Raw genomic sequence first — 57,671 nt, 5'->3', positions numbered from 1 at the left:
GATACCGAGATGCTGTACTTCAAGGACTTCAATTCCGGCGCCGTGGTCCAGAACGTAGTGGACCGTGCCAAAAAGTACGCCATCAAGGATTTGCTGACCACCCACCAGAAGGGTCTTCGGATCGATCACCTGCTCCGGGCCGTTGTGGATGAATTCCGTGAGCACGAGGACATGCCCAACACCACCAACCCGGATGACTGGGCCAGGATTTCGGGCAAGAAGGGCGAGAGGATCACCTACATCAGGACCATTGTTCAGGGCAAGGCCGGTCAGGAGCCCGGTAAGTCCATAGAAACCACCGCCAACACGGGTCAGTACCTGTGACAGCAAGGCCCGAGGGTTCACCCGCAGAGAAACTCCCCGCAGGCGGCGCCATGCGCGTCATGGGCTCGGAAACTGAATATGGGATCCATGCTCCGTCAGCTCCAGGTGCCAACGCCACCATGATGTCCGCCCGGATCATTCAGGCATATGCCACTGTGACCCGGCAGCGGGCGGCCGGCGGGGCGGAGACACGATGGGACTACACGGACGAGGAACCGTTGCACGACGCCCGCGGCTGGACCATGGACAAGGCGGCAGCAGATCCGAGCCAGCTGACGGACCAACCGCCGGTGCTCGACGCCGAAGCGGTCGCCTTGGCATATGGCCGCCAGGATTTGGAACTGGACGGAGCAGACGAGTCCGGTTCCCTCCTGATGAACATGGTCCTGGGCAATGGTGCACGCCTTTATGTGGACCATGCTCACCCGGAGTACTCCAGCCCGGAGGTCACCAATCCACGCGATGCCGTGGCATGGGATGCCGCCGGTGACCTGGTGGCCTTGGCCACGGTTCGGAAGGTCGCTGCCGATCCATCGCTTCCGGCCATCAATCTCTATAAGAACAACACTGACAGCAAGTCTGTGTCCTACGGCTCGCATGAGAATTACCTCATGCCCCGCTCTGTACCCTTCGGGGACATCATCCGCGGGCTCACGCCATTCTTCATCTCCCGTCAGGTGATTTGTGGCGCAGGCAAGGTGGGGCTGGGGCAGGACGGCTCAACGCCCGGTTACCAGATCAGCCAGCGGGCGGACTTTTTCGAAGCAGAAGTGGGACTGGAGACAACCATCCGGCGCCCCATCATCAATACCAGGGACGAGCCACACGCCACGGCCGACAAATACCGGCGCCTCCACGTCATCATTGGGGACGCCAACCTCAGCCAGGCTTCGAACTTCCTGAAATTCGGAACCACGGCCATGGTCCTTAGCCTCATAGAGGCAGGCCAGGCACCCAAAATCGAAGTCCATGAACCCGTCCAAGCGCTCCAGGCCGTCAGTCACGACACCACTTTGACCACAACCGTCAGGCTCCTGGACGGAAGACGAGTAACAGCCCTCGAACTTCAATGGATGTATTTCGAGGCAGCCGCCAAGCTGGCCCAGGAGACCGGGGTGGCAGATTCAGTCACCGGAGACGGCCACACGCATCAGGTCCTGTCTCAGTGGGAGGCCACACTGACAACCTTGGGGACGGATCCCGATGCCGCCGCATCGTCCGTGGAGTGGGTGGCCAAGAAGTCACTTCTTGAGGGCTACCGGAACCGTGACGGACTGGCGTGGGAGGATGCCCGGCTCGGCTTGGTGGATCTTCAATGGTCTGATATCCGGCCTGAGAAGGGCCTCTACTACAGGATGCTCTCCAGGGATCGGATGATGCGAATTGTGGACGACGCCCACATCACCCGTGCGGTGACCGAACCGCCGTCGGACACGCGGGCCTACTTCCGGGGGCGCTGCGTTTCCAGCTTCGGCAAAGACGTTGTGGGCGCCAGTTGGGACTCGGTGATTTTTGATGTGCCCGGGCTGGGTAAACTGCAGCGGGTGCCCACGCGGGAGCCTTTGAGGGGAACCAAGGCTTTGACCGGCGCCCTCTTTGACCGCCACGCGGATGCTGCCTCGTTCCTGGCCGAATTGTTGGGTCAGGCGCCACCAGCTGTGAGGAGTTGAGGAATGCCCGCCACAGGAATATCCGTCGACGGCCAAAGCCCTCCGCAGCACCGCTCAGCGTGGCAATATGGCAGTAGGAAGTCTCTGTCCTTAGGAGACTGACAGTAGGGAGAAAGAAATGGCATCACAGGAGCAGCAACAACCGCAGTCACGGGAAACCGAGACCGAAGTGGACGTACCGGAGGCGCCACCGGCAGCACCGGAGGCACAAGCCTCGGACGCCACGCAAGGCGTGGATGATCTCCTCGACGAAATCGACGGCGTCCTTGAATCCAACGCCGAAGAGTTCGTCAGGGCGTTTGTCCAAAAGGGCGGCCAGTAGGCGGATCCGCCAGAGGATGTACTGCCCGGCCGGCGTGAGGCCGCCGGGCATCGGAATGCAGAGTCGAAGGAGTGCAGCAATGCAGGACCCATCAACCGGCCCCCTGGCCACCCAGGCAACGTCTTCTTTCACGGAGCACCTTCAACGCTCGCGTCCCGAACTCCTTCCCTTCAATCAATCGTTACCCGCCGGAATGGTGCCGCAGTCCCCGCATGCCACCACGATCGTCGCGCTGACTTACGCCGGTGGCGTACTGATGGCCGGGGATCGCAGAGCCACCATGGGCAACATCATCGCCAGCCGGCACATCGAGAAAGTGTTTCCGGCGGACGAGTACTCGGTTCTCGGTATCGCTGGTACCGCAGGCCTTGCGATTGATATCACCAGGCTTTTCCAAGTTGAGCTGGAGCACTACGAAAAAATCGAAGGCACACTCCTCAGCCTCGTTGGTAAGGCCAACCGCCTGGGCGCCATGATCCGCGGAAACCTGCCCATGGCAATGCAGGGGATGGCAGTGATTCCCTTGTTCGCAGGCTTCGATCAAAGCTCCGGTGTAGGCCGCTTGTTCTCCTACGACGTCACAGGCGGGCGATATGAAGAGCAGGAGCATCACTCCGTTGGTTCCGGTTCGGTGTTCGCCCGCGGAGCCCTGAAGAAGCTGTGGAAGCCGAACCTGTCTGAAGAGAATGCCGTTGCTGTGGCCGTTGAGGCACTCTACGACGCCGCCGACGACGACTCCGCCACCGGCGGGCCTGACCCCGTCCGGCAGTTGTGGCCGGTGGTTTATACAGTCAATCGCTCCGGCAATAGACGTGTACCTGAACGCGACCTGGCCGCGATAGCCGGCGCAATTGTTGAATCGCGGGCTGCCGCCGGACGGGAGGCCTGATATGACCCAGCAGTTCTACGTCTCTCCGGAGCAGCTGATGAAGGACCGTGCGGACTTCGCACGGAAGGGCATAGCCCGCGGGCGCTCTGTTGTGGTGATCAGCTGCGCGGACGGCATTGCGTTGATCGCCGAGAACCCTTCGCCATCGCTGCACAAAATTGGCGAAATCTACGACAAAATCGCCTTCGCTGCAGTGGGCAAGTACAACGAGTTTGAAAGCCTGAGGCAAGCAGGAGTCCGCTACGCAGACGTCCGCGGATACTCCTACGACCGCGAGGACGTGACGGCGCGCGGCTTGGCCAGTGTCTACGCTCAGAGCCTGGGTGCGGTGTTTACGGCCGAGCAGAAGCCGTTCGAAGTGGAATTGGCTGTGGCCGAGGTTGGTTTCACCCAAGAGCAGGATCACCTGTACCGCCTGACCTTTGATGGATCAATCGCCGATGAGAACGGCTTTGTGGTGATGGGCGGGCTCGCCGACCAGATTTCCGACGTCGTCAATGGGGCTTGGGAGCCCGAACTCACCTTGGCGGGCGCCATGCAACTGGCGCTGCGTGCGCTGGCCACCAACAAGGAAGTTGACGAACTACCCGCCACCGCCGTCGAAGCCGCTGTGCTGTACCGCGCTTCGGAAAGCAACCGCGGGTCCCGCAGGGCGTTCCGGCGGCTTCTGCCGGAAGACATGACCCGGTTGCTCACAGAGGAGAGCTGAGATGGATAAGCGGATATTTGGCATCGAAACTGAGTTCGGGATTTCGTACTCCAGTCCGGATTCGCGTCCCTTGGCGCCCGAGGAAGTGGCACGGTACCTCTTTCGCAAGGTGGTCAGTTGGGGCAGGTCCTCGAACGTTTTCCTCACCAACGGTTCACGGCTCTACCTCGATGTGGGCTCGCACCCGGAGTATGCCACCGCGGAGTGCGATGACCTCGCCCAGCTCATCGCCCATGACAGGGCCGGCGAACTTATCCTGGACGACCTCGTTGACGAGGCGCAGGCCAGGCTCGCCGCCGAGGGCTTCAACGGCACGGTGTACCTTTTCAAGAACAACACCGATTCCGCGGGCAATTCCTATGGCAGCCATGAGAATTACCTCATACCGCGCCGCGGAGAGTTTTCCCGCCTCGCCGAGATACTGATTCCCTTCCTGGTGACAAGGCAACTGATCGCCGGTGCCGGCAAAGTACTGAAGACCCCCCACGGTGCCACGTTTGCTTTCTCTCAGCGGGCCGACCATATCTGGGAAGGCGTCTCCTCGGCGACCACCAGGTCCAGGCCCATCATCAACACGCGCGATGAGCCGCATGCGGATGCCGAATTTTATCGGCGCCTTCATGTCATTGTGGGGGACTCCAACATGTCCGAGACCTCGGCGCTGCTCAAGGTCGGTACGGTGGACCTTATCCTCCGCATGATCGAGGCCGGCGTCATTATGCGTGACATGCGCATGGAGAATCCCATCCGCAGCATCCGCGAAATCTCCCACGACCTCACCGGCCGCGCACTGGTCCGCTTGGCCAACGGCCGCCAGCTGACGGCCCTGGATATTCAGCGGGAATACCTCAACAAGGTCACCGAGTTTGTTGCCGCCAATGGTGCCCATAATGCCCACGTTCCCCTCATCCTGGACTTGTGGGAGCGGACCTTGAACGCGATTGAAAGCGGCGACACCAGCACCATCGATACCGAAGTGGACTGGGCCATCAAGAAGAAGCTCATGGACGGCTACATGCGCCGCCACGATCTCAGCCTCGATTCACCGCGGATTGCCCAATTGGACCTTACTTACCACGACATCTCCCGGCAACGCGGCATCTTCTTCTTGCTGCAGGCCCGGGGTGCAGCACGCAGACTGGTCACTGAAACCGATGTCAAGGATGCTGTGGACGCTCCACCCCAGACCACACGCGCAAAACTGCGGGGAGATTTTGTACGGCGGGCACAGGAGCTGGGCCGCGACTACACAGTGGACTGGGTGCACCTGAAACTCAACGACCGCGCACACCAAACCATCCTCTGCAAAGATCCGTTCCGGAACGTTGACGAGCGGGTGGATGCCCTCTTGGACTCCATGGGCTAAAACGGTTTATAAGCTGGCTCCCAGCTTCACGGGCTATTCTGGATAGTGGTCTCTTCCCGAGATACACCCTGCTTGGATGCGCTACGCGCCTTTCCGAGTGTCCCTTTGCCCCGACGAAAGTGTCTTTTTGTGCGCCGACTCCTAGCAATTCTCCTTCCCGCCTTGCTTCTCATGACCGCGTGCGGAGGTGGAGAGACACCGGCTGCCGAGCCCACCAGCAAATCAGTGGGTGACGTCTCCAAGCTCGACTCCCTTAAGGTCACGGACAACGGCAATGACAAAGCACCCGGCATCGAATTCTCCAAGCCTCTGGCAGTAACAGGCCCCACCGTCAAGGTTGTCAAGGAAGGCGATGGCGAGCCCGTCAAAATGGGCCAGATTGCCGAACTGGTGTTCATCGCGGTGGACGGCGCCGATGGCAAGACCCTTGAGGACGGATACGCCAAGGGACCCCAGGCAATCGAACTCTCCGAGCAGATGAAAGCCGGCAATGAGCTGATCTTTGACGCCATCATCGGCGCCAAGGTAGGCAGCCATGTAGCCATCGCTGCTCCAGGTAACTCCTCGGCGTCGGACGGCGCCTCTCCTTCGGCTCCTGCCTCCTCCCAACTGGTGATCTTCAAGATTGCCTCGGCGAAAGACGCCCCCGGCCTTCTGAGCAAGGAAGAGACCGATCAGCTGGACAAGGACGGCAAGCTGCCCAAGGTGACCTTTGATGACAAGGGCGCACCTTCAGTGGAGATTCCCAAGACTGATGCCCCTGCAGGTCTTTCGGTGAAGGTCCTTTCCGAGGGCAATGGAGAGGAATTGAAGGACTCCGACACCATTGATGCCAACTACACCGGCTGGCGCTGGGAGGACAGCACCAAGTTCGACTCCAGTTATGACCGCGGCGAGGCCGCTACGTTCGGGCTGAACCAGGTCATCAAGGGCTGGACGCTTGGACTTACGGGCCAGAAGGTGGGCTCGAAGGTTCTCCTGACCATTCCCACGGATCTCGCCTATGGCGCAAGCGCCGCTGCCCAGGGCAAGCCTGCAGGCCCGTTGGTGTTTGTCGTCGAGATCACCGGCAAGAAGTAAGAACTGACACGGGTTCTGGCTAAGCTGGTTCCTGAAAAGTTTTACGTCCCCAAAACCCAAGGAGCACCCATGTCATTTGGTCAGCGTGACTTTGACCGCACCAAGCCCGAAATCGACTTCCCGGAAGGCGACGTTCCCACGGACCTCGTCATCACGGATTTGATTGAGGGCACGGGCCCCGAAGCCAAGGCCGGGGACACCGTCTCCACCCACTACGTGGGCGTTGCCTGGTCCACGGGCGAAGAATTCGACGCTTCCTGGGGCCGGGGCGCTCCGCTCGACTTCCGCGTTGGCGTCGGTCAGGTCATCCAGGGCTGGGACCAAGGCCTGCTGGGCATGAAGGTAGGCGGTCGCCGTCGCCTGGAGATCCCCTCGGAGCTCGCCTACGGCTCGCGTGGCGCCGGTGGAGCAATCAAGCCCAACGAGGCCTTGATCTTCGTGGTGGACCTCGTGGCTGTCCGCTAGGACCCTGTCTTTTCGCAAGGCGCGTTACCTTCCGGTTTCACCGGCAGGTGACGCGCCTTGCTGCTTTCGGGCAGGTCTTTAGTAACGTAGCAACCGTGTCCGCATCCCGCACTGAACGTCTCCTGAACCTTCTCCTGGCTTTGCTCAATACCAAAGTGGGCCTCCCGCGCGCTGTGCTGCGCGAGAAGGTCTACCACGATTCCGCGGACAACGACGTCGCCTTTGGCCGCATGTTTGAGCGCGACAAAGTGGATTTGAAGCAGTTCGGCTTTGAGATCGAAACTTTGATGGATCCCCGCAACTTTGGCGCCGATGACCCCGCTTCGGCCCGTTACCGGATCGGCAAAGACTCCAATCGCCTTCCCGACGTGAGCTTGACGCCTGCAGAGAGCACCATCCTGCTGCTTGCTGCGCAGCTTTGGGAACGAGCCGCATTGGGAACTGCAGCCGCCAACGCCGTGCGTAAGTTGCAGGCCGCCGGAGGCTTCACCGACGTGGACCTTCCTGCAGGTGTGCAGCCGCGGATCAAGCCTGCCGGACAAGCATTTGATGACGTCATAGCAGCCATGCATGGCAAGCATCCGGTCCGGTTCGGCTACCTGACCATCAGAACGGGTCAGGAGGAGGTCCGCGAAGTAGAGCCTTGGGGCTTGGGCAGCCGCTTCGGTCAGTGGTACCTCGTTGGCCTGGACCGGGGGAGAGGGGCCAAAAGGCTCTTCAGACTCTCACGGATGACCACGGCAGTAAGCGTGATTACCGGCAGCACCTTCCAGCCGCCTGAAGGCTTCAACGCCCGGGCTGAGTTGGACGAACTCAAAGAACTCCCCGTTCAGCAAGCCACCCTTGATGTCGAAAAGGACCGACTGCTTGCCCTGCGCAAAAAGGCCACATCCGTCGAAGAAGCACCAGACAAGAGTGGCCATGACCGAATAACGGTTGATTTCCGGGATCCGGAGCAGCTTGCTGAAGAGCTGGCATCCTATGGGCCCCGTGTGTTGGTGGCTGGACCCGCGGAACTGCGTGCCGCCGTCGTACGCCGCCTCACAGCCGCCGCGGACTTTGACGACGCCCCGCCTGTACCTATTGAGTTTCCCGAAGCAGGACGTGCGCCGCGGGCACGGAAGCGCACCTCCGAAGACCAGCTGGCCAGGATGTTGCAACTGGTACCTTTCCTGGTCCACCACCAGGGCCTGCACATCCAGGAGGTGGCTGACCACTTTGGCATCAGCCGCAAGGCTTTGATCGATGACTTGAAGATCCTCATCTGTTCGGGCCTGCCCGAGGGCTATCCGGACGACCTCCTGGACATTCAGTGGGAGAACGACCACGTCTACATCTCCGAGCACCTGGACCTGAACCGGCCGGTGCGTTTCAGCGAGGACGAAGCCGCAGCATTACTGACCGGGCTGGCCATGCTGGGAGACCTGCCTGCGCTGGCCGGCATGACTGAGGACGAGTCCGGCAGTGCACTGGAATCGGTCACCATTAAGTTGACTGGTGCGGCAGGGCAGGCAGCCAGATTGGCCGGCTCCGTGTCCGGCCAGTCGGTGGCGCCCGAACAGTCACAGGCTTTTGCCGTCATAACCCAGGCCATCAGGGAAGGCCAGCAGCTGCGGCTCAGGTACTTCTCTTTGCAACGCGATGAAGTGACCGAGCGCGATGTTGACCCCCTGCGCCTCTATTCCCTGGACAACACGTGGTACTTCGAGGCGTACTGCCACAGCAAGGCCGGTATCAGAAACTTTCGGCTGGACAGGGTGGAAACCCTGGAGCCCAATGGTCGGGCTGTCTCCGGGGCCGCAACCGCCGGGCAGGATTTTCCGGCACGGCTGTTCACACCCGGAGACGACGACGTCCTGGTGACCCTCCAACTGACCCGGCAGGGTGCCGGACTGGCGGATGATTACTACGCCGAACGCACCGCCCAACTGCCCGACGGCGGCCTGCTCGCCGAGGTGAGATTTGGCGACGCAGGTTGGCTGCCGATGTTCGTTTCCCAGCACGGGGGTTCAGTGCGGATTCTCGAACCGGGGAACTTGCGTCAGGAAACCCGTGCGTGGATCGACGCAGCTTTGGTTCAGTACAACTCACCAACGGGGACCAAGGCTGGCTAGACTACTCAAATGCCTTGGTGGTTCTGGATCCTGTTGTGGATCGCGCTCATAGCCCTTTCGTTGCTCCTTTTCCTGACATTGGGGTACCGCTTATACAGGAAATTCATGGCAACTGTTCATGAATTGTCTGCCGCGGGTAAACGTTTCAGCAATCTTTCCCCAGCTCCGGAAACCTCCGACGTTGAGGCCGCGGAACCGCGGCCCGAACCGGGGTCCGCGATTTTTGCCTCCCCGGATCAGATGCGTCATGATTACCTGACGGCCAAAGCCTTCCGCCAGGAAGATCGTCGTCAGCGGCGCGTCAAGCGCAAAGCCGAGCGGGGTCAGCCGCAGTCCCTGCACGACATTGAATTCAGATAGACGTAGGATGTATCCAAAAGGAAAGGACCTCCCCACATGAGGCTCGAAGGCTGGCATCTCATCATCATCATCGTCCTCGCTCTGGTGCTCTTTGCAGCGCCGAAGCTGCCGTCCATGGCGCGCAGCATCGGGCAGTCGATGCGTATTTTCAAGTCTGAAGTCCGGGAGATGAAGAAGGACGGTTCATCCGAGACCAAAGATTCCCAGGACGGGTCCGACGCCGTTGAAGGCAAGGTTGTGGGCCACCCGGACGTCACCACCAAGACCAACGGCGAGACTGACGTACCGCCCTCTAACCGCGTCTAAAGAGAAGTGGTAGAAACGAAGGGGCGCAAAGCCAACCCCGAAGCCCGGATGGCGCTCCTGGATCACCTCAAGGAGCTGCGAAACCGGCTCTTCAAGGCTGCAATCGGCGTCATAGTGGGCACAGTGGTGGGCTTCATCGTCTACCAGCCGCTCCTGGAAGCATTGATCAAGCCGATCAAGGACCTCAACGAAAAAGAGGGCCGGGCTGCCACGCTGAACTTTGATGGCGTGGCCAGTTCTTTCGACCTCATGGTCCAGGTTTCGGTCTTCCTCGGCGTTATTCTTTCAAGTCCCGTCTGGATATACCAGCTCTGGGCCTTCATTGTTCCGGGCCTCCACAAGAAGGAGCGGCGCCTGGCGCTATCCTTCGTGGCAGCAGCGGTTCCGCTGTTCGTCGGTGGTGTCCTGCTTGCGTGGCTGGTGCTGCCCAATGCTGTTCGAGTGCTGACCGACTTCACTCCCGTGGGCGGTTCAAACTTCATCAGCGCGGAAATCTATTTGGCCTTCGTCCTCCGGCTCCTGCTGGCCTTCGGTATCGCCTTCCTGGTACCGGTGGTCCTGGTGGGATTGAATCTGGCCGGAATCGTCAAGGGCAAGCAGCTCGTCAAGAGCTGGCGGATCACCATCTTCCTGGTGTGCTTGTTCGCTGCGATGGCTGCCCCCGGCGCTGATGCCATGAGCATGTTTTACCTTGCAGCGCCCATGCTGCTCCTGTTCTTCGCGGCCATTGGAGTCTGCCTTCTGAACGACCGTCGCCGTGAGCGCCGGGCCATCAAACGCGCAGCCGAGACTGAAGCCACTGCAGACATCGCAACCCCGGCCACGGATCTGGAGAATCTCTAGACCTCGGCCCACTAGGCTTGATGCATGTCCTCTATTTCCGGGTCTTCATCTCCATCAGACCGTTACCAGGCGGCAGCCCAGCGGGCAGCTGAGTCAAAAACTTATCTTGGTGCGTTCTCCCGCTCCTTGGACTTCGAACTGGACGACTTCCAACGTGAAGCGTGCAGGTCGCTCCAGGAGGGCCGCGGTGTCCTGGTAGCAGCTCCCACGGGTGCGGGAAAGACGATCGTTGGCGAGTTCGCCATCTACCTGGCCCTGGAACGGGGGCTCAAAGCCTTTTACACCACACCCATCAAGGCGTTGAGTAACCAGAAGTACTCGGAACTGGCGGCAAAATACGGTTCGGCCAACGTTGGCCTGTTGACCGGCGATACCACCATCAACGGCGAAGCTCCCGTGGTGGTCATGACCACCGAAGTTCTTCGGAACATGCTCTATGCCGACTCTGAAACCCTGGGAGACCTGGGCTTTGTGGTGATGGACGAAGTCCACTACTTGGCGGACCGTTTCCGCGGCGCCGTGTGGGAAGAAGTCATCATTCATTTGCCCAGCGAAGTGCAGGTTGCCTCGCTGAGTGCCACAGTTTCGAATGCCGAAGAGTTTGGCGCATGGTTGGACACCGTACGGGGCGATACCGACGTCATAGTCTCCGAGCACCGCCCTGTACCCCTATGGCAGCACGTCATGGTGGGCCGGGAAATAGTGGATCTCTTTGCAGGCGACACCACCTTTGACGAGATCGCCCCCCAGGCGCCGGGAGCACAGGAAACCGAGGTCCCCGACCTCAGCGAATCAGACGAGGTTCAGGCCGAACCCCCCACCACGGATCGTCGACGCATCTCCGCCAAGCGCTCCGCAGCGAACACAGCCCGCCAAGCGGTCACCGGCCCCGAATTCGAGGTCAACCCGGACCTGCTGGCCATGGCCCGCTCAGAGAGCCGGATGAACATGAATGGCCGGTTCGGACACGGGGGGCGCAGCCGCCGGCGTCAGGACCGCTACCGTGATGAACGGCAGCATACAGAGCAGCGTAGCCCTGTCCGGAAGGCCAGCCGCCCCCAGGTCATCGAGAGCCTCAGGCGCCAGGATCTCCTGCCTGCTATCACGTTCATTTTCTCCAGGGCCGGCTGTGACGCAGCCGTAGCCCAGTGCGCATCATCGGGACTGTGGCTGACCACTGAGCAAGAGCAGCAGATCATTGCCCAACGGGTTGATGAGGCCAGCCACGAGATTCCGGCAGACGACCTCGACGTCCTCGGATTTTGGGGTTGGCGTGACGGACTCATCAGGGGCTTCGCCGCCCACCACGCGGGAATGCTTCCAACCTTCAAGGAAGTGGTGGAAAAGCTCTTCGCCGACGGCCTGGTCAAAGCCGTCTTCGCCACCGAAACCCTGGCCCTTGGCGTCAACATGCCCGCACGCTGCGTGGTGTTGGAAAAGCTGGAGAAGTTCAACGGTGAGGCACACGTCAACATCACCGCGGGGGAGTATACCCAGCTGACCGGACGCGCCGGCCGCCGAGGGATCGACGTCGAAGGCCACGCAGTGGTGCTGTGGCAGCCAGGGACTGATCCCGCCGCCGTTGCCGGCCTCGCGTCCCGACGAACCTACCCGCTGAACTCCAGTTTCCGGCCAACGTACAACATGAGCATCAACCTGATTGCCCAGTTCGGCCGGGTCAGGGCCCGTGAAATCCTTGAATCTTCTTTCGCTCAGTTCCAAGCCGACCGTTCCGTGGTGGGGCTTGCGCGGCAGGTTCGTGGGCGTGAAGAGTCGCTGGCAGGCTATGCCAAATCCATGCAGTGCCATCTGGGCGATTTCACAGAGTACGGAAGGCTTCGGCGGGAACTCAGCGACGCTGAGAACTTTGCCGCCCGCGACCATCAGCGCGCCCGGAAGTCCCATGTTGCCGATTCCCTCACACGGTTGATCCCTGGCGATGTAATCAACATTTACAGTGGTCGGCTGGCAGGACATGCAGTGGTGCTGGAGGTGGACCGCAATGCCAGGGAACCGCGGCCTTCAGTGCTCACTTCTGACAACCAGCTGCGACGCATCGGCGTTCACGACCTCGACGGTCCGGTGTCGCCTGTAACACGTATCCGCATTCCGAAATCCTTCAACGCCAAAGTTCCCAAAGCCCGCCGGGACCTTGCCTCGGCCATGCGGCACGCAATCAACGAAGACGCTCCCCATAGCCGGAACAACAGCAGGCACGAAGACTTCGGCCTCGGGGCCCGCCTGCCGGATCAGGAGAAGAAAATTGCAGATCTTCGACGCGCGCTGCGTGCCCATCCCTGCCACGGCTGCAGCGAACGCGAAGACCACGCCAGGTGGTCCGAGCGTTGGTGGAAGTTGCGCAGGGAAACCGACGGCTTGGTCCGGCAAATCCAAAGCAGGACCAACACCATTGCCAAGACGTTCGACCGGGTCTGCGATGTTCTTTCGGTTTACGGTTACCTCGAAACCAACGACGCCGGACACGCCACCATCAGCGCTGATGGGCAAAGGCTCCGGCGGATCTACGGTGAGAAGGACCTGCTCATCTCACAGACCGTCCGTCGCGGCGCCATTAACGACCTCGACGCCGCTGAACTGGCCTCGCTCGCCAGCATCCTGGTGTACCAGGCCAAACGGGAAGACCGTGGGCTACGGCCCAGAATGCCTTCGGTTTCCCTGGAATCGGCTGTAGACATCGTCATCCGTGAATGGTCGCAGCTCGAAGATACCGAGGAACGCAACAGGCTGCCCTTGACCGGCGAACCCGAGCTGGGTCTGATGTGGCCCATGTACAAGTGGGCCAAGGGGCGCCACCTTCAGGATGTGCTCAACGGAACCGACCTCGCCGCCGGTGACTTTGTCCGGTGGGCCAAGCAAGTGGTGGACCTTCTGGACCAACTGGCCAAAATTCCGCAACTGGACCCGCGTTTGGCTCGCGTCTGCCGGGAGTCCATTGATCTGGTCCGTCGCGGCGTGGTGGCTTACTCCACCGTGGCCTAGCCGGCCTTTCCTGATAGCCGGCTTTTCCTGATAACCAGCCCCTTTCCTGATACACAGTTTCAACGCTCAAGGAGCACAACGCATGAACCAGCCAGGCGTGCCAGCCGGCCCGGAACGCAACGCCAAAGACCGCAAGGTCACCATGTACCGCAATGGTTCGATCTATACCGCAGCAGATCCCTTTGCCACCGCAATGGTGGTGGACGGAGATACCGTAGCTTGGGTCGGCTCCGAGCAGGCGGCCACCTCCATCGCTGACTCCTCCATGGAGATCATTGACCTCAAAGGGGCCCTGCTTGCGCCGGGCTTCGTCGATTCTCATGTACATCTCACGGAGACGGGCATTGCCCTGGCCGGGCTGCAGCTCGCCGGGGTACGTTCAGCCAGGGAACTGCTCGACGCCGTTGCCTCCGCCAGCGGGGCTGGCACAGTTTTAGGTCACGGTTGGGATGAGACTGTGTGGAACGATTCCACGCTCCCCACTTTGGAAGAGATCGAAAGGGCTGCCTCTGGACGGCACGTCTACCTTTCGCGCATCGATGTCCATTCAGCCCTCGTTTCATCCTCGCTGGCTGCGGCAGCAGCTCTGAACAACCTCGACGGTTTCTCCGGGGAGGCCCGCGTGGTCCGGGAGGCGCACACTGCTGCCCGGCGTGCCGCCCGCAATTTCCAAGAGCATCAGCGGCGCAGCTACCAGGAATTGGCCCTGCGCGAAGCTGCTTCCCACGGTTACGTTGCCTTGGCCGAGATGTCCGCGCCACACATTTGCGGGCCTGAAGATCTGATGATGGCCGCGTCATGGAACGGGCAAATGAACACACCTGAGATTCTTCCGTACTGGGGCGAGCTTGCCACCTCACAGGACCACGCACAGGCCATTCTGGACAGCTTGGGAACCAAGGTTCTGGGCCTTGCCGGTGACCTGAATATGGATGGTTCCATCGGATCCCGTACGGCGGCCCTGGTGGACGACTACTCAGATGCAAGCGGCCAGCGCGGCAGTTTGTACCTTTCCGTGGACGACGCCGCCAAACACCTTGTGTCCACCTCCCTGCTGGGAATCCAAGCCGGCTTCCACGTCATTGGTGACGCCGGCCTGGGTGCTGTGCTGGATGCATTTGACGCCGCAGCGGCCGAGGTGGGGGAGCAGCGTGTCCGGGCGGCCGGCCACCGCCTCGAGCACGTGGAGATGGCGGACCAGTCCGCAATCGAGCGCTTGGCCAAATTCTCCGTGACGGTCAGCGTTCAGCCAGTCTTTGACGCCGCCTGGGGTGCTGCAGGTGGTTTGTACGCACAGCGTTTGGGTGACCGCAGCCGGAGCATGAACCCCTTTGCCGCCTTCTACGCGAGTGGCGTCCCCATAGCCTTCGGTAGCGACAGCCCGGTAACCCCGCTCCGCCCATGGTCAAGCGTTCGGGCGTGTTTGGAGCACAGTAACCCGGACCAGAGAATATCTGCCCGGGCGGCTTTCCTGGGACACACGCGTGCCGGGTGGCGGGCTACCAAGCATCGGAACCCACTGATGGGGCAGCTGGTCCCGGGCGCTCCTGCCAGTTTCGCTGTCTGGGAAGTGGAGGAACTGATGGTGCAGGTAGCTGACAGCCGTGTGCAGTCATGGAGTACAGATCCCCGGGCACGAACACCTCTTTTGCCGGCACTGGACACCGGCAGCGACCCCCGATGCCTGCAAACGGTGCGCGAGGGTCAGGAGTTGTTCGCCCACGAGTCACTCAGGATCTGACGAAGAGGGCCACCATCCGCGGATGTGGTTGACACCACATCCGCCAAACGGGCCCTGGTAGTCGTCCTATAATGGAGAGTTGCGCCAGAATGCCAGCCTTTGGGCTGCTCCGGCACACTGACCGCTCCATCAAGGAAAGGCCTCTTCTTGCGTGTCCTGACGATCATTCCCACCTACAACGAGCTGGAATCGCTCCCCGTGACCTTGGGGCGGCTGCGCGCCGCAGTGCCGCACTCCGATGTCCTGGTGGTCGACGACAACAGTCCTGACGGCACGGGAAAGCTTGCCGACGACTTCGCCGCAGAGGACAGCCAGGTACATGTCCTCCATCGCAAGGGCAAGGAAGGCCTTGGAGCTGCCTACATCGCAGGCTTCAAGTGGGGTCTTGCCGCAGGCTATGAGGTGCTGGTGGAAATGGACGCCGACGGTTCCCATAAGCCTGAGCAGTTGCCGCTTCTCCTTGACGCCGTTGAGGGCGGGGCGGATCTTGCCATGGGCTCACGATGGGTTCCCGGTGGCAGCGTGGTTAACTGGCCGCTTTACCGTCAGGCAATCTCCCGAATTGGCAGCACCTATGCCCGCATCATGCTGGGCGTCAAGATCAAGGACGTCACCGGGGGCTACCGTGCCTTCCGCCGCAGTACGTTGGAGGCGTTGAACCTGGACGAGGTGGAGTCGGTTGGCTATGGCTTCCAGGTTGACCTCGCGTGGCGGGTGGCCAAACTTGGGCTCCGCATCGAAGAGCGCCCCATCACTTTCGTCGAGCGCGAGCTTGGGGCATCGAAGATGAGTGGCAACATCGTGGTTGAGGCAATGATCAACGTCACGAAGTGGGGCCTCGCATCACGGTGGGCAAAGCTCACCCGCAAATCACCTGCAGTAGCTAAGTAAGCCTGCTTCCAGCACGTAAACGCTATCTCCAGCACAAAGAAAGGCCGGGTTCGACTTCCGCAAGGGAAGCCGGACCCGGCCTTTTCGGTGGTCGTATTTTCGACAATCCACCAACTATGCGGAGCGGCGCTCTCCGCGGCGCTCACGCAGGATGTTGAGTCGGTCCTCAAGGATCTGCTCCAGTTCGGGGAGGCTGCGGCGCTCCAGGAGCATGTCCCAGTGCGTGCGGACAGCTTTCTCGTTGGCATCCACAGGACGCTCGCCGTCAACCAGCAGCGCTTCCTTTCCGGTCTTCGAAACCCAAACGGGGGGAATTTCTGCCTCGGAGGAGAAGGTCACAAAGACCTGCTCGCCATCCTCGCAACGGTACTCGACCCGCTGGCGCGGTGCCGGTTCAACGCCGGATTCTGTTTCCATGCTTTGGGCGCCAAGACGCATACCCCGCAGGCTGCGATCGCTCATGATTACTCCCTCTGTCTGTTCGCGGAGCAGGAACCCCGCGCTAGCCGTAAGCCGTTTTCACGTTCCTTACGGACTACTTCTGCACACCTTGCATCACTAATTGCAACGCCTGGCCAAGCTTTTATGTTCCATCCACGCTGAACCAGCCGGACAAATATCCCATTATACGCGGATCGTCGCCCACTACTCAAAAAATGCCACAAACAACGAACGGCCAGCCCGAGTGGGCTGACCGTTCGCTGTCACCGTACGTGGCCTTATTCAGCCGGCCGCGGCTGTTGGTGCGCTCCCTCAGGCTCGGGCTTCCTGGTTTCTTCAGCGCCGCCGAAGAGGCCAACCGGGGAATCCCCGTTGTTCCCTCCGAGTGCGCCGCCGATGCCCTTGAGTGCTTCGCCGACTTCACTGGGAATGATCCACAGTTTGTTCGAGCTCCCCTCGGCGATCTTCGGGAGGGTTTGCAGGTACTGATATGCAAGGAGTTTCTGATCCGGGTTGCCCTTGTGAATGGCATCGAAGACCTTCTGAATGGCTTGGGCTTCGCCGTCCGCCCTCAGGATGGCTGCCTTGGCGTCACCTTCAGCTGCAAGAATGGCTGCCTGCCTCTGGCCTTCTGCAGTGAGGATCTGTGACTGCTTGGTACCTTCAGCAGTCAGGATTGCTGCACGACGATCCCGCTCTGCGCGCATCTGCTTCTCCATGGAGTCCTGGATGGAGTGGGGCGGATCAATCGCCTTCAGCTCCACGCGGGAAACACGGATTCCCCAACGACCCGTTGCTTCGTCAAGCACGCCGCGCAGCTGACCGTTGATCTGGTCCCGGGAGGTGAGGGCTTCTTCAAGGTTGAGCCCACCCACCACGTTGCGAAGCGTGGTGGTGGTCAACTGCTCCACGGCCTGGATGTAGTTGGCGATCTCGTAGGTTGCAGCCCGGGGATCAGTTACTTGGAAGTAAACAACGGTGTCAATCGAGACCACCAGGTTGTCCTCGGTGATCACCGGCTGAGGCGGGAACGACACCACTTGTTCACGGAGGTCGAGCAACGGCAGGAGCCTGTCGACGAACGGGATCAGGATGGTTAGCCCCGGGTTGAGTGTCCGCTGGTACTTGCCGAGGCGTTCAACGACGCCGGCGCGTGCCTGCGGGATGATCCTCACCGAACGGACCAACACGATGATGACAAAAATGACGAGAACAATCAGCACAATTGCTGCTGCTGTTCCTCCTAAGCCGTCCATACATCTCCTTCATTCCCCAATTGCGTGGTTTGATGCGGCTGAACGCGGGCAGGCTGCCCGCATCGGCAACTGCTTAAATTCAAAGGCGCGCCTTAGCGCGGGCTGTTCTCGGCAGGCGAGGCTACTACCGCCGTCGCACCGTCAATCCTGGTGACCTGAACTGTGGCACCGGCGTCGAGAACACCGGCCGTGCTGCGGGCGCTCCACACATCGCCGCCGATCTTGACCAGTCCGCTGGTTCCGCTCACGGCTTCGATGACCAGGGCAGGCTGACCAATGAGCCGGTCTATGTTGCTGCGCTGTTCCGCCGGCCCCTTATGCAGGTGCTTCATGGCCACAGGACGGACAAAGACAATCATCAGGAGGGAGACCACGGAAAAAATTACGATTTGAAGCCAAAAATCGGCACCCGCGAAGTCGGCGATCAACCCGGCCAGGGCTCCGCCGCCGAGCATGATGAAGAAGAGGTCCAGGGTGAGCATCTCCACCACTGCGAACGCGAGGAAGACCGTGAGCCAGAGAGCCCACCAATTCTCGCCGAGCCATTCAAACATCATTTCCCCCTTGGTCCCGGATCCCGCGGACGGGATCACAGTCGCTGTTCTTCCATCCTAGCCCGAGGTTCCGGGCCACGTCAGGACACGGGGAATTCGCTGATCCTGAACTTCGCCGTGGTGGACACCAAACCTTCCAACGCTGCCAATTCCGCCAACTCTTCACGCTGGAGGTGGTGTCCGGCCGGACCCATGTAGGCGAGGTCGGCAACCTCGGATCCGGTGAGGCTCAAGGGAAGGTCAAGGCTATGGCTGGTGCCAGGGTCAAAATAGTCCCGCATGGAGTCCAACAGTCGCTCTTCCTTGCCGGCTTCAATGCCAAGCATGCCTGTCCGGCCCGCGATCTCGGCAAGGTGGCCCGGCCGGGGCGTCACAACAATCAAGGAGCCGCCGGGACGAAGCACGCGGGCAAACTCTGCGGGGTTTCGCGGGGCAAAGACAACTGTCACCACGTCCGCGGTGTTATCCGCCATGGGCAGCGGACGCCAAACGTCCCAGACAATATTGGCGGCCGCAGGATTCAGTCGGGCGGCGCGCCTTAACGCGAATTTGGAGATGTCCATGGCTATGCCCGCTGCCCCTGACCTCTCAAGGACCGCGTGCAGATAGTGGCCGGTGCCGGTGCCGGCATCCAGAACCAGGGCACCTGGACCCTTGAGTGAACCAGCAGCAGCTTCTGCAACGGCCGTGGCGAGGCCGGAGTAGTGACCGGCATCGAGGAACCTGTACCGGGCGGCCACCATGTCTGCCGAATCAGCTTCGAAGACCGTACCCTTGCCTGTCAGCAGGTTGAAGTAGCCCTGCTTGGCGGCGTCGAACAGGTGCCCGGCCTCACAGGCAAGCGTCGGCTGCCCGCCATCCCTTAGCTGGAGCGTCCCTCGGCAAACAGGACAGCGGAGGGCGGCAACGGCATGGGAGAACATGGCTCCAATCCTACGGCGGGCGGAGTGTCTGGGGCCCGGGGCACCACTGCCGGGCTAGGCTCACCATCGTGAAACCCGAGCAACTGCACCTGCTGAACTCCCTGTCCGCCCCGGCGATCCACCCCGACGGCACCAAGGCGGTGGTCTCCGTCACGAGGCCCGATTTTGATGCCGACAGCTACGTGGGTCAGTTGTGGAGCATCCCCATGGACGCCACCAAGTATTCGCGACGCATCACCCGGGGCTTCAGGGACACTTCTCCGGCGTTCTCTCCGGATGGCCTGGTTCTTGCCTTCCTGAGGTGTGAACCGGACGGTAAACCACAACTGTTCGTCGTGGAAGCTGCCGGCGGCGAGCCGCAACGGATCACAGATCAGCATGCCGGCGTGGATGGATTTGTGTGGGCACCTGACTCCCACCGCATTGTGTTCCAAGCCCGCGTTCCGGAACAGGGGCGCTATGGAACGGTGGATGGCGTCACCTCCGGCGGAGAAGACGCCCGATTGATCGCCTCAAATCAATACCGGATGAACGGCCTCGGCTACACCGGGGACCAGCGCCTGCAGTTGTTCGTCGTCGAAGTCCCGGAGCTGGGTGGAGAGCCGGCAGTCGCTCCCCGCGGTAGGGCCGCGCGCGAACAGCCTGCGCGGCACGTGACAGGAATCCCTTCTGCACGGCAGGTCACCTTTGGTGACTCGGACAATGAGTCGCCCTGCTTTTCAGCTGACGGCTCGCACCTTTACTTCACCGCCGCTCTCCATGAAGGACACGACGACGACCTCGTCACCTCCATCTATCGGGTGGACGCCGACGGCGGCCGGCCAGCCGCCGTCGAACCTTTGAACAAAAGCCTGCAGACTGTCACTGCTGTTCGGGCCTCCACTGATGGCCGTTGGCTCTTCTACACGGCCCAGGACCTGGGTGGGACCGGCAAGGACTTTGTGGCCCGCAATGCCGTTCTGTACGCCATGCCTGTTGCCGGGGGAGAGGCGGCGGCGCTCACCGATGTGGACCATTTGGACGTCTCGGGACCTTTGGAACCCAGCGGACCGGGCAGCGTACTGGTGCTGAATACAGCAATGGGGAGCGTGGAACTGCTCAATATCACGGCAGATGGCGTGATCACCCCCTTGGTTTATGGTGCCAGGGTAGTTACCGGGGCCACAGTGGCTGCCAACGGGGAGATCGCCGTGAGTTTCTCCGACGCCGCAACCGTAGGCGATGTCGCCTCCATGGAACGCGGCGAGATGCGCCTCCTCACGGACTTCTCAGCCCACTTGCGCAACAACTCCCGGGTGGCGGAGCCCCTGGACTTCGAAGCCGAATCCACCGATGGTCATCCCGTTCACGGTTGGGTGGTATTCCCCGAGGGACCTGGCCCCCACCCCGTTCTCCTCACCATTCACGGTGGCCCCTTTTCCCAATACACCGGGTCGTTCTTCGACGAAGCCCAGGTCTACGCCGCCGCCGGTTACGCGGTTCTCATGTGCAATCCGCGGGGATCATCCGGTTACGGGCAAGCCCACGGCCGGGCAGTCAAAGAGCGCATGGGGACTGTGGACATGCAAGACGTCCTGGCATTCCTCGACTCAGCATTGGCCTCGTTTGCTTCCTTGGACAAGGACCAAGTGGGGATCATGGGAGGTTCCTACGGTGGGTACCTGACCGCATGGACCATCGCCCACGACCACCGCTTCAAAGCCGCGATCGTCGAGCGCGGTTTCCTGGACCCCGTCAGCTTTGCAGGGTCGGCTGATATCGGGTGGTTCTTCGGGAACGAATACATCGGAGGAACAGCCGAGCAGATGGCGACCCAAAGTCCCATGGCGGTTGTTGCGCGCGTAGAGACACCCACCCTGGTGATTCACAGTGAGAACGATCTCCGGTGCCCCGTTGAACAGGGCCAGCGCTACTACGCGCATCTGAGGGCAAAGGGTGTGGACACATCCTTGTTGATCTTCCCGGGGGAGGATCACGAGTTGTCACGCTCGGGCACGCCACATCACCGCCTGCAGCGCTTTGAGCACATCCTCCGTTGGTGGGCAAAGTATCTCCCAACGGGAATCAATCGCCTGGACGATTAGCCAGGGTCAGCGAAGGAACCCCAGAGACCGGCGTGCCTCGTCAATTTCCGGAGCCGACCAGCGGGCGGAGTGCTCGGCGTTGCTGGACAACGACCGCAGTTCTGCCCGGTCCAGGTACAGGACGCCCTGGAGGTGGTCAGTTTCGTGCTGCACGATGCGGGCTTGCCAGCCGGAGAACCACTCTTCCACGGGCTCGCCCGCGGAATTGGTGTAGCGCAACTCCACGTTGCGGTGGCGTGTCACAACAGCCTGGTAGCCGCTGACGGAGAGACATCCTTCATAGAACGAGGCCGTCTCCGTTCCGAGTGCGCGGTACTGCGGGTTGATGACGGCGAGGAATTCCAACTGTTCCCTGTGTCGCACGGCAGCTGACTCCGGGTCCACCGGGTACTTGTCCTCCAGTACGGCAAGCTGCAAAGGAATGCCCAGCTGAGGGGCGGCCAGGCCAACTCCCGGTGCGTCATGCATGACAGCCCTCATTTGCTCCAAGAAGGCCGTGAGCTCGGCATCGTCAATCTGACCGTCGTAGGGCGCTGCCAGCTGGCGCAACACAGGGTGTCCGGCCTGCACTATGGGCGGAAGCCCTTCAGCATCCAGCAAACGGCGGACGGCGTCACGTATGCGGATGGGGTTGTAGTCCGTGGCGGGGCTCGTGGCCTCAGGATGAGGTTGGTGCGTCATACAGTGAGCCTAACGCGCAGTGAGACATTCCCCAGCGTGAGCTAGGCTCGACGAATGATCGATTCCACCCCTTTGGATTGTGTACTCGGGTTCGTTCGAACTGTTGAAGCCGGCGGCGGTGCTGCTGAGATCCGGCCCTTCCTTGCTGACGATTTCAAACTCACGGAGTGGCCGCACGCCTTATCCAAAACAGGCTCAACGCGAAACCTTGCCGAGACGTTGGCGGGCGCAGACCATAGCAAGGACATCGTCTCCCGTCAGCGCTTTGACGTGGTTCGCGCAACGAGCCAGGACAACCGCGTGGTGCTGGAGATGAACTGGTCCGCCACCTTGCTGCTGGACCTTCCTTACTGGGATCGCGGAGACACCATCCGGGCCAGGAGCACCGCGGTGTTCGAGCTGCGGGACGGGCTGATCATCAGCCAAGACACGTACGACTGCTATTACACGAGCCCTGAATAGCCGAGGCCCCGGATCCGCCAAGGCCCCGGACCAGCTAACGTCCGCACCCGCTAACGCATGGTGAAACGCCGTTCCACGAACCCTGAAATCGCCGGCACTTCCAAGGCACCGGCGAAAAATGCGTTCCTCGCAGACATGGCTTGAGGCCATAATGGCCTTCCCAGAGCCATGTTCAATCCGGCCTGATGCGAGGCGCGCAGTGCTGCCTTCCTGCGCGTCTTCTCGAACTCTGCCAGGTGACGCCCAACATCGGCACCCCGAAAGGATGCATCCACTATGGGGGCCAGCGCCGCGGCATCAAGCCAGCCCAGATTCATGCCCTGCCCGCCAATGGGACTGATCTCGTGGGCAGCGTCGCCAAGCAGCACCACCCTGCCATGAACCATACGGTGAGCCAGCCGCGACCGAACGTCGAAAGCACTGAGCATCGAGTTGCCGGCAACATCAAGTACCTCGCCCGTCCTGTGCGCCACCACATCAGCCAGCCCGCCCGCCGTCGGGTCCCTTTCGGGCGTACCCAACCTCACTACCCACCTGCGGACATCATGTGGGAGTGGGAACGACTCCACGATTCCTTCGGGCTCCAAATACAACACGGCGTCTGAGCCATGACCGGTGTTATCCGGGAAATCCCCCATGAAGTAGCAGTCCGGATAGCTCCGTTCCGGCAGGCCCGGCTGGTAGCGCCGACAAATGCGCGAGTGAGCTCCGTCTGCAGCAATCACTAACCGGCTACGGAACTCCCGGATGCCATCGGGACAATCGGCGATGGTGCGCACGCAATCGAGGTCTTGCGCAATCTCCTGGACATCAGCACCCCGGACAACGGCCCCGGCATCCAGGTTCCGAACCGCCAGCTCCAGGACTTCCTCGGTGACCGTCTGCGGCACGGCCAGAATGAAAGGGAAGCCGGAGTCGCCGTCGAACGCCAGCTCGGCCACGCGTCGCCTCCGGCTGTAAGCGACGCCCCGGGTGATCTGCACCCCCGCTGTTATCAATTGACCGGCAATTCCCGCCCGTGCCAGCTCCGCCAGCGCCGACGGGTGAATACCAATGGCCCGTGAACGGTTGCTCCTGGTGCTCCGGCGCTCCAGAATTCTGACCCGATGCCCCCGTTGGAGCAATAGCAAGCCCATGAACAGGCCTACCGGCCCGGCGCCAACAATCACGACGTCAGCCACGATCCTCCTCGTGATCGTGGACGAGCAGATGGTGCCACGGTCCGTTTCTTTCCACCGACCAGGAGCCCGGCACGGCAGCTCTCAGTTCTTCCGCGGTGTAGCTGCGCCTGATGGACGTCAATCCATCCCCGCAGATGTACGAGCCAACGCCCAAAGGCCAGAAGCCTGCCAGAAACAACAGGTAAGAGATGTAGCTGCGGTTCAGGTCGTTGTGGAGACAAAGGCCACGGCTCAACGACTCGGAATCATGGAGGACGGCCCGCAGTTGCCCGGAATCGAGGTGGTGAAGGATGTGGTTTGAAATGACGACGTCGAACATCCGGCCTTCAGCCACGAGCTCGGAACTGTGCGCCTTGCGGTACACCACACCCTCCACCGGGGCTGTTCGGGATGCAAACGCGAAAGCTCTTTCATCAGGATCGATGGCTGTAACTGCCAGCTGGAAGCCGTCCCGTCTGGCCCACCTTGCCAGGCTCCTCGCCACGTCCCCGCTGCCACATCCGATGTCCAGCACTGACACTGAACTTTTCCCGGCCAACATCGGACGGAGGCGGCGACGATACGTTCCCCGCCATCCGGACAACAAACTGTTCACCACCGGAAAGCGGGCGTAGGTCCTGCGCAGCCGCTTGGGGTCGCAGTCGTCCCTGTCCATCTCCTCGACTGCCTCCACGTCCCTTGACTTGAGGGACCCCCATGGACTCACAGGGCAGGGGAGACCAGCGTGAAGAGTCCCGTTTCCACCGTCAGGCCCGGGCCGAATGCCATGGAACAGATCCGTTCCTCGCGTTCAGTTGCCGGCTTCTCCAGCATGTACTTGAGCACGAACAACACGGTGGCACTGCTCATGTTGCCGAATTCCCTCAATGTCTCCCGTGCGGGCACCAGCTGCTCTTGCGTCAGTTCGAGTTTGGACTCCACTTTGTCCAGGATGCTTCGGCCGCCGGGGTGTATGGCCCAGTGGGTTATGTCCCGATACGGCCGGCCGGCCAAGGACGGTTCCTTGGCGAGCAGCGGGGCCAGGGCACCGGTGATGTGTTCTTCAATAATGTGCGGGACGTACGATCCCAGCACCATTTCGAATCCTTCGTCGCCAATGTTCCAGGCCATGGCTTCTTCACCTACCGGGGTCAGTACAGTCTCGAAATGATCGAGCCTGATGGTTGGTTCCGGTCCGGAAAGCTCACGCGCGCTCACGACGGCGGCTGCCGCGCCGTCGCCGAAAATCGCAGATCCCATGATCGTGTCCGGATCATTCGACGTCCTGACATGCAGGGAGCAGAGTTCTGCGCAGATCACCAGGACTACCGCGGTTGGGTCGGCAACGCAGAACTGCTTGGCTGCTTTGAGGGCCGGAAAGGCTGCATAGCAGCCCATGAATCCCAAGTGGTACCGCTGCACAGCGGGATTGAGGCCCAAAGCCCTCACTACCTTGTAGTCAGGACCCGGATTGAAGAAACCTGTGCAGGAGACGGTGATGACGTGCGTGATGTCATCCAGGTCTATCCCGGGCGCCCCGGCCACTGCAGCCTTGCCGGCTTCGACGAACAACTTGGTGGCTTCAGTTGCGAAGATCTCGTTCCGGACCTTGGTGCTGGGGCTCAGGACACGGTTGGTTTCAGGGTCAAAGAACAGCGGATTTTCGGGATGGGCGTCGAGGCTCAGCTCAGCAACCGCGGTGTATCGGGTGTCTATGGCTGCTGAGTCAAAGCAGGTACTGACGAGTCGGGTACCCAGCCTCGTCAGTCCCGGCTGCGATGCAAAAACGTCTCGGGCCTGCTGCTGGACAAGGATGGTTTGCGGAACTGCGGTTTCAAGGGACCTCATGTATACCGGCATGCTTCATTCTTAGCGAGTAAACCTTGGAAGACAATGGCAGAATCGAAGCTACTGGCCGAGGGTGGTCAGTGAGAGCCAGGCGACGCCGACGGGGGACTGTTGGGCAGCGCCGCCTAACAGATGGAGAAATCATGACTATGGCCGCGAGCACGGACACGCAACCTCCCGGGTCCCACGTGGCGGACACCCACGATCTGATCCGGGTCCAGGGTGCACGTGAAAACAACCTCAAAGACATCAGCATCGAGATCCCGAAGCGCCGGCTCACCGTCTTCACGGGTGTTTCCGGCTCCGGGAAAAGTTCACTGGTCTTCGCCACCATCGCCGCAGAGTCGCAGCGAATGATCAACGAGACCTACAGCGCCTTTGTGCAGGGCTTCATGCCCTCCCTGGCCCGTCCCGACGTCGACGTTCTTGAAGGGTTGACCACTGCGATCATCGTGGACCAGGAACGGATGGGCTCCAACCCGCGCTCAACCGTGGGTACCGCCACCGATGCCAACGCCATGTTGCGGATCCTGTTCAGCCGTCTTGGCCAACCCCACATTGGCTCGCCCAACGCTTACTCTTTCAACGTACCCACGGTCAAAGCCAGTGGTGCCATCACCGTGGAACGCGGCGAAGGCAAAACGAAGACCGAGAAAGCCTCGTTCAATCGCTTGGGCGGCATGTGTTCGCGCTGTGAGGGTATGGGAGCGGTCAATGACTTTGACCTGACGGCCCTTTATGACGACACCAAGTCCCTGAACGAAGGCGCCCTGACCATTCCCGGCTACACCATGGATGGATGGTACGGCCGCATCTTCAGCGGCTCCGGGTTCTTCAACATGGACAAACCAATCGCCAAGTTCACCAAAAAGGAGCTGCACGATCTCCTGTACCGGGAGCCCACCAAAATCAAGGTGGAGGGCATCAACCTCACGTATGAAGGCGTGATTCCCAAGATCCAGAAGTCGATGCTCAGCAAAGATGTTGACGCCCTGCAGCCCCACATCCGTGCCTTCGTGGAGCGGGCCATCACGTTCACCACCTGCCCGGAGTGCGAAGGCACCAGGCTCAGCCCGGAAGCCAGGTCCTCCAAGATCAACGGCAAGAGCATAGCTGACGTATGTACCATGCAGATCAGTGACCTCGCCCACTGGGTGCGCCAACTTGATGAACCTTCCGTGGCGCCTTTGCTTAAGGGTCTCCAACACCTTCTGGACTCTTTCGCCGGTATTGGCCTGGGCTACCTGTCCCTGGACCGGCCTGCCGGCACGCTGTCCGGGGGAGAGGCCCAACGGACCAAGATGATCCGCCATTTGGGTTCATCTCTCACCGACATCACCTACGTCTTCGACGAGCCCACCATTGGCCTGCACCCCCACGACATCGAGCGCATGAATCAGTTGCTGCTGCAGCTTCGGGACAAGGGGAACACGGTGCTGGTGGTGGAACACAAGCCGGAAACCATTGCTATCGCTGACCATGTGATCGACCTCGGACCCGGCGCCGGAACCGGCGGCGGCACAGTGTGTTTCCAAGGTGACCTCGACGGTTTACGGGGGAGTGACACCATCACCGGGCGCCATCTGGACGATCGGGCTTCCATCAAGGACAGCGTGCGTACCGCCACCGGCCACATGGAAATCCGGGACGCCTCAACAAACAACCTCAAGAACGTCGACGTCGATATCCCCCTTGGCGTTCTATGCGTCCTCACTGGCGTGGCCGGCTCCGGCAAGAGTTCACTGATCCACGGATCAGTAGCCCAGCGCGATGGAGTACTGGTCATCGACCAGGGGGCCATCAGGGGCTCGCGGAGAAGCAACCCTGCCACGTACACAGGACTGCTGGAACCCATCCGCAAGGCCTTCGCCAAGGTTAACGGTGTTAAGCCCGCCCTCTTTAGTTCGAACTCGGAAGGCGCATGCCCCACGTGTAATGGCGCGGGCGTCATCTATACGGACCTCGGCGTGATGGCCACCGTGGAATCGCCGTGCGAAGAGTGCGAGGGAAAGCGATTCCAAGCAGCCGTACTGGAGTACCGGCTGGGGGGACGCAATATTGCAGAGGTGCTTGCAATGTCTGTTGATGAGGCCGTGGTCTTTTTCAGCGACGGCGAGGCCCGGACCCCTGCAGCCCACAAAATTCTGGACCGCCTTGCCGATGTGGGGCTCGGTTACCTGACGCTGGGCCAGCCCCTCACCACGTTGTCCGGCGGTGAGCGTCAGCGGCTCAAGTTAGCCACCCAAATGTCTGAGAAGGGTGACATCTATATTCTCGACGAGCCAACCACCGGCTTGCATCTGGCCGATGTCCAGAACCTGCTGGGGATGCTGGACCGCCTGGTTGAGTCCGGAAAGTCCGTGATCGTCATCGAACACCACCAAGCGGTGATGGCGCATGCGGACTGGATCATTGACCTTGGCCCTGGCGCGGGTCACGACGGCGGCAGGATCGTCTTCGCCGGGACGCCGGCTGAGCTGGTCGCAGGAAAGTCGACGCTGACCGGCAAGCATCTGGCCGCTTACGTAGCCTGACGTATTCGCGTGCTGCGGGCCGGCAATGTCACATCGGCCCGCAGTTCCGTCGCCGGGTTCTTCCCCAGCCATAGCCGGTCACTTGGCAGCTGAATTAGCGGTGTCCCACTCAATATGGTGCCTATACACCCAATCGAAATTGTCCTTCGACTTGCCTGCCATTCCGCGGAAAACCATGGGTAGGAGCAGGTCCTCGAAAACCCTCTTGAACTGGCCGCGGACCTTGGGCTCTGCATTTCTGCGCCCCCATTCCACCACGGACTCCGCCCGTATCCTGCGTTCACTCTCGTAGCGCTCCAACGCCGCCGGTATCGACTCCGGCGCCAGGCCTTGCAGCGCGCGACCCAACGTCACGGCGTCTTCGATTGCCATGGAAGCTCCCTGCCCCGACGACGGCGAAGCCGCGTGCGCGGCATCGCCCACCACAACAAGCCTGCCGCGGTGCCAGCGCGGAATGCTGGGGAAGTCCGAGGTGGTGTAAGGCCTGATGATCTCTTCCGTAGCCGCAATGATGGCCTCCATGATCGTGCGGTCACCGGCGACGAGCTTGGTCAGCCAAGCCTTTCGGGCGTCGGCGTCAAACGTGGAGGGGTCTTCCGATGACCGTTGGAGGGGGTTGGCAAACCACCAGATGCTACCGTCGGGATCCTGCATGTAGCAGTAAAAGCAGCGCTTACCGAAGACCATTTTCATCCGGCCGGCTTCGACGTCCACCAGTCCCGGCCGCAGTACTCCTGCCGGGACTATTCCGCCAGTGTTGAGGAGGGGAATATTCCTGGGTGGAGGCGCCGAGGGGTCGATCAGTGTTCTGACCCGTGAATGAAGCCCGTCGGCACCAACCACAAGGTCTCCATCCGCTGTGGTTCCGTCGTGGAAGACGACGTGAACGCCGTCGCGCGCTTCGTTCACCGCAGTCAAGCGCTTGTCGTAGACAATGCGAATGCCCCGCCTGCCCGCTTCATCCCGCAGCGTGCTGTACAGCTCGGACCGGGTCATGGTGCGGGCGGTGGTGCCATCAGGAAGCGTCCCGCCATAGTCGAAATCCACCAGGTGCTTGCCGTTGCTTCCCAGGTACATGGACATCAGGGGACCCAAGTGGTCCGCCGCCGCTTTGAGCCCGAGGGTATGCAAGGCATCAAAGCCGTTTACCGCCACTGTCAGGAAGCCGCCTATGCCATCTGAAGGCACTCCGTAGGCTTCGAATATCAGAGGCCGGTGACCGGCCTTGTGCAGTGCAATGCCGCTTGAAAGCCCGGCAATGCCGCCACCAACCACTATGCAGTTCAACATTTTCCGCCTCCAGATATATTTCGTTCGGTCGAACGAAATATATCTGTCCACGAGCGCACCCGTCAATCCTTTCGGAATCACGAAATACCTTGCTAGCCTCGGTGGATGCAGTCAGACACCGATTCAGATGCACGAAAGGCCCTGCTTGACGAGGTTTTTACCTCCGGCAGGGAACTCTCGACGGCGGCCGTCATGTTCCACACGAAGCTCTCTGAACTGCGCGGGTTGTCCGCCACGGAGGGCAAAGCGATCGACATTTTGCTGCGGTTCGGGCCTATGACGGCTGGGGAATTTTGTCAGCATTCGGGCCTGGCGCCAGCATCAGTCACTGGACTGATGCAGCGCCTGGAAAGTAAGGGAATAGCACGCAGAATCAGGCACGACGAGGATAAGCGGAAGGTCCTGATAGAACTGATCGGCGACCAGGTAACTGCCGCCACGCCATATTTTGTCGACTTCATGAGCGGCCTGACCGAGCTACTCGAGGGCTACACAGACGACGAGCTGCGCATCATCGCCGACTACTCAGCCAAGGCGGCGGAAATCCAGAAGAATGCGGCGGCACGCTTGGGCAGCAGCGTGCCTGAGCAACCCCTCCCGGGAGCTCCAACATAACGCCGATAATCCACATTATGTAAAGTAGAAATGATCCGATTGCAGAATCGGCTGAACTGGACCCGCGAATACCGCCCTCCGCGGCCTCGTCCAGGAACTTCCGCCAACCCTGGTCGCAAACGCCCTGGGCTCAGCCACCAGGTCATCCACAAACACGCTTGCGATGCCGGCGTTCCAATGGCCGGCTACGCTGCGCTAGCCCAAACAGGAGACAGCACCACCTAGATTGGAGAGCGGGCCCGAAACCTAGTAGAGCGGTTTTCCGGATATGACACGCTTTACATCTGCCTGCGCGAGGCCAGTGTAAGTGCCGATCCATGAGTCACCGTAGCCAGCTTCAGCGGCCACCCGAATCGCCTCTGCAAGCTCGTCGGCGGCTCTTCTGGCGGTGGCCGAAGCCTGCGAATATACCTTGGCAGCCTCGCGCACCGGCGCACCGACTTCTGCCGGCGGTTCAATGTATTTTGCTTCAGAGTCACCAACTGCAAAAGACCAATCCATGCTGCCCCATTCCCATCCGCGGTGCGTTCTGATAAGTGCAGTTCCCGCTTATATTCTGCGCAGCTCATCGAATCAACGCTCGCATCCCCCGATTGCTCAGCCATGCGTCCCTGGCCAGCGCAAAAAAGAGGGCGGGCGCTCCTTCAAGGAAGCACCCACCCTCTCGGACGGAGATGTCTAATCAGAGGAGGTGGCACCGCCACGTCGGCGAACCACCGCTACCGATGCGGCACCTGCTGCCAGTACGCCAGGTCCAGCGAGCCCCCAAACAATCAGGTTGGAGCCGGCAGATTCCTTGTCCGATCCCACTGTTGCACCGGCGTCGCTAACGCTGGAGACGGGAACGAATTCGGAAGCATCATTGCCACCCCCTTTACCCTTGCCGTTGTTTCCGCGTCCGTGGTTACCGTTGTTTACGGTTACGCGGGCGGAGCGAATAATTCCTGAATCCACACCGACCGCGGCAATCACGTAATTGCCTGCATCTTCGAACGTGATGCTGGTAAATACGGCACCATTGGCGTCGGCGGTAACGGCGAAGTCGGCTGGAGCACTCCCCTGCGGACCACCCCTCTTCGCAAAGGTTATGTTGACCGTCTCGCCCGGGATGTATCCAACCCCGGAGAAGGTAATGGATTCGCCGCGGTCAATAGTCCCGTCAGAGACAACTCCCTGCTCATTACCAGGTGCCGGGTAGGAGCTGGCTACGGCCGGGCCTACACCTGCGAACACAATTGTTCCTGCGACAATAAGCGCCATGAGGGACTTTTTCATTTGTTTCCCTTGAGATAAATGCGGGTATTCACCTATATCGGTCGCTTCCGCAATGTATGTAACTTGCCCAATGCCAGTCTGCAGATCAAGCGAAACCGTATCATCCAGTCACAGTGCCGACAAGACGATGTCAGATTGTTTACCGCACGTTAACAGCAGACTAATTTGATACTGTCATCTCTTTTTTCACTTTGTTACCCATTTTGTGACAGCCATGAGATGTCTGTGACAATCTTGTCAGTGCCGTTGGGAGTCTGGCCAAAGACCGAGAGGTTAGGGGAAGCTTTCATCGCGCTGCGTAGTCCCTTACGCGAGGACTGCCTGCCAACGTGAAGGCAGTGACACGCCACTCCCCTGCAGCTGATGGAAGACGCATCACTTGGTTCGAACACAGAAAAACAACTGCCCCGCAGAATTACTCTGCGGGGCAGTTGTTTTCTGTGCTGACGGGGACGGCTACTGCGGCTGGGCTCCGGCGATGTTGACGAGCCAGCCGATCCCGAACTTGTCAACGCACATTCCGAAGGTGTCACCCCAAGGAGCCAGCTCCAGCGGCACCGTGACTGTGCCGCCGTCGACGAGCTTGTCCCAGTACCCGCGGAGCTCCGCCTCGTCCGACGATTCACCGCTCAGGGAGACGGAGATATTGTCGCCGGGGTTGTATGCCATGCCATTCGGGGTGTCAGCAGCCATCAGCGCCAGCCCGCCCGGAGTTACCAACATGGCGTGCATGACCTTATTGGCTTCGGCTGGATCTTCACTGGCCTGGTAGTCGCCAAAAGTGCTGATGTTCAGTTCTCCACCGAAGACAGCTTCGTAGAAAGTGATGGCATCCCGGGCATTGTCCCGGAATGAGATGTACGGATTGAGGCGGGTTGTCATTGGTCAGTTCTCCTCATTATTGAGATGGTCACGCATCGCCGTGCGGCAATGCTAATTGCGCCAGCGGGCGCCTGTCCCCCATGGCCGTCAGTCGCCGTCGTAAGCCCTTTGTAGAACATTGATGTCGAGTTTGTTCATCCCCAGCATTGCCTGCATTGCGCGCTGCGCACCGGCAGGATCCGGGCCGCCGAGGAGTCCGGACATTGCCGTGGGAACAATTTGCCACGACAAACCGAACCTGTCCTTCAACCACCCGCAACGACTCTCCTGTCCCCCAACCAACAGCGCCTCCCAGTACTTGTCCACTTCATCCTGGGACTCACAGTTGACCACCAGTGAGACAGCCTCATTGAACTCGACATCCGGCCGTCCGTTGAGACCCATGAACTGCCGTCCCTCGATCTCGAACTCAACGGTCATCGCGCTTCCATCAGGCCCGGGCACTATCTGACCCATGGATGCATTTTCGAAGGTGGAAGTATAGAGCTCTGCGGCTTCAGCCGCTTGACTGTCGAACCATAGACAGGTCGAAATCTTCTGCATGTGCCTCCTCAGGTAACCGGGGAATCTTTGCCCCCCGTCAGAGGCTAATGCCGTGGAATCACCAACACAACGGCCCACCACCAACAGCTTTCGCGCAGGAGCCGGCCCACGGATAGTGTCATGAGTATGTCTTCACCTTCACGACTGTGGATCCCCGCAGCTATTGCCGATCTTTTGTTGATTCTTGTCTTCGCTGCCATCGGACGGGACGCACATGCGCGCGGTGACATCATTGCAGGCGCTTTCGCTACCGCGTGGCCCTTCCTGGCAGGCGCAGCGATAGCCTGGGGCCTCACTCGTGCTTGGCGGGCACCGCTGGCGGTGTGGCCTTCCGGAGTTGGTATATGGATTGGCGCAGTCGCTGTGGGAATGCTGCTGAGAGCGGCCACGGCCCAGACTGTGGTGGTGCCGTTCGTGCTGGTTGCATTGGTCAGCCTCGGTGTTTTCCTGCTCGGATACCGGCTCATCGCGGCGCTGCTGTTGCGGGCATCGCGCAAACGGCAACGCCGGGCGTGATCGAGCCCCGGCGGGTAAGAATGGACTAGGCTGGAAATCGTCCGCAACGAAGCATTTCCGGAAAGGCCCCACGTGATCACCGCTTTCGTCCTGATCAAGACCGATGCCTCACGCATACCGGAGACCGCTGAACAGATATCGGCCATTCAGGGCATCAGCGAGGTATATTCCGTCACCGGCGAGTGGGACCTCATCGCCGTGGCGAGGGTGACCAAACACGACGAACTTGCGGACGTCATCGCGGATCGCCTGTCCAAGGTTGCCTCAGTGGTCCACACCACCACGCACATCGCCTTCCGGGCGTATTCCCAGCACGATCTGGACGCCGCCTTCGCACTCGGCTTCGAGTAAAAGCCGCTGGTCCTCAGCTTTGGCTGAGGGCGGTCCACTTTTCAAGAACTTCGGCGGCCTTGCCGGAGTCAACGGAGTCTGCAGCCCGCACAAAAGCTGACCGCATACGTTCCTCCAGACTCCCTTCGGCTTCAAGATCGATCGACACAAGTCCGGCAGCCGCATTCAGCAAAACCGCGTCGCGGACCGGACCCTTTTTGCCATCGAGGATCTCACGCACTACCTCCGCGTTGGCGGCCGCGTCACCTCCCCGAAGGTCGGCAACCGTAGAAGGAGTGATTCCCAGATCTTTCGGCGAAAAGACCTGCTCCCTGACTGACCCGTTCCTGATCTCCCACACTGTGGAAGGTCCCGTAGGGGTTAACTCATCGAGCCCGTCGTCGCCCCGGAAGACCAGTCCCCGACTGCCTCGGCGAGCCAATACTCCCGCTACCAACGGCGCCATCCGGGCATTCGCCACGCCGACTGCCGAAGCTTGGACACGGGCAGGATTGGTCAAGGGGCCCAGGAAGTTGAAGGCTGTGGGTACAGCCAGCTCACGGCGCGGAACTGCCGTGTGACGGAACGAGGGGTGGAAGACCTGGGCAAAGCAAAAGGTGATTCCGGCCTCTTCGGCGTTCCGGGCCACTTGTTCGATTGACAGATCCAAGCGCACGCCCAAGGCTTCCAGAACGTCGGCCGAGCCCGATGTGGACGAAGCGGCCCTGTTGCCGTGCTTCACCACCTTGGCGCCGGCGCCGGCCGCCACAAGGGCGGCCATGGTGGAGATGTTCACCGTATTCAGGCGGTCTCCTCCGGTTCCCACAATATCCAGCTTCTCGCCGGAGATGTCGATCGGATTGGCATGCTGGACCATGGCCTCGACGAGGCCGGCCAGTTCTTCAACCGTCTCTCCCTTGGCCCGGAGCGCTACCAGGAAACCGGCAATCTGCGCAGGAGTAGCCTCTCCGGACATGATCGTGTTCATGGCCCACTCTGTGTTGCCCACTGCAAGGTCGTCGCCATTGATCAGTGCTGAGATGAGCCCTGGCCAGTTATTGCTGGCTGCAGGTGCCGTTTCCGGAGAAGTCACTCCCTGATGCTATCGAGCCAGCCACGCCGATGACCAATGTGAACACGACCGGGAACTTTTCCGCGCGAATTCGCGTCTTTGTAGAAAAAGTCTCCCGAATCGGTGGTTTGCATTGGGAAGTCTGGACTTTTACAGACATAATGTCCTTGTGACATCTGCGACCCATGCCCCCAGTACCCCGGCGCACCCGACGCTGAACCGCCCCAACCTGGTTTCTGTTGGAACCGTTGTTTGGCTGTCCAGTGAGTTGATGTTCTTCGCCGGCCTCTTTGCCATGTACTTCACCCTGCGCTCCACATCCGGACTGATGTGGGCCGAGGAGACGGCCAAGCTCAACTTCCCGTTTGCGCTCGTCAACACCATCGTCCTTGTGGCAAGTTCGTTTACTTGCCAGATGGGCGTCTTTGCCGCCGAGCGGCTCGAGCCGCGCCGTACCGGTGGGCTCCTCCAGTTCACACGTTGGGGCATGACCGAATGGTTCTCCTTGACGTTTGTCATGGGCGCCTTCTTCGTGGCCGGCCAGACCACGGAATACGCGATGCTCGTCTCAGAGCATGTATCCCTGTCGTCCAACGCTTACGGCTCCGCCTTCTACATGACCACGGGCTTCCACGGCCTGCACGTCATCGGCGGCCTGATCGCGTTCCTGTTCATCATTGGCCGAGCGTTTGCGGCCAAGAAGTTCGGACACTTTGAAGCGACGTCGGCGATCGTCACCTCGTACTACTGGCACTTCGTTGACGTTGTGTGGATCGGCCTCTTCCTGGTCATCTACGTCCTCAAGTAAGCCCGGCTTTGACTCTTTTTCTACAAGAGGCAGAATTTCAAGAAGCGGCTCGCGGAGCCGACGCAGGATCGAAAAAAGGAACCACCACGTGAAGGCACTATCGCAGAAGCGACGTCACCCACTGGCAGCCATTGCGCTGTTGCTGATGGGCCTCCTCCTCACTGGTGGGCTGTACGCCGTTGCCACAACTGTCAACCAGGCCAAGGCCGACACCACAAGCTTCAGCGCAAGTGACGTAGAGCAAGGCGGCAAGCTTTTTGCCGCCAACTGCGCCACCTGCCACGGCATGGGTGCCAGCGGAACCCAGGACGGCCCCTCGCTGGTCGGCGTGGGTGCTGCTGCAGTTGACTTCCAGGTTGGCACCGGCCGCATGCCCATGCAGATGAGCGGCCCGCAGGCCCAGCAGAAGCCCGCCCAGTTCAATGCGGAACAGACCAAGCAACTCGCTGCCTATGTAGCGTCTCTGGGCGCAGGTCCGGCCATTCCCGAGGAGCACCTCCTCGACGGAAAGGGAGACGCAGCCAATGGTGGCGAACTCTTCCGAGTCAACTGTGCAATGTGCCACAATGCCGCAGCTGCCGGTGGTGCTCTGACCCGCGGTAAGTTTGCCCCCGCCTTGGCTGGTGTGAGCGCTGAGCACATTTATGAAGCCATGGTTACCGGCCCGCAGAACATGCCCGTCTTCAACGACTCCAACGTCACCCCTGAGGACAAGCGCGACATCATCACCTTCCTGAAGACCATCGAAGCCAACGGATCACCCGGCGGTGCAGACCTGGGCTCACTTGGCCCGGTATCTGAAGGTCTGTTTGTTTGGGTAGCCGGATTGGGCGTCATCATCGCGTTCACCATTTGGTTGACCTCCCGTACGTCCTAACCCGGACACAATAAAAACTTCTGCTGCACGGTCAGCAGTTTGAAACTGAAAATAACTCGGCCCCGGTCGAGACAACGAGAGAAGGATGAGGCGAATTATGGGCAACCATAGTGACGGCAGTCCGAACCACTCGGGCACCGTAGCTACGGCTGGTCAGAATGAGGTGGAGAAGTTCCAGGATCCTGGGCTCCCTCCGCATCGTTTGCGCCTGGCTGACACGGACCCGGTAGCCGCAAAGCGCGCCGAGCGTCAGGTAGCCATTCTGTTTGGCACCTCAGTGATCGGTACGCTGGTGTTCCTGGTGGCATACTTTGCCATCGACTTGGGCGACGATACCTCGATTGCGACCATCCGCACCCAGAACCTGCTTCTGGGCCTGGGTACAGCGTTTGCAATGCTGGGAATCGGCACCGGTATCGTGCATTGGGCCAAGGCTCTGATGCCCGATCACGAAGTGTCCGAAGAGCGTCACGCTATCCGTACCGAAGAAGATCGCCAGGCTGCTGTCCGCATCGTCGACGACATCGTGGACGAGACCGGCATTAAGCGCCGCCCTTTGATCCGCAACACCCTTCTTGGTGCCGTTGCTCTTGCTCCACTGCCTGCCCTCGCCATCTTTGGCGATCTGGGTCCGCGTCCGGACAAAGCCTTGGCACACACCATGTGGGCACCTGAGGGCGACAAGCTCAAGCGCTTGACCCGCGACCCCGATGGCACTCCCATCAAGGCGTCGGACGTCACCATCGGTTCGGCCTTCCACGTAATCCCCGAAGGACTCAACGAACTCCACGAAGGCAAGCTGAACGAGAAGGCAAAAGCCGTCGTTCTCCTGATGCGCCTGGACCCGGACTCGTTGAACCCCTCCGAGGGCCGCGAAAACTGGAGCTACAACGGCATCGTTGCTTACTCCAAGATCTGCACGCACGTCGGTTGCCCGGTTGCTCTCTACGAGCAGCAGACGCACCACCTCCTGTGCCCCTGCCACCAGTCCACTTTTGACCTCACGCAGGAATGCAAGGTCATCTTCGGACCGGCAAGCCGTCCGCTCCCCCAACTGCCCATCGCAGTTGATGCAGAGGGCTACCTCGTCGCCACCAGCGACTTCAGAGAACCTGTAGGACCGAGTTACTGGGAGCGTGACGAGCATGAGCGCCTCATCAACAGCTGAAGCCCCCTTCGTTCCGAAGACCAAGGTTGGTAGTTTCACCAACTTCGTGGACGAGCGTGTTGGCGGCTCCGGCATCCTGCGCGAGTTCGGCCGGAAGGTCTTCCCCGACCACTGGTCGTTCATGTTCGGTGAGGTGGCGTTGTACTCCTTCGTCATCTTGCTGATGTCGGGGACCTTCCTGACCTTCTTCTTCGATCCGTCCATGGCGGAAACCCACTACCAGGGTTCCTACACGCCGCTGTACAACGTCGAAATGTCCGTTGCCTACAGCTCGTCGCTGAACATCTCCTTCGATGTCCGCGGTGGTCTGTTCATGCGCCAGGTTCACCACTGGGCAGCCCTGTTGTTCGTGGCCTCCCTCGGTGTGCACATGCTGCGCGTCTTCTTCACGGGTGCTTTCCGTAAGCCTCGCGAAATGAACTGGGTTGTGGGCGGCGTGCTGCTCATTCTCGCAATGGCAGCCGGCTTCACCGGTTACTCGCTCCCCGATGACTTGCTGTCCGGCAACGGCCTGCGCATCATCGACGGCGTCATCAAGTCCATCCCGGTTATTGGTACCTACACTTCGTTCTTCCTCTTCGGTGGAGAATTCCCGGGAACGGCCATCATCGGCCGCCTGTACGTTCTGCACATCCTGCTGGTTCCGGCTTTGATCCTCCTGATGATTGTCATCCACCTCTTCATGGTGGTTGTTCACAAGCACACCCAGTACCCCGGTCCGGGACGCAACGACGGCAACGTCGTCGGTTACCCCCTCGGCCCGGTATACGCTGCCAAGGCCGGTGGATTCTTCTTCATCGTCTTCGGCGTCCTGGCGCTCATGGCGGCGGCGTTCACCATCAACCCGATCTGGAACTACGGCCCGTACGACCCCTCCCCGGTTTCGGCAGGCACCCAGCCTGACTGGTACATCGGGTTCGTCGACGGCGCCTTGCGCCTCATGCCGGGTGTCATCAACGACTTCCACTTCGAGTGGGTAATCTTCGGACGCACCCTCACGCTGAACGTCCTGCTCCCTGCGCTTGTTCCGGCTGGCATCATCTTCACGGTGCTGTTCATGTATCCGTGGATTGAACGCTGGGTCACCAAGGACAACCGTGAACACCACGTCCTGGACCGCCCGCGCAACGCCCCCACCCGCACGGCGATCGGTGTTGCAGGCTTCACCTGGTACTGCGTGATGTGGGCAGCGGCTGGTTCCGACCTCATTGCAACGCACTTCCACGTTTCCTTGAATGATGTGACGTACTGGCTGCGGACGCTGTTCTTCATCGGCCCGATCATCGCCTTCGTGGTCACCAAACGAATTGCTTTGGCCCTTCAGCGCAAGGACCGGGAAATTGCACTTCATGGTCGCGAGACTGGCCGCATTGTACGACTCCCCCACGGTGAATTCATCGAGGTCCATGCTCCGCTGGATGAGTACAAGCGTTACAAGCTCGTCGGGTTTGAATCACCCGCACCCCTCCCGGCGCAGCCGAATGAACATGGCGTCGTTACCGGCAAGGAAAAGCGCCGCGCGGCACTTTCCCGCTGGTTCTTCGAAGACCGCGTTGCCCCGGCAACACCGGCGGAACTCAAAGCCGCACACGCCCATGGCCACCATGAGGCCATCACGGCTGGTGAAGACCAGAAGAGCCTGAGCCACTGAGGGTTCAGCACTGAAACATAAGGAAGGGCCCGGTCCATGTGGATCGGGCCCTTCTTTTATGTCTTTTTGATCTCCTGCACGCATTCAGAGCCGTCAGATACCGTCGGCGGCTATTGCGTACGGTAGCCCGTGGAATAGTTCCGTGTGGGTCGGATACCTGGCCGCTGCAACGGAACCCACAGTTTGTACCGGTCAGCCCTGTAGTAGGAGACAGAGTAATCCACCATTGCCCGGGCAACAAAGGCATGCCGTTGAATCTTGAGCAGCGGAGCTCCAACGTCAACGTTGAGCAGCCTGGCCGTGGACGGAGATGCTGCAGTGGCCTCAATCATGTCCTCACCCCACTCCATCACCAGGCCGAAACGTTCGCTCAACACGTTGTAGAGCGAGGTTGGAGGTGCCTCATCCAGCAACCCCGGCACCCGGTGAGCAGGAATGAAGTTCTCGTCCACGCTCATAGGTTCGTTATCGGCAAGCAGCAGACGCCGGAACCGTACCAACGGCGTACCTTCGTCCAGTTGCAGCTCCCTGGCCAGGAATGCGCTGGCGGCTATTTGTTCGAAGCTCAGAACTTTGGCGGCGGGCACCATCCCGCGCCGCTGCATCTCCTCGCTATAGGAGGTCAGTTTCACTTGCAGGTCCAGCTTCGGCTTCCGGACAAAGGTTCCAAGGCCCACAACACGCTCAATGACTTCTTCGCCAACCAAAGCGTCAATAGCCTGCCGGACAGTCATACGGGCCAGTCCAAACCGTTCCGACAAATCACGTTCCGACGGGAGCGCGGACCCTGGCGGGCAGGACTGGGCAATGAACGTCCTCAGGATCTCGCGGAGCTGTACATAAATGGGTGTACCACTGGCCCGGTCGATCTCACCGGCAATTTTTGCTGCCTCAGCCACGGCAGGCGTCCAGCATTTGAGTCATGCTTCTAGGATAAATCAGCCAAGGTGGAGGTCTAGACCACCTTGGCTGAAGGTGGAAGACGCCTTGTCCAGACGGCTACGCTGGTACGGAACATTTTTCAGACGGTCTCCGTCGCGTAATAGAGGAGCTGGGTTGCCGGAGCAGATGTCCTTCGTCGCCGCCGAAATTGGATTGCACGCACGAGCGGCCGCAGTGTTCGTTCGTGCTGTCACTGAGACAGGGCTTCCGGTGACCATCCGCAAGCACGACCGCCCTCCTGTTGACGCCCGTTCGCTGCTGGAAGTCATGACCGAAGATTTTGAACAGGGTTGCGTAGTTTTCTTGGAAGTGGCTCCTGAGGCACTCAGCGAAGACCAAACCTTGTTGGGGGCTCAGAGTGCGCTGCTAGCGCTGTCGGCTGTCCTGGAGGGTGCTGAGGCCCGCTGAGAGCGGCCTACGAGAAACCTTCCGCACCGCGACACCTCACGGACGGTCCAGCGCGTACCAGACCGCGGCACGGTTCTTGCAAAACTCCGACGACGCCCAATTAAAAAGAAGCTGGGCCCCACCAAATGGTGGGGCCCAGCTTTGTGTTCGCGACTAATTAGTGTGCGTGATCGCCGCGGCTGTATTCGAAAACCCAGCCAACAAGGGCTACGAGGGCGAGCCCGCCTGCAACATAGGTCACCCAGAAGCCAATTGCAAGACCGAGGAATCCTCCGGCACAAGCTAGTCCAAGGACCAGCGGCCACCAGCTCCACGGGCTGAAGTGCCCCTGCTCGCCGGCGCCTTCGTGGACCTCTGCATCAGGACGGTCTTCCGGTCGCATGCCGATCCGCTTACCAGTGAATCCGAGGTACGCGCCGATCATGCCTGCAAGGCCACCCACGAGGAGGATGCCCAAGACGCCCACCCATTCGTTCCATTCCGTAAGGAAGCCATAGGCGATTGCTACGGGGACGAAGAAGAAGACTCCTGCTCCGAAGAGCCACGATTCGATTTTCATTTGCTGACGTCCCTTTGGTCGGCGTTACCCAGAACAGCTGCTGCGGGTGACGGGGCCTCGGCGGTGTGAACCTGGGCCAACTCCGGGTGGTGAAGGTCCAGGGCCGGGCGCTCGGAGCGGATACGGGGCAAGGAAGTGAAGTTGTGACGCGGCGGGGGGCAGGACGTTGCCCATTCAAGCGAAGCACCGAAGCCCCACGGGTCATCCACTTCCACCTTCTTGTTGCTGCGCCAGGTGATGTAGACGTTCCAGAAGAACGGCAGGAGCGAAGCACCCAGGACGAAGGAGGAGATGGTGGAGAACTGGTTCATCCACGTGAAGTTATCCTGCGGCATGTAGTCGGCGTAACGACGCGGCATACCCTCTACACCCAACCAGTGCTGAATCAGGAAGGTGCCGTGGAAGCCGAGGAACAGCAGCCAGAAGTGAATCTTGCCAAGGCGCTCGTTGAGCATCTTGCCAGTCCATTTTGGCCACCAGAAGTAGAAGCCTGCGAACATGGCGAACACAACCGTACCGAACACCACGTAGTGGAAGTGCGCCACCACAAAGTAGGAGTCCGAAACATGGAAGTCCAGTGGCGGCGAAGCCAGGATAATGCCGGTGAGACCACCGAAGAGGAACGTGACCAGGAAGCCAATGCTCCAGAGCATGGGCGTCTCAAAGGTAATGGAGCCCTGCCATAGGGTACCGATCCAGTTGAAGAACTTCACGCCTGTCGGCACAGCAATAAGCATGGTCATGAAGGCGAAGAACGGCAGCAGCACAGATCCGGTGACGTACATGTGGTGTGCCCACACAGTTACGGAGAGGGCTGCAATGGCGATCGTCGCGTAGACAAGACCCTTGTACCCGAAGATCGGCTTTCGGCTGAAGACCGGGAAGATCTCGGAAACAATGCCGAAGAACGGCAGGGCGATGATGTACACCTCAGGGTGACCGAAGAACCAGAACAGGTGCTGCCAGAGAACTGCACCACCGTTTTCGGGATCGAAGATGTGGGCACCAAAGCGGCGGTCAGCACCGAGTGCGAACAACGCAGCTGCAAGCGGCGGGAATGCCATCAGGACCAGGATTGCCGTAACCAGCGTGTTCCAGGTGAAGATCGGCATGCGCCACATGGTCATGCCGGGTGCACGCATGCAGATGATGGTGGTGATGAAGTTGACGGCACCAAGGATGGTTCCGAAACCGGACAGTGCCAGACCGAAGACCCACAGGTCACCACCGACGCCGGGGCTGAACGTCGTGTTGGACAACGGCGCATAAGCGAACCAGCCAAAGGATGCAGCACCCTGAGGGGTGATGAAGCCGGACACGGCGATGGTTGAACCGAAGAGGAAGAACCAGAATGCCAAGGCATTCAGACGCGGGAAGGCGACATCGGGGGCACCGATCTGCAGCGGCATGATGACGTTGGCGAAGCCCGCAAACAGCGGCGTCGCAAACATCAACAGCATCACAGTGCCGTGCATGGTAAACATCTGGTTGTACTGCTCTTTGGTCTGCAGGATCTGCATGCCGGGTTCGAACAGTTCAGCGCGGATCAACAGCGCCATGACTCCACCGAGGCAGAAGAACACGAAGGACGCGATCAGGTACATGTACCCGATGGTCTTGTGGTCGGTGGAGGTGATCCAATTGACGACGATGCGCCCCTTGGATTTAGGAACTACCGGAGCTTCGAGGATCCCCGGTGCGGATTGAGTGTACGTAGCCACGTCGCTTCCCTTACTTGGATTCGTTCAGGTTCGGGTTGCGGTCATATTCCGCACCGAGGAGGCCCGTGTTGCCTTCCTGGCGAAGCTTGTCCATATGGGCCTGGAATTCAGACTCGGAGACAACCTTGACGCGGAAAAGCATTTCGGAGTGGTATTCGCCGCAGAGTTCGGCACACTTGCCATCGAAGGTGCCCTCCTTGGTGGGGGTGAACCTGATGTAGTTCGTCTTGCCCGGGATCATGTCGCGCTTCTGAAGGAAGGCGGGTACCCAGAATGAGTGGATGACGTCGCGGGAGTTCAGCTCCAGGTCCACTGACTTGCCTACGGGCAAGTACAGGGTGGGGAGCAGTTCCTTGTCGACTTCGTTGCCGGTCAAGTGAGCTTGGACGCCGGCCTCGTGGAGGTCTTCGTTGATGACCTCGCCCTGCTTGTAGTTGAAGTCCCAGGCCCACTGCTTGCCACGGACGTCAACAACGACGTCGGCAGGCTGGGAGCGGTCATCAATCGCACGCTGGTCCTGATCGGTGAAGTAGAAGAACACCAGCACCATGAACAGCGGGATGGTCAAGTAGAAGACCTCGAGCGGCAGGTTGTAGCTGAGCTGCTTGGGGAAACCCGTGGTGCCCTTGCGGCGACGATAAGCGATGATGCACCAGACCAGGAGGCCCCACGTGATAATACCGACTGCCAAGGCGGCGATCCATGAGTTGACCCAGAGGTCCATGATCCGGTCAGTGTGGTTGGTCGTGCCGCGCTCTGTAGGCAGCCAACCCTTCTCTACCTCTGGTGAACATCCGGTCAAAACCAACGCGCCGGCTAGTGCCAAGCCAGTGATCGATGTGATCTTTATGCGTCGGCTGCCGGTTCGGTTCTGCGAACTCACAGACGGCCCTTCCTCTTGTTGCTGTCTCCCGGCAGGCCGAAGGCTCACCGGGCACACTAAAAGTTTTACTACCCGATGTAGAGCTTACCGCTATCACGCGGTTTTCGCGCACATGTCAGCGCCGTGGCTCCGAACGATGTGAAACTCGCTCGAAGAGGCGCCGACATGCGGCGATGGCTCACATCAGTGGAACGAATCGCCGCAGGCGCAAGACCCGCCGGCGTTCGGGTTATCGATGGTGAAGCCTTGCTTCGAAATGGTGTCTTCGAAGTCAATGCTTGCACCGCTGAGGTAAGGAACACTCATCTTGTCCACTACGACCTCAACGCCGTCGTAGTCGCGCACAGCATCTCCGTCGAGCAGGCGCTCATCGAAGTAAAGCTGGTAGATCAGGCCCGAGCATCCTCCAGGCTGGACTGCAACGCGCAGCCGAAGGTCTGTGCGCCCTTCCTGCTCGAGGAGGCTGCGGACCTTGCCCGCGGCGACGTCGGTCAGATTGACCTCGTGCGTGGCCAGTTCGTCGTCGTTGGTGACGAGCTGTGCTCCGGTGCTGTTTTCGTTGGTTGCAGTGCTCATTGGCCTACCTTCTTATGAAGCTCTTGGCGGCGGCGCCGGAGCGCTGCCCGCCCTTACCCAATTACGTACGGGTTATAGCTAATGCTACGTCGCGCAGGCGCTTAGCTATAACTCCTGACGTAACCACGTACAGCATTTGGTTGTTCCCGGCGCGACGGAAGAGCTTACTCAGCCAAGCCTTCGGTGTTGAGCCGCGCCAGCATCAGGGCCTCTGCCAACACGGCATGCCGGAAGTCCCCGATATGAAGGGATTCGTTGGCGCTGTGCGCGCGGGAATCGGGGTCCTCCACGCCGGTGACCAGAATTTGGACTTCCGGATACATCTCCAGGAGATCGGCAATGAAGGGAATGGAGCCTCCGATTCCCATTTCCACCGGCTTGACGCCCCACGACTCCCCCAGCGCCCATAGGGCCACCCGCGCTGCAGCGGAGGTTGTATCAGTGGAAAAAGCATTTCCCCTCTCCCCCGGGGTGAATGTCACCTTCGCACCGAATGGTGCACGGGCTTCAACGTGCTGCTTCAGTGCTGCCATCGCGGCTTCAGGGTCCTGGCCGGGGGCCAAACGCATGCTGAACTTTGCACGCGCTGCAGGTATGAGGGTGTTGGACGCAACGTCTACTGCGGGGACATCCATTCCGATGATGGACAATGCCGGCTTGGTCCACAGACGCGAGGCGATGGTGCCGCTACCAGCCAGCTTCACGCCGTCGAGCACTGATGCATCGGCGCGGTAGTCGGCTTCGGCGAGATCCACGGCAACCTCGTCCCGTCCAACGAGGCCGGCCACTGCCACGTTGCCGGCGTCGTCGTGAAGTGTGGCAATGAGCCGGGACAAAAGAGTAGGGGCATCGAGCACGGGACCGCCGAACATGCCGGAATGTACTGCATGCTCCAGGACACGGACTTCGAAGGTTCCATCCACCAGTCCGCGAAGGCTGGTGGTGAGGGCCGGGACGCCCACCTTCCAGTTACTGGAGTCGGCAACAACGATCACGTCCGCCCGGAGAAGTTCCTGGTGCTCTTCAAGGAAGGTCCGGAAAGTGGGCGAGCCCGCTTCTTCCTCGCCTTCGAAAAAGAACGTCACGCCTAGCCCGAAGTCCTCCCCGAGGACTTTGGTTACTGCGCTGTAGGCCGCAAGGTGCGCCATGATCCCTGCTTTGTCATCGGCAGCACCGCGGCCGTACAACCGGCCGTTGCGTTCTTCGGCGATGAACGGCTCGGAGTTCCAAAGGCTCCGGTCTCCTGGCGGCTGGACGTCATGGTGCGCGTAGAGAAGGATGGTCGGCTTGCCTTCCGCGGCAGCCCGGCGCGCGACGACGGCAGGACCACCGGGCGTACCGTCTGCCTTGTTGCAGCGAAGGACCCGGACGTCCTCCATACCGGCGTCCTTAACCAAGGAGGCAACAGCGTCGGCGCTGCGATCCAGTTCCGCCGGATCGAAGCTTGCCCAGGCAATACCGGGAATGGCCACCAAATCTTCCAGTGACGCGAGTGTGGCATCAAAGGATTCGTTGACCGCCGTGGTCAGCGCCTCGACGGGAGTAGAGCCGGAGTGCGCTTGCTTGTTCTGCGGGATCTCCGCATGTGCTGAAGTCATGGCCACACTTTACCGCCGGGGATTCTTCCTCCTTAGCAGGCACCACCGGAACCGCAGGGCTGCACGCACCTCAAAAGGACGCCAGCGGGCGGACACGTAACGTGCACCACCTTCTTCAGGGGTATTCTGTATGGGTGTTCGGACGCAAAAAGGAAGAGCCCAGCGCTCAATCAGTAGTAGATCAGGCCTACGCCACCGCACCGGAGTCCGGTGCCGGTAAGGGCGCCCCAACGCCTAAGCGGAGGGACCAGGAAGCGGCCCGCAAGCGCCCGCTGGTTCCCACCGACCGTAAAGCCTCCAAGGCAGCGGAAAGGGTAGCCATCCAAGACCAGCGGCAGAAGATGCGGCAAGCCCTGGATACGGGCGATGAGAAGTTCCTGCCTCTCCGGGACAAGGGCCCCCAAAAGCGATACACGCGTGACTACGTTGACGCACGGTTCAGCCTTGGCGAGTACCTCATGTTCGGAGCATTGCTGTTCGTGGTGATCTCGCTGATCATTCCGCCCACCAGCGCCGGCATCAGTTACGTCCTTATTGGCTTCTGGATCATGTTCCTCGCCGTGTTCGTTGACGTCTTCATCCTCTCGCGCAAACTTCGGAAGCGCCTTACGGAGAAGTTCGGCGAGGTGGAACGCGGCTCAATTTGGTACGGCTGCATGCGAGCCCTCCAGTTCCGCAAGCTCCGCCTTCCCAAACCCCAGGTAAAGCGCGGACAGTACCCCGCCTAGGCGTCAGGCACCTCGAAGCAAACCTGGAAAGACCCCGGACCAATGGTCCGGGGTCTTTCCTGTTCCACGGTGCTTGGGAAACAGGCTCTTACGGATCCTGACAGCCTTAGCGGGCTGCCCGCCGACGAAGTTTCACAAGACCCTTGTTGATCCGCGAAGCCCAGAAGGGACCCTCGTAGAGGAAAGCGGTATAGCCCTGCACCAAGGTGGCCCCGGCATCCAGACGGTCCTGGACATCCTGCGCAGTGGCAACGCCACCCACCGCAATAAGGACGAGCTGGTCCCCTACCGAGCCCTTAAGCCTGCGCAAGACTTCCAGGGACCGCTGCTTGAGGGGTGCACCGGACAAGCCGCCGGCCCCCAGGGACTCCACTTTTGTAATGTCCGAGACGAGCCCGTCACGGGAGATTGTGGTGTTGGTGGCAATGATGCCGTCTAGTTTCAGGTCCAGCGCAAGCCGTGCCACGTCGTCGATATCTTCATCGGAGAGATCGGGCGCGATCTTGACCAGAAGGGGAACATGCCGCCCGGCAGCGTCGTCAGCAGCATCGCCAACTGCCCGCAGGAGGGGGCGAAGGGTTTCCACATTCTGCAGCAAGCGCAGCCCCGGGGTATTGGGAGAGCTGACATTGACCACCAAGTAGTCCGCAGCCGGCGCCAGGCTACGGGCACTCACCAAGTAATCCTCAGTGGCGTCGTCGAGCTCCACCACCTTGGTTTTGCCGATGTTGACCCCAATCACCGGGCGCACGTCCGGGTAGAGCCGCTGCAAGGCAGCCCGGGCTGACTTGAGTCTTGGCGCAACTGCTGAGGCGCCGTCGTTGTTGAATCCCATGCGGTTGATGACCGCTTTGTCCTCAATCAAACGGAAAAGACGCGGCTTTCCATTGCCTGGTTGCGCCTGGCCGGTAATGGTTCCCACCTCCACATGACCGAAGCCGAGCTCGGACAGGGCCTCGATGCCGTGGCCCTCCTTGTCGAAGCCCGCCGCCAAGCCGAACGGCGAGGGAAAGGTGAGCCCCAGCGCCTCCGTGCGCAGGGAAGCATCGGGTGCCGTCATCCTGGCGAGGATTCTCCCGGCGCCGGAACGGTGGGCCGCCCGGATTCCTTGGAAGCCGATCTTGTGGGCCTTCTCGGCGTCCATCCAGGAGAAGGCCAGCTTAAAGAATGTGGGGTAAACACGCATGGTCCTAGTTTTCCCGCTTAGCCACCACTGACCAAACCCGTGACCTGCCCTGCCGCTAGCATGTAGGCATGCCGCTGGAAAATCGTGACGCACATCATGGGAATCACAAAGTCACTGCCGACATCGTGGTGGTCGGCGCCGGCTTATCCGGACTGGTTGCCGCAGCCACAGCGTATGCCTCCGGTAAAACGGTGGCTGTCCTGGACCAGGAGCCGGGGGCATCTGTTGGCGGTCAGGCGCACTGGTCATTCGGCGGTCTGTTCATGGTCAACACACCGGAACAGCGGCGATTGGGGGTGAAGGACAACGCCGAACTTGCCTTGACCGATTGGCTTGCTTCGGCAGCGTTTGATCGTTCCAGGGACCATCATGCCCGGGAGTGGGCGGAGGCCTATGTCAACTTTGCCGCCGGCGAGAAGCGGGCATGGCTGCGGAGTCTGGGCGTCGGCATCTTTCCTTTGGTGCAATGGGCTGAACGTGGCGGATATGGGCCGCAGGGCCACGGCAATACCGTGCCCCGATTCCACGTCACATGGGGAACCGGTCCGGCTCTGGTTGAACCATTCCTCGCCAAGGTGCGAGAAGGCATCGGTGCCGGCAGGGTCAGCCTCCACTTCAGGCACCGGGCATTGGGCTTGACCACCGCGGCGGGCAGGATCACAGGTGTTTCCGGCGACGTACTGGAAACTTCGACGGCGGCGAGGGGCCAGGCGTCCGGGCGCGCCGCCGTCGGGAGTTTTGAGGCGACCGCAGATGCAGTGGTGGTGACCACCGGCGGCATCGGCGGAAACCACGCGGCAGTGCGCGGACAATGGCCCGGGCACTCGGCACCCGACTATATGCTCAGTGGAGTACCGGCCTCCGTTGATGGCGAATTCCTGTCCGCGGCTGAGTCTGCCGGCGCTTCCCTGATCAACGGCGACCGGATGTGGCACTATCCCGAAGGAATCCACAATTATGATCCGGTGTGGCCCAAGCATGGGATCCGGATACTGCCCGGCCCTTCCTCACTGTGGCTGGACGCAGAAGGCTGTCAGCTACCTGCGCCGCTCTTCCCGGGCTTTGACTCGCTGGGAGCACTTCGGCACATTGTGGGGACGGGGCATGGATACTCGTGGTTTGTCCTCAACCGCACCATTGCCCTGAAGGAACTGGCGCTCTCCGGGTCCGAGCAGAACCCGGATCTGACCGATAAGGATGTGCGGCTGCTTGCTTCACGGCTCCGGCCCGCAGCGGATGCGCCTATCCAGCGTTTCATGGATAAGGGTATTGACTTCCTTCAGGCATCGACGCCGGCAGGTCTCGCAACGAAAATGAACCAGCTCGCCGGAACCTCCTTGATAGACGCCGCCAGTCTGGATGCAGTGATCCGGGCACGTGACAATCAGGTAAACAGTGGCTTGGGCAAGGACCTCCAACTGGCGGCCATCAGGTCGGCACGACGATTCGCAACCGACAAGCTCATGCGGGTTGCTCCCCCACACCGGTTGACGGACCCTGAACACGGACCCCTGATGGCCATCCGCCTGTCGGTATTGACGCGGAAAAGCTTGGGCGGAATCACTACGGATCTGAACTCAAGGGTGCTGGACGTCGATGGTGTGGCCATCCCGGGCCTCTATGCTGCCGGTGAAGCGGCCGGATTCGGAGGCGGGGGTATCCACGGTTACCGGGCGCTGGAAGGAACATTCCTGGGAGGATGCCTGTTTACCGGCAGGGCGGCGGGCCGCCATGCCGCTGCCAGTGTCTAAGCTGGAGCCATGGAGTGGACCGCCGACATTTTGGGAACCGACTTCCAGTCCTGCGGCCTTGACGCCACAGGCCCCGATGGCGTGATCCGGCATGCCACCCTGATCCGACACAGGGTCCAGCCCGGTAACGACCCAAGCAATGACGGCCAGTCACCGCAGAAGCGTTACGGCGCGATACTTTTCCTGCATGGGTGGAGTGACTACTTCTTTAATACCGAGCTGGCTTCTTTTTGGGCAGAGCAAGGCTACGACTTTTACGCACTGGACATGCACAACCACGGCCGGAGCCTCCAAGCCGACATGCCGGGCGGTTACGTAGCAAACCTGACCGACTACGACGCCGAGATCGAAAAAGCGATTGACATCATTCATGACGATCGTGCCGCATCCCCGAAAGGCAGCCTGACCCTGATGGGGCACTCAACCGGAGGTTTGGTGGCCGCACTGTGGGCCAGCCGTCATCCGGACGATGTCCAACACCTGATTCTGGACAGTCCATGGCTGGAGATGCACGGCAGTTCCTTGGTCCGCCGCGCCGCCCAGGCCATGGTGTCCCCTATCGCAAAGCTCCGCCCCGAAACAGTCTTGCGGTTGCCGGAGCGCGGCTTCTACTTTCGCAGCATAAGCAGCACCGCCGAAGGGGAATGGACCTTGGATGAAAACTATAGGCCACCGCTGGCATTCCCGGTTCGCGCAGGCTGGCTGAGTGCTGTCTTCGCCGGCCACTCACAGGTGGCCCGGGGCCTGAAGCTTGAGATGCCGGTCCTGGTACTAACCTCTACCACCAGCGCGAACGGCATGGTGTGGCAGGAGTCAATGCGCCGTTCGGATGCCGTGCTGGACGTGGGGGTCATCGCCTTACGGGCCATGGCCTTGGGGCGGACAGTTACCTTGGAACGAATCGACGGCGCCCTCCACGACGTCTTTCTGTCGGCCCCTGCCGTGCGGAAGGACGCCTACGCGCGGCTTGCCAGGTGGGTCAACGGATTCATGGACAACAATGAGCCGGAGCATCGGCCAAAAGGAGGGACATGACCACCACGGAGGAATCGGTTTCACTGTGGCAACCCGACATTCTGGGCCACGGTTACGAGTTCATGGACCTACCCATGAAAGCCGATGAGGAAGGGCCGGTGAAGGCGACCCTCATCAGGTATGCACCGCCGGCAACCCAGCCGTCCACGCAAGGTGTGCTTGACTTCCTTACTTCCTTCACCAAGCGCAGACGGCGCCCTGCAGCAACTGACCCCGGCGGAGCGCCGAGAGCTGTTCTCTACCTGCACGGTTGGGCGGACTACTTCCTGCAGACCGAACTGGCGGAGTACCTGACCGCTTCGGGCTTTCACTTTTATGCCTTGGACCTTCGAAAGTTCGGCCGCAGCCTCTTGCCGGGACAGACGCCTGGCTACACCTCGGACCTGGGCGTTTACGACGAAGAGCTCGCCGCGGCCCTGCGTGAAATAGAACGGGACGTTGCCCTTAGGACCGGTCGTGCCACGCCGCCCACCATCCACATGCTCGCCCATTCGCTGGGAGGGTTGATCGCGGCTCTGTGGGCCGACCGCAATCCCGGTCGGCTGGGTACACTCGTCCTGAATTCGCCCTGGCTCGAACTCCAGGGAAGCAGTCTGGTCCGAAGCATAGCCATGCATCTGGTGGAACCTTTTGCCCGTACCGACCCGAAACGTCCCTTCAAATTCCCGGAAATGCCTGCGTACTGGGAAAGCGTCAGCAATGAGGGACATGGCGAATGGATCCTGGACCCCGTATGGCGCCCGCGGGCTTCGTTTCCCATCCGCGCCGGGTGGACAAAAGCAGTTCTGGCGGGGCACGCGGCAGTGGAACGCAAGCTCAACATCGACGCACCGGTGTTGGTACTCCTCTCCGGGCGGACCCGGATCCAGGCAGAATGGACTGCGGACCTCATGCGCGCCGATGCTGTCATCGACGTCGAGGAAACCTCACGGAGGGCGCTCGGCCTTGCCCGGCGGACTGCCGTGTTCCGCTACCCCGGGGCCCTGCACGACGTCTTCCTCTCAAGGCGCACCGTTCGTCAACAGGCGTACCGCGACGTAGCAGTGTGGCTGGCGGCCTATCCCTACTGAGTTAGCAGGGGCATGCTACTTAGCGAGTGAACCAGCTACTTGGCCGCGGGCGCGGCGTCTACGGCCCCGCCGTAACGGCGGTCCCGTTGCGCGTAAATCTCGACGGCGTCCCACAGTGTCCGCCGGTCCACGTCCGGCCACAAAGTGTCCATGAAGACGAACTCTGCGTAGGCCGATTGCCAGAGCAGGAAGTTGGACAATCTCTGCTCACCCGAGCTGCGAAGAAACAGATCCACATCGGGAAGGTCGGGCTCATCCAGATACTTCTGAATCGTCTTCTCGGAGACAGATCCCGGCTTCAAGCGTCCGGCGGCGACGTCGTGCGCAATCGCTGAAACGGCGTCGGCAATTTCCGCACGGCCGCCGTAATTAACACACATGGTCAAGGTGCAGGTGTCGTTGGCGCGGGTATAGTCCTCAGCCTCCTCCAACTCCTTGATTACCGAACCCCACAGTCGGGGGCGGCGGCCGGCCCAGCGGATCCGGACACCCCACTCATCGAGTTGGTTGCGCTGGCGACGTAGTACATCCTTGTTAAATCCCATGAGGAAGCGAACCTCCTCGGGCGAGCGGCGCCAATTCTCGGTGGAGAACGCATATACGCTGACGTACTTGATTCCGAGTTCAATGGCCCCCGCCATAACGTCCAGAAGCGCAGGCTCCCCGGCTTTGTGCCCCTCTATCCGGGGAAGGCCACGCTGATTGGCCCAACGCCCGTTGCCGTCCATGACTATGGCTACGTGCTGCGGGATGAACTCGCTCGGGATGCCCGGCGGCACAGCACCGGAAGGGTGTCCATAGGGAGCAACGACGGGAGCCGTCCTTGCCGCCGTTGTTTTGCTTTTCTTTCCAAGTACCACTGTCAGCTTCGCTCCACGTGTTTGAGTGATTTCAAGGCCCGCTCAAGGTGCCATTGCAGGTAGCTTGCCACTAGGCCGGCTGCTTCCCGCCTGTGCCGAGGATCTGAAGCGTCGGCAACGCTCCAGGTACCAGTCAGCAGGGCGCTGAGAAGCACCACAGTCTCCGGCGCCGGAGCCGGTGAACCAGGGGGTCTGCAGTCGCTGCACACCATGCCGCCTACGGGAGCGGCAAAAGCTGTATGAGGACCGGGACGGCCACAACGTGCACAATCGGTGAAACTTGGCGCCCAGCCGCCGGTGGCCAATGCCCGCAATAAGTAGGAATCGAGAATGAGTTCCGGCGGATGGTCCGAACGGCTCAACGCAGCCAAGGCACCAACCAGCAGATTGTAGTGGGCCGTCCCTGATTCAGTATCGGCATCCGTGAGCTTCTCGGCAGTCTCCGTCATGGCGGCGGCTACGGTAAAACGCCCGTAATCGGCGGCGATACTGCTGCCATATGCCCCCTTCGCCACGGCTTGGGTCACAATGTCCAAGGTCCGGCCTTGGACAAGTTGCAGATCCGCCACCATAAACGGTTCCAACCGCGCTCCGAAGCGGCTACTGGTCCTGCGGACACCCTTGGCAACAGCGCGTACCTGGCCATGATGCTTGGTCAGCAAAGTAATGATTCGATCCGCCTCGCCCAGCTTGTGGGTGCGGAGCACCACGGCATCGTCCCGATAGGACCGTGCTGCAAACGACGGATTGGCCACATCTAATCTTCGCACTATGCCAAGGTCCGGCAGTGTTCGCCGGACCGTGTGGTGACGGTATTTCCCGTCACCACACGGCGCATGCTTAAGCCTGGGCGTCCCGGACGGCCCGGTTTACTGCCGAAATCAGCGCCTTGAGGGACGACGTAGTGGTGCTGGGATCAATTCCCACGCCCCACAAAACCCGCTCGCCCACGGCGCATTCGACGTATGCTGCCGCGCTTGCGCTGCCACCTTCGGACAGAGCGTGCTCGCTGTAATCCAACACCCGCACATCAACGCCGTCGTGGTGCAGTATGTCCAACAGGGCGGCAATGGGCCCATTGCCGTGGCCCGTCCGGCGAACTTCGACGCCATCGATCCGCAGGTTTGCGTTCATGGTCATTGCACCGGATTCGTCCGTCTCAGTGCTCACGCTACCCAGACCATAGCGGCCCCACTGCGCTTGCTCTTCGTCGGAGGGGAGGTATTCGTCCTGGAAGATCTGCCACAGTTGGGCACCACTAACCTCGCCGCCCACGGCATCGGTACGGCGCTGGATGACTCCGGAGAACTCGATCTGGGCCCGACGGGGCAGATCCAGGTTGTGCTCGTTCTTCAGCAGATACGCAACGCCGCCCTTTCCGGACTGCGAGTTGACGCGGATGACGGCTTCGTAGCTGCGGCCAAGATCCTTGGGATCGATGGGCAGGTACGGCACCTGCCAGGTGAAGTCGTCCACCGACTTCCCGGCAGCAGCGGCATCCTTCTCCAGCGCCTCGAAGCCCTTCTTGATGGCATCCTGATGTGAGCCGGAAAAGGCAGTAAAAACGAGGTCGCCACCGTAGGGTGAGCGCTCCGGAACCGGCAGCTGGTTGCAGTACTCCACTGTGCGGCGGATTTCATCGATATCAGAGAAATCGATCATGGGATCAACGCCCTGCACGAACATGTTCAAGCCCAGTGTTACCAAATCCACGTTGCCGGTGCGTTCGCCGTTGCCGAACAGGCAGCCTTCAATGCGATCCGCACCTGCCAGGTAGCCGAGTTCAGCAGCAGCTACGCCCGTTCCGCGGTCGTTGTGGGGATGAAGGGAGATGATGATTCCCTCACGAGGGTGCAGGTTGCGGTGCATCCACTCGATCGAGTCGGCGTAGACGTTGGGGGTTGCCATTTCAACGGTGGCAGGCAGGTTGATGATGACCTGCTTATCAGCAGATGCCTCGAAAACGTCTGCAATGGCATTGCACACGCGGGCGGCATATTCGAGCTCGGTTCCGGTAAAGGACTCCGGCGAGTATTCATAGGTGATGTGCGTGTCCGTGAGGGTTTCCTCATATTTCTTGCACAAGCGGGCACCCTGCAGGGCAATGTCCAGAATGCCGTCCTCGTCCTGGTTGAACACGACGCGACGCTGCAGTACGGAGGTGGAGTTATACAGGTGCACAATGGCCTGCTTGGCGCCAACCAGAGACTCGTAGGTGCGCTCAATCAAGTGTTCACGGGCTTGCGTCAGAACCTGGATGCTGACGTCATCCGGAATATGGCCACCCTCAATGAGCTGTCGAACGAAGTCGAAGTCTGTCTGTGACGCGGAGGGGAACCCAACCTCGATCTCCTTGTAGCCCATCTTGACCAGCAGCTGGAACATCTTCAGCTTGCGGGCAGGACTCATGGGATCGATCAGGGCCTGGTTGCCGTCGCGCAGGTCAACTGCGCACCAACGCGGAGCCTTGGTGATCACCTTGTCCGGCCAAGTGCGGTCAGGTACCTCTACGGAAATCTGATCCTGGAACGGCAGGTAGCGGTGAGTCGGCATACCGGAGGGCTTTTGTGCATTACGCATGACGTGTGGCCTTTTCTCTAAGAACTAAGTGAAAGCTTAGCCGGACACAACGGAACTCCGCGGCGAGGATGGCCCAGCTTCAGATAGCTTTCAGGCCTCGCCGCGGCAGCTAAGAAGAAGCATCGCCGTACGCACAAATTCACAGTAACACGATGCGTATGATGACAGTGCAACACCTCATGCAACGTCCACTATGCAGACGCAGCGACGGTGGCAACGCCGGCTGCAGTGTCCACACAAGGAGCCACAGTGCCACAGTCGGGGATCTCTCTTTCCAATATCGATCACAGCGTCCGGCCCCAGGACGACCTCTATCAGCATGTCAACGGCGCATGGCTCAACAGCACATCGATCCCCGATGACAGGCCTCTTGAGGGCACTTTTACGGCTTTGCGGGATGGCGCCGAGTTAGCCGTCAAGGCGATCATCGAAGAAGCCGCCGCCAAGGGACAATCAGCTACCGGCATCGAACAAAAAGTCGGCGGCCTCTATGCCAGCTTCATGGACGAAGAAGCAGCCGAAGCAAAAGGAATGGACCCCGTGCGGGGCCGTCTTGATGAGGTGCGGGCGGTGGGCTCCGCAGATGAACTGGCCGCCCTGATGGGACGGTTGTTCCGCTCCGACGTCTCGGGTCTCTTCTCCATCTACCCTGCCCCGGATGCCGGCAACCCCGAACGAATCCTCCTGTACATCGGACAGGGTGGCCTGGGTTTGCCGGACGAGTCTTACTACCGTGAAGAGAAGTTCGCGGCCATTGTGGCTGCTTACGGTGACTACATCACCAAGTTGTTCAGCCTTGGGGGCATCCCTGACGCGCAAGCTGCCTCACAGCGCATCATCGCACTTGAGACCGCCTTGGCCTCCCACCACTGGGACAACGTCACCCTGCGTGATCCCCAAAAGACGTACAACCTCAAGACTGCAGATGAGGCCGTAGCGATTTTCCCCCTTCTGGACATCTGGTTCCAGGCAGCACGGGTGGAACCTGCAAAACGAAGTGAAATTGTGGTTAGCACTCCGGACTTCTTTGCAGGCGCTGCGGCTTTGCTTGAGTCCGAGTCGCTGGAAACCTGGAAGGAATGGCTGACACTTCGGGTCCTCAGCTCGGCCGCCCCCTATCTGTCATCCGGGTTCGTGGCCACGAACTTCGACTTTTACGGCACCACGCTCAGTGGCACGCCGCAGAACAAAGAACGGTGGAAGCGAGGGGTGGCCGTCGTCGAAGCAGCCCTTGGCGAAGCTGTAGGCCAGATCTATGTAGATCGGCACTTCCCGGCCGGACACAAGGCAAGAATGGAGACACTGGTCTCAAACCTCATCGAGGCCTACCGCGAAAGTATCTCCTCCCTGGGATGGATGGGCGAGGAAACCAAGAAGGAAGCCCTCAAGAAGTTGGGCGCCTTCCGTCCAAAAATTGGTTTCCCGGAGAAGTGGATCGACTACTCCGCGGTGGAGATCGACCCCACCGATCTTCTGGGCAATGTGGAGCGCGCCCACGACGCGGACGTGGATCGGCACTTGGACGAAATCGGCAAGCCCGTTGACCTCACAAAATGGCTCATGACACCGCAGACGGTAAACGCCTACTACCATCCAATGCTCAACGAGATCGTTTTCCCTGCAGCCATCCTTCAGCCTCCGTTCTTCACTGCGGACGCCGATGATGCTGTGAATTATGGCGGCATCGGTGCAGTGATCGGCCACGAAATCGGTCATGGCTTCGATGACCAAGGGTCCCAGTTCGATGGCAGCGGTGCGCTCCGGAACTGGTGGACAGAGGACGACCGCACGGCGTTCGAAGCGCTCACCGCCAAATTGGTTGCCCAGTACGACGCCTTATCGCCTTATGCCGCGCCGGAACATAAGGTCAACGGCAAGCTGACCTTGGGCGAAAACATTGGCGACCTCGGCGGCCTGACCATTGCGTACAAGGCCTACCTCCTTAGCTTGAACGGGGCCGGGCCGGAGGTCATTGACGGTTTTACAGGGTTCCAACGGTTCTTTATGTCGTGGGCCGCCGGTTGGCGCCAGGTAATCCGCACTGAAGAAGCTATCCGAAGGCTGGCTACCGACCCCCACTCCCCCAACGAGTTCCGCACCAACGCCATTGCCCGGAACCTCGACGCGTTCCATGAAGCTTTCGCCGTCACTGAAACCGACGGCATGTGGATGGAACCAGGCGAACGAGTCAGCATCTGGTAGTTCCGCAAAAAGTGAAGGCCGGTCCAGTTCGATAACTGGACCGGCCTTCACTTTTTATGTCCCCTGCGGGAACGCGTCGCTACTGATCTATGTAGTCCGGATTCACCTGTTGACACACGGCATCGCTGGCCGTTTGGTTGACCACGTCGGGCGGTACAGAGGCCGCTCCGTAAGCGGTACCCGTACCGAAATCGGTACCCACGTAAAGCTGCACTCCCGCTACACCCGGAGCTTCCTGAACCTGCGCGGCCGGGATACCGAAAAGTGTAGCTACATCGGCCGCCACGTCAGCGAACCCAGGGCCGTAGTAGAGCACTGTCTGATCCACCGGATTGGCCAGGTAAGACACTGCCTGGGTAAAACCGTTGCCGGTCAGCACGGTCATGAGTTCCTGGGCTCTGGTAGGAACTCCGCTGCCGTTGGCTACAGCCACCGGCTGAATCGCTTTGTCGTAAGCCGGCGCGGCAGGAGTGGTGGCCGTGGGCTGCGGGGCCGGACTTTCACTCGGTGCGGGAGAAGACG

General features: G+C 60.6%; 56 protein-coding genes (2 of these 56 cut by a window edge). 31 read left to right on the top strand and 25 right to left on the bottom strand.

The genetic code is table 11. The annotated features are described in order from the left end of the window. The 15 genes from arc to BACI9J_RS09625 all read left to right on the top strand — a co-directional run. Positions 1-324: the final stretch of a proteasome ATPase gene (gene arc / locus BACI9J_RS09695; RefSeq protein ID WP_201296551.1), read on the top strand. 1,485 nt of this gene lie to the left of the window's left edge; the window shows 324 of its 1,809 coding nt (coding positions 1,486-1,809); the start codon falls outside the window, past its left edge; it ends in the stop codon at positions 322-324. 50 nt (positions 325-374) lie between these two features. Then, a complete protein-coding gene (dop, locus tag BACI9J_RS09690) occupies positions 375-1,994 on the top strand; it encodes a depupylase/deamidase Dop (RefSeq protein WP_159736417.1) in 1,620 nt (539 codons plus the stop codon). 118 nt (positions 1,995-2,112) lie between these two features. Beyond that, entirely contained in the window at positions 2,113-2,316 is a 204-nt protein-coding gene (locus tag BACI9J_RS09685; protein WP_159734185.1) for a ubiquitin-like protein Pup, read from the top strand. A 79-nt stretch (positions 2,317-2,395) separates the two neighbouring features. Next, positions 2,396-3,205, top strand: coding sequence for a proteasome subunit beta (gene prcB / locus BACI9J_RS09680; RefSeq protein WP_159734184.1), 810 nt, complete (start codon positions 2,396-2,398; stop codon positions 3,203-3,205). Position 3,206: 1 nt separating this feature from the next. Then, positions 3,207-3,914 carry a proteasome subunit alpha gene (gene prcA / locus BACI9J_RS09675; RefSeq protein WP_159734183.1) on the top strand — a complete coding sequence of 236 codons (708 nt, stop codon included), beginning with the start codon at positions 3,207-3,209 and terminating at the stop codon, positions 3,912-3,914. A gap of 1 nt (position 3,915) precedes the next feature. Beyond that, positions 3,916-5,280, top strand: a complete 1,365-nt coding sequence (gene pafA / locus BACI9J_RS09670) for a Pup--protein ligase (protein ID WP_159734182.1) — start codon at positions 3,916-3,918, stop codon at positions 5,278-5,280. 129 nt (positions 5,281-5,409) lie between these two features. Then, positions 5,410-6,360 (top strand): FKBP-type peptidyl-prolyl cis-trans isomerase, encoded by a 951-nt coding sequence (locus tag BACI9J_RS09665; protein ID WP_236558631.1) that lies wholly within the window; start codon positions 5,410-5,412, stop codon positions 6,358-6,360. Positions 6,361-6,429: 69 nt separating this feature from the next. After that, the gene (locus BACI9J_RS09660) at positions 6,430-6,825 is read left to right on the top strand and encodes an FKBP-type peptidyl-prolyl cis-trans isomerase (protein ID WP_017200957.1); all 396 of its coding nucleotides are present in this window, start codon (positions 6,430-6,432) and stop codon (positions 6,823-6,825) included. 95 nt (positions 6,826-6,920) lie between these two features. After that, complete coding sequence (locus BACI9J_RS09655) at positions 6,921-8,939, top strand: helix-turn-helix transcriptional regulator (RefSeq protein ID WP_201296550.1); 2,019 nt, start codon at positions 6,921-6,923, stop codon at positions 8,937-8,939. A gap of 9 nt (positions 8,940-8,948) precedes the next feature. Then, entirely contained in the window at positions 8,949-9,299 is a 351-nt protein-coding gene (locus BACI9J_RS09650; protein WP_159734179.1) for a hypothetical protein, read from the top strand. A 36-nt stretch (positions 9,300-9,335) separates the two neighbouring features. After that, positions 9,336-9,605, top strand: coding sequence for a Sec-independent protein translocase subunit TatA (gene tatA, locus BACI9J_RS09645; RefSeq protein WP_159734178.1), 270 nt, complete (start codon positions 9,336-9,338; stop codon positions 9,603-9,605). 6 nt (positions 9,606-9,611) lie between these two features. Beyond that, complete coding sequence (gene tatC / locus BACI9J_RS09640) at positions 9,612-10,448, top strand: twin-arginine translocase subunit TatC (RefSeq protein ID WP_159734177.1); 837 nt, start codon at positions 9,612-9,614, stop codon at positions 10,446-10,448. Positions 10,449-10,472: 24 nt separating this feature from the next. After that, complete coding sequence (locus tag BACI9J_RS09635) at positions 10,473-13,448, top strand: DEAD/DEAH box helicase (protein ID WP_159734176.1); 2,976 nt, start codon at positions 10,473-10,475, stop codon at positions 13,446-13,448. 82 nt (positions 13,449-13,530) lie between these two features. Then, positions 13,531-15,189 carry an amidohydrolase gene (locus BACI9J_RS09630; protein WP_159734175.1) on the top strand — a complete coding sequence of 553 codons (1,659 nt, stop codon included), beginning with the start codon at positions 13,531-13,533 and terminating at the stop codon, positions 15,187-15,189. A 147-nt stretch (positions 15,190-15,336) separates the two neighbouring features. After that, positions 15,337-16,080: a polyprenol monophosphomannose synthase gene (locus tag BACI9J_RS09625; RefSeq protein ID WP_159734174.1), complete on the top strand. Its 744-nt coding sequence runs from the start codon at positions 15,337-15,339 to the stop codon at positions 16,078-16,080. Positions 16,081-16,194: 114 nt separating this feature from the next. On the opposite strand, the gene BACI9J_RS09620 is transcribed toward BACI9J_RS09625, so the two are convergent. The 4 genes from BACI9J_RS09620 to BACI9J_RS09605 all read right to left on the bottom strand — a co-directional run bounded on the left by BACI9J_RS09620 (position 16,195) and on the right by BACI9J_RS09605 (position 19,254). Then, positions 16,195-16,542: an RNA polymerase-binding protein RbpA gene (locus BACI9J_RS09620; protein WP_011774875.1), complete on the bottom strand. Its 348-nt coding sequence runs from the start codon at positions 16,540-16,542 to the stop codon at positions 16,195-16,197. Positions 16,543-16,799: 257 nt separating this feature from the next. Further along, the gene (locus BACI9J_RS09615) at positions 16,800-17,777 is read right to left on the bottom strand and encodes an SPFH domain-containing protein (protein ID WP_159734173.1); all 978 of its coding nucleotides are present in this window, start codon (positions 17,775-17,777) and stop codon (positions 16,800-16,802) included. A 92-nt stretch (positions 17,778-17,869) separates the two neighbouring features. Beyond that, positions 17,870-18,331, bottom strand: a complete 462-nt coding sequence (locus tag BACI9J_RS09610) for an NfeD family protein (RefSeq protein WP_159734172.1) — start codon at positions 18,329-18,331, stop codon at positions 17,870-17,872. Between the two features lie 80 nt (positions 18,332-18,411). Beyond that, positions 18,412-19,254, bottom strand: coding sequence for a methyltransferase domain-containing protein (locus BACI9J_RS09605; protein ID WP_159734171.1), 843 nt, complete (start codon positions 19,252-19,254; stop codon positions 18,412-18,414). Between the two features lie 68 nt (positions 19,255-19,322). Between BACI9J_RS09605 and BACI9J_RS09600 the strand changes: the two genes are divergently transcribed. After that, positions 19,323-21,338 (top strand): S9 family peptidase, encoded by a 2,016-nt coding sequence (locus BACI9J_RS09600; protein WP_159734170.1) that lies wholly within the window; start codon positions 19,323-19,325, stop codon positions 21,336-21,338. Positions 21,339-21,344: 6 nt separating this feature from the next. On the opposite strand, the gene BACI9J_RS09595 is transcribed toward BACI9J_RS09600, so the two are convergent. Further along, positions 21,345-22,019, bottom strand: coding sequence for a peptide deformylase (locus BACI9J_RS09595; protein ID WP_159734169.1), 675 nt, complete (start codon positions 22,017-22,019; stop codon positions 21,345-21,347). A 54-nt stretch (positions 22,020-22,073) separates the two neighbouring features. Here BACI9J_RS09595 and BACI9J_RS09590 point away from each other — a divergent pair, with 54 nt between their 5' ends. After that, positions 22,074-22,481 carry a nuclear transport factor 2 family protein gene (locus BACI9J_RS09590; protein ID WP_159734168.1) on the top strand — a complete coding sequence of 136 codons (408 nt, stop codon included), beginning with the start codon at positions 22,074-22,076 and terminating at the stop codon, positions 22,479-22,481. Positions 22,482-22,531: 50 nt separating this feature from the next. Here BACI9J_RS09590 and BACI9J_RS09585 read toward each other — a convergent pair whose 3' ends face one another. Genes BACI9J_RS09585 through BACI9J_RS09575 form a run of 3 tightly spaced genes read right to left on the bottom strand, consistent with a single transcriptional unit; the run spans position 22,532 to position 25,501 of the window. After that, a complete protein-coding gene (locus BACI9J_RS09585; RefSeq protein WP_159734167.1) occupies positions 22,532-23,662 on the bottom strand; it encodes an FAD-dependent oxidoreductase in 1,131 nt (376 codons plus the stop codon). Then, positions 23,655-24,368, bottom strand: coding sequence for a class I SAM-dependent methyltransferase (locus tag BACI9J_RS09580; protein WP_159734166.1), 714 nt, complete (start codon positions 24,366-24,368; stop codon positions 23,655-23,657). Before BACI9J_RS09580 ends, BACI9J_RS09585 begins: the two co-directional genes overlap by 8 nt. Continuing rightward, positions 24,365-25,501, bottom strand: a complete 1,137-nt coding sequence (locus BACI9J_RS09575) for a type III polyketide synthase (protein WP_159734165.1) — start codon at positions 25,499-25,501, stop codon at positions 24,365-24,367. The genes BACI9J_RS09580 and BACI9J_RS09575 overlap by 4 nt, the downstream gene beginning before the upstream one ends. 131 nt (positions 25,502-25,632) lie before the next feature. On the opposite strand from BACI9J_RS09575, the gene BACI9J_RS09570 reads away from it, so the two are divergent. Then, positions 25,633-28,023 (top strand): ATP-binding cassette domain-containing protein, encoded by a 2,391-nt coding sequence (locus BACI9J_RS09570; RefSeq protein WP_201296549.1) that lies wholly within the window; start codon positions 25,633-25,635, stop codon positions 28,021-28,023. A 78-nt stretch (positions 28,024-28,101) separates the two neighbouring features. Here the strand turns inward: BACI9J_RS09570 and BACI9J_RS09565 are convergent, their stop codons facing one another. Next, on the bottom strand, positions 28,102-29,313 hold the full coding sequence (locus BACI9J_RS09565) for an FAD-dependent oxidoreductase (RefSeq protein ID WP_159734164.1): 1,212 nt from the start codon (positions 29,311-29,313) through the stop codon (positions 28,102-28,104). 105 nt (positions 29,314-29,418) lie between these two features. On the opposite strand from BACI9J_RS09565, the gene BACI9J_RS09560 reads away from it, so the two are divergent. Further along, positions 29,419-29,928: a MarR family winged helix-turn-helix transcriptional regulator gene (locus BACI9J_RS09560; protein WP_159734163.1), complete on the top strand. Its 510-nt coding sequence runs from the start codon at positions 29,419-29,421 to the stop codon at positions 29,926-29,928. A gap of 246 nt (positions 29,929-30,174) precedes the next feature. Here BACI9J_RS09560 and BACI9J_RS09555 read toward each other — a convergent pair whose 3' ends face one another. The 4 genes from BACI9J_RS09555 to BACI9J_RS09540 form a co-directional block, all read right to left on the bottom strand. Then, positions 30,175-30,429, bottom strand: a complete 255-nt coding sequence (locus BACI9J_RS09555) for a hypothetical protein (protein WP_159734162.1) — start codon at positions 30,427-30,429, stop codon at positions 30,175-30,177. A 177-nt stretch (positions 30,430-30,606) separates the two neighbouring features. Continuing rightward, positions 30,607-31,203: a hypothetical protein gene (locus BACI9J_RS09550; protein WP_159734161.1), complete on the bottom strand. Its 597-nt coding sequence runs from the start codon at positions 31,201-31,203 to the stop codon at positions 30,607-30,609. Between the two features lie 456 nt (positions 31,204-31,659). Continuing rightward, entirely contained in the window at positions 31,660-32,085 is a 426-nt protein-coding gene (locus BACI9J_RS09545) for a VOC family protein (protein ID WP_159734160.1), read from the bottom strand. 87 nt (positions 32,086-32,172) lie between these two features. Then, entirely contained in the window at positions 32,173-32,628 is a 456-nt protein-coding gene (locus BACI9J_RS09540) for a VOC family protein (protein WP_159734159.1), read from the bottom strand. A gap of 126 nt (positions 32,629-32,754) precedes the next feature. Between BACI9J_RS09540 and BACI9J_RS09535 the strand changes: the two genes are divergently transcribed. Further along, positions 32,755-33,144, top strand: coding sequence for a DUF3054 domain-containing protein (locus BACI9J_RS09535; RefSeq protein WP_159736415.1), 390 nt, complete (start codon positions 32,755-32,757; stop codon positions 33,142-33,144). A gap of 72 nt (positions 33,145-33,216) precedes the next feature. Next, positions 33,217-33,495: an Lrp/AsnC family transcriptional regulator gene (locus tag BACI9J_RS09530; RefSeq protein WP_017197606.1), complete on the top strand. Its 279-nt coding sequence runs from the start codon at positions 33,217-33,219 to the stop codon at positions 33,493-33,495. A 13-nt stretch (positions 33,496-33,508) separates the two neighbouring features. On the opposite strand, the gene trpD is transcribed toward BACI9J_RS09530, so the two are convergent. Further along, the gene (gene trpD / locus BACI9J_RS09525; RefSeq protein ID WP_159734158.1) at positions 33,509-34,567 is read right to left on the bottom strand and encodes an anthranilate phosphoribosyltransferase; all 1,059 of its coding nucleotides are present in this window, start codon (positions 34,565-34,567) and stop codon (positions 33,509-33,511) included. A 148-nt stretch (positions 34,568-34,715) separates the two neighbouring features. Here trpD and ctaE point away from each other — a divergent pair, with 148 nt between their 5' ends. The 4 genes from ctaE (at position 34,716) to qcrB (ending at position 39,050) form a co-directional block, all read left to right on the top strand. Then, complete coding sequence (ctaE, locus tag BACI9J_RS09520) at positions 34,716-35,354, top strand: aa3-type cytochrome oxidase subunit III (protein WP_159734157.1); 639 nt, start codon at positions 34,716-34,718, stop codon at positions 35,352-35,354. A gap of 88 nt (positions 35,355-35,442) precedes the next feature. Continuing rightward, a complete protein-coding gene (gene qcrC / locus BACI9J_RS09515) occupies positions 35,443-36,231 on the top strand; it encodes a cytochrome bc1 complex diheme cytochrome c subunit (protein WP_159734156.1) in 789 nt (262 codons plus the stop codon). A gap of 97 nt (positions 36,232-36,328) precedes the next feature. After that, complete coding sequence (gene qcrA, locus BACI9J_RS09510) at positions 36,329-37,399, top strand: cytochrome bc1 complex Rieske iron-sulfur subunit (protein WP_159734155.1); 1,071 nt, start codon at positions 36,329-36,331, stop codon at positions 37,397-37,399. Beyond that, on the top strand, positions 37,377-39,050 hold the full coding sequence (gene qcrB, locus BACI9J_RS09505; RefSeq protein ID WP_159734154.1) for a cytochrome bc1 complex cytochrome b subunit: 1,674 nt from the start codon (positions 37,377-37,379) through the stop codon (positions 39,048-39,050). The genes qcrA and qcrB overlap by 23 nt, the downstream gene beginning before the upstream one ends. A gap of 110 nt (positions 39,051-39,160) precedes the next feature. On the opposite strand, the gene BACI9J_RS09500 is transcribed toward qcrB, so the two are convergent. Then, positions 39,161-39,949 (bottom strand): GntR family transcriptional regulator, encoded by a 789-nt coding sequence (locus tag BACI9J_RS09500; protein WP_159734153.1) that lies wholly within the window; start codon positions 39,947-39,949, stop codon positions 39,161-39,163. 157 nt (positions 39,950-40,106) lie between these two features. On the opposite strand from BACI9J_RS09500, the gene BACI9J_RS09495 reads away from it, so the two are divergent. Continuing rightward, positions 40,107-40,400, top strand: coding sequence for an HPr family phosphocarrier protein (locus BACI9J_RS09495; protein WP_201296547.1), 294 nt, complete (start codon positions 40,107-40,109; stop codon positions 40,398-40,400). Between the two features lie 157 nt (positions 40,401-40,557). Here BACI9J_RS09495 and BACI9J_RS09490 read toward each other — a convergent pair whose 3' ends face one another. The 5 genes from BACI9J_RS09490 to BACI9J_RS09470 form a co-directional block, all read right to left on the bottom strand. Then, the gene (locus BACI9J_RS09490; protein ID WP_159734151.1) at positions 40,558-40,959 is read right to left on the bottom strand and encodes a cytochrome c oxidase subunit 4; all 402 of its coding nucleotides are present in this window, start codon (positions 40,957-40,959) and stop codon (positions 40,558-40,560) included. Further along, the gene (gene ctaD, locus BACI9J_RS09485; RefSeq protein ID WP_159734150.1) at positions 40,956-42,680 is read right to left on the bottom strand and encodes an aa3-type cytochrome oxidase subunit I; all 1,725 of its coding nucleotides are present in this window, start codon (positions 42,678-42,680) and stop codon (positions 40,956-40,958) included. The genes BACI9J_RS09490 and ctaD overlap by 4 nt, the downstream gene beginning before the upstream one ends. A 10-nt stretch (positions 42,681-42,690) precedes the next feature. Next, complete coding sequence (gene ctaC, locus BACI9J_RS09480; RefSeq protein ID WP_062069602.1) at positions 42,691-43,563, bottom strand: aa3-type cytochrome oxidase subunit II; 873 nt, start codon at positions 43,561-43,563, stop codon at positions 42,691-42,693. Between the two features lie 183 nt (positions 43,564-43,746). Further along, positions 43,747-44,139 (bottom strand): HesB/IscA family protein, encoded by a 393-nt coding sequence (locus BACI9J_RS09475; RefSeq protein ID WP_011774901.1) that lies wholly within the window; start codon positions 44,137-44,139, stop codon positions 43,747-43,749. A 164-nt stretch (positions 44,140-44,303) separates the two neighbouring features. After that, positions 44,304-45,737, bottom strand: coding sequence for a dipeptidase (locus BACI9J_RS09470; protein WP_159734149.1), 1,434 nt, complete (start codon positions 45,735-45,737; stop codon positions 44,304-44,306). Between the two features lie 134 nt (positions 45,738-45,871). Between BACI9J_RS09470 and BACI9J_RS09465 the strand changes: the two genes are divergently transcribed. Beyond that, entirely contained in the window at positions 45,872-46,465 is a 594-nt protein-coding gene (locus tag BACI9J_RS09465) for a DUF3043 domain-containing protein (RefSeq protein WP_159734148.1), read from the top strand. Between the two features lie 106 nt (positions 46,466-46,571). Here BACI9J_RS09465 and BACI9J_RS09460 read toward each other — a convergent pair whose 3' ends face one another. Continuing rightward, on the bottom strand, positions 46,572-47,651 hold the full coding sequence (locus BACI9J_RS09460) for a quinone-dependent dihydroorotate dehydrogenase (RefSeq protein WP_159734147.1): 1,080 nt from the start codon (positions 47,649-47,651) through the stop codon (positions 46,572-46,574). 68 nt (positions 47,652-47,719) lie between these two features. Between BACI9J_RS09460 and BACI9J_RS09455 the strand changes: the two genes are divergently transcribed. The 3 genes from BACI9J_RS09455 to BACI9J_RS09445 are packed head-to-tail and all read left to right on the top strand — an operon-like array spanning position 47,720 to position 51,507. Then, on the top strand, positions 47,720-49,402 hold the full coding sequence (locus tag BACI9J_RS09455) for an FAD-binding dehydrogenase (RefSeq protein WP_159734146.1): 1,683 nt from the start codon (positions 47,720-47,722) through the stop codon (positions 49,400-49,402). A gap of 9 nt (positions 49,403-49,411) precedes the next feature. After that, the gene (locus BACI9J_RS09450) at positions 49,412-50,437 is read left to right on the top strand and encodes an alpha/beta hydrolase (RefSeq protein ID WP_159734145.1); all 1,026 of its coding nucleotides are present in this window, start codon (positions 49,412-49,414) and stop codon (positions 50,435-50,437) included. Further along, positions 50,434-51,507 carry an alpha/beta hydrolase gene (locus BACI9J_RS09445; RefSeq protein ID WP_159734144.1) on the top strand — a complete coding sequence of 358 codons (1,074 nt, stop codon included), beginning with the start codon at positions 50,434-50,436 and terminating at the stop codon, positions 51,505-51,507. Before BACI9J_RS09450 ends, BACI9J_RS09445 begins: the two co-directional genes overlap by 4 nt. A gap of 35 nt (positions 51,508-51,542) precedes the next feature. Here the strand turns inward: BACI9J_RS09445 and BACI9J_RS09440 are convergent, their stop codons facing one another. From BACI9J_RS09440 to leuA, 3 genes are all read right to left on the bottom strand, one after another. Continuing rightward, positions 51,543-52,367, bottom strand: a complete 825-nt coding sequence (locus BACI9J_RS09440) for an isoprenyl transferase (protein ID WP_159734143.1) — start codon at positions 52,365-52,367, stop codon at positions 51,543-51,545. 2 nt (positions 52,368-52,369) lie between these two features. Further along, positions 52,370-53,122 carry a DNA repair protein RecO gene (gene recO, locus BACI9J_RS09435; RefSeq protein ID WP_159734142.1) on the bottom strand — a complete coding sequence of 251 codons (753 nt, stop codon included), beginning with the start codon at positions 53,120-53,122 and terminating at the stop codon, positions 52,370-52,372. A gap of 85 nt (positions 53,123-53,207) precedes the next feature. After that, complete coding sequence (gene leuA, locus BACI9J_RS09430; RefSeq protein ID WP_159734141.1) at positions 53,208-54,947, bottom strand: 2-isopropylmalate synthase; 1,740 nt, start codon at positions 54,945-54,947, stop codon at positions 53,208-53,210. A 249-nt stretch (positions 54,948-55,196) separates the two neighbouring features. Here leuA and BACI9J_RS09425 point away from each other — a divergent pair, with 249 nt between their 5' ends. Then, entirely contained in the window at positions 55,197-57,149 is a 1,953-nt protein-coding gene (locus BACI9J_RS09425) for a M13 family metallopeptidase (protein WP_159734140.1), read from the top strand. A 79-nt stretch (positions 57,150-57,228) separates the two neighbouring features. Here the strand turns inward: BACI9J_RS09425 and BACI9J_RS09420 are convergent, their stop codons facing one another. Continuing rightward, a protein-coding gene (locus tag BACI9J_RS09420; protein ID WP_159734139.1) for an LCP family protein crosses the window boundary here: on the bottom strand, positions 57,229-57,671 show its 3' portion. The gene runs 1,117 nt beyond the window's last position; only the last 443 of its 1,560 coding nucleotides appear in the window; its start codon lies off the right edge, out of view; it ends in the stop codon at positions 57,229-57,231.

The organism is Arthrobacter sp. 9V, from assembly GCF_902506065.1.
Classification (GTDB): Bacteria; Actinomycetota; Actinomycetes; order Actinomycetales; family Micrococcaceae; genus Arthrobacter.
This window is presented reverse-complemented; position numbering and strand designations above follow the sequence as displayed.

Bases quoted from the DNA above. Each gene is read 5' to 3' on its own strand.
- dop (WP_159736417.1), top strand. From the start codon at position 375: ATGCGCGTCATGGGCTCGGAAACTGAATATGGGATCCATGCTCCGTCA.
- BACI9J_RS09685 (WP_159734185.1), top strand. From the start codon at position 2,113: ATGGCATCACAGGAGCAGCAACAACCGCAGTCACGGGAAACCGAGACC.
- prcB (WP_159734184.1), top strand. From the start codon at position 2,396: ATGCAGGACCCATCAACCGGCCCCCTGGCCACCCAGGCAACGTCTTCT.
- prcA (WP_159734183.1), top strand. From the start codon at position 3,207: ATGACCCAGCAGTTCTACGTCTCTCCGGAGCAGCTGATGAAGGACCGT.
- pafA (WP_159734182.1), top strand. From the start codon at position 3,916: ATGGATAAGCGGATATTTGGCATCGAAACTGAGTTCGGGATTTCGTAC.
- BACI9J_RS09660 (WP_017200957.1), top strand. From the start codon at position 6,430: ATGTCATTTGGTCAGCGTGACTTTGACCGCACCAAGCCCGAAATCGAC.
- BACI9J_RS09650 (WP_159734179.1), top strand. From the start codon at position 8,949: ATGCCTTGGTGGTTCTGGATCCTGTTGTGGATCGCGCTCATAGCCCTT.
- tatA (WP_159734178.1), top strand. From the start codon at position 9,336: ATGAGGCTCGAAGGCTGGCATCTCATCATCATCATCGTCCTCGCTCTG.
- BACI9J_RS09635 (WP_159734176.1), top strand. From the start codon at position 10,473: ATGTCCTCTATTTCCGGGTCTTCATCTCCATCAGACCGTTACCAGGCG.
- BACI9J_RS09630 (WP_159734175.1), top strand. From the start codon at position 13,531: ATGAACCAGCCAGGCGTGCCAGCCGGCCCGGAACGCAACGCCAAAGAC.
- BACI9J_RS09620 (WP_011774875.1), bottom strand. From the start codon at position 16,542: ATGAGCGATCGCAGCCTGCGGGGTATGCGTCTTGGCGCCCAAAGCATG.
- BACI9J_RS09615 (WP_159734173.1), bottom strand. From the start codon at position 17,777: ATGGACGGCTTAGGAGGAACAGCAGCAGCAATTGTGCTGATTGTTCTC.
- BACI9J_RS09610 (WP_159734172.1), bottom strand. From the start codon at position 18,331: ATGTTTGAATGGCTCGGCGAGAATTGGTGGGCTCTCTGGCTCACGGTC.
- BACI9J_RS09605 (WP_159734171.1), bottom strand. From the start codon at position 19,254: ATGTTCTCCCATGCCGTTGCCGCCCTCCGCTGTCCTGTTTGCCGAGGG.
- BACI9J_RS09595 (WP_159734169.1), bottom strand. From the start codon at position 22,019: ATGACGCACCAACCTCATCCTGAGGCCACGAGCCCCGCCACGGACTAC.
- BACI9J_RS09590 (WP_159734168.1), top strand. From the start codon at position 22,074: ATGATCGATTCCACCCCTTTGGATTGTGTACTCGGGTTCGTTCGAACT.
- BACI9J_RS09575 (WP_159734165.1), bottom strand. From the start codon at position 25,501: ATGCCGGTATACATGAGGTCCCTTGAAACCGCAGTTCCGCAAACCATC.
- BACI9J_RS09570 (WP_201296549.1), top strand. From the start codon at position 25,633: ATGACTATGGCCGCGAGCACGGACACGCAACCTCCCGGGTCCCACGTG.
- BACI9J_RS09565 (WP_159734164.1), bottom strand. From the start codon at position 29,313: ATGTTGAACTGCATAGTGGTTGGTGGCGGCATTGCCGGGCTTTCAAGC.
- BACI9J_RS09560 (WP_159734163.1), top strand. From the start codon at position 29,419: ATGCAGTCAGACACCGATTCAGATGCACGAAAGGCCCTGCTTGACGAG.
- BACI9J_RS09555 (WP_159734162.1), bottom strand. From the start codon at position 30,429: ATGGATTGGTCTTTTGCAGTTGGTGACTCTGAAGCAAAATACATTGAA.
- BACI9J_RS09550 (WP_159734161.1), bottom strand. From the start codon at position 31,203: ATGAAAAAGTCCCTCATGGCGCTTATTGTCGCAGGAACAATTGTGTTC.
- BACI9J_RS09545 (WP_159734160.1), bottom strand. From the start codon at position 32,085: ATGACAACCCGCCTCAATCCGTACATCTCATTCCGGGACAATGCCCGG.
- BACI9J_RS09540 (WP_159734159.1), bottom strand. From the start codon at position 32,628: ATGCAGAAGATTTCGACCTGTCTATGGTTCGACAGTCAAGCGGCTGAA.
- BACI9J_RS09535 (WP_159736415.1), top strand. From the start codon at position 32,755: ATGTCTTCACCTTCACGACTGTGGATCCCCGCAGCTATTGCCGATCTT.
- qcrA (WP_159734155.1), top strand. From the start codon at position 36,329: ATGGGCAACCATAGTGACGGCAGTCCGAACCACTCGGGCACCGTAGCT.
- qcrB (WP_159734154.1), top strand. From the start codon at position 37,377: ATGAGCGCCTCATCAACAGCTGAAGCCCCCTTCGTTCCGAAGACCAAG.
- BACI9J_RS09490 (WP_159734151.1), bottom strand. From the start codon at position 40,959: ATGAAAATCGAATCGTGGCTCTTCGGAGCAGGAGTCTTCTTCTTCGTC.
- BACI9J_RS09475 (WP_011774901.1), bottom strand. From the start codon at position 44,139: ATGAGCACTGCAACCAACGAAAACAGCACCGGAGCACAGCTCGTCACC.
- BACI9J_RS09470 (WP_159734149.1), bottom strand. From the start codon at position 45,737: ATGACTTCAGCACATGCGGAGATCCCGCAGAACAAGCAAGCGCACTCC.
- BACI9J_RS09460 (WP_159734147.1), bottom strand. From the start codon at position 47,651: ATGCGTGTTTACCCCACATTCTTTAAGCTGGCCTTCTCCTGGATGGAC.
- BACI9J_RS09455 (WP_159734146.1), top strand. From the start codon at position 47,720: ATGCCGCTGGAAAATCGTGACGCACATCATGGGAATCACAAAGTCACT.
- BACI9J_RS09450 (WP_159734145.1), top strand. From the start codon at position 49,412: ATGGAGTGGACCGCCGACATTTTGGGAACCGACTTCCAGTCCTGCGGC.
- BACI9J_RS09445 (WP_159734144.1), top strand. From the start codon at position 50,434: ATGACCACCACGGAGGAATCGGTTTCACTGTGGCAACCCGACATTCTG.
- leuA (WP_159734141.1), bottom strand. From the start codon at position 54,947: ATGCGTAATGCACAAAAGCCCTCCGGTATGCCGACTCACCGCTACCTG.